52 protein-coding genes (2 of these 52 cut by a window edge) are annotated in these 55,769 nt (G+C 72.6%); 26 read left to right on the forward strand and 26 right to left on the reverse strand.

The genetic code is table 11. The features are described 5' to 3' along the window. The 4 genes from ACZ5VC_RS19160 to ACZ5VC_RS19175 all read right to left on the reverse strand — a co-directional run. A protein-coding gene (locus tag ACZ5VC_RS19160) for a protein meaA (RefSeq protein WP_469121189.1) crosses the window boundary here: on the reverse strand, window positions 1-496 show its start. 1,517 nt of this gene lie to the left of the window's left edge; 496 of the gene's 2,013 nt are visible here — the first part of the coding sequence; the start codon lies at window positions 494-496; its stop codon lies off the left edge, out of view. Window positions 497-505: 9 nt separating this feature from the next. Then, window positions 506-1,843, reverse strand: a complete 1,338-nt coding sequence (gene ccrA / locus ACZ5VC_RS19165) for a crotonyl-CoA carboxylase/reductase (protein WP_469121190.1) — start codon at window positions 1,841-1,843, stop codon at window positions 506-508. A 385-nt stretch (window positions 1,844-2,228) separates the two neighbouring features. After that, window positions 2,229-3,053, reverse strand: coding sequence for a TetR family transcriptional regulator (locus ACZ5VC_RS19170; protein WP_469121191.1), 825 nt, complete (start codon window positions 3,051-3,053; stop codon window positions 2,229-2,231). A gap of 91 nt (window positions 3,054-3,144) precedes the next feature. Next, entirely contained in the window at window positions 3,145-4,926 is a 1,782-nt protein-coding gene (locus ACZ5VC_RS19175; RefSeq protein WP_469121192.1) for a 3-hydroxyacyl-CoA dehydrogenase family protein, read from the reverse strand. 338 nt (window positions 4,927-5,264) lie between these two features. Between ACZ5VC_RS19175 and ACZ5VC_RS19180 the strand changes: the two genes are divergently transcribed. Continuing rightward, window positions 5,265-5,882: a HEAT repeat domain-containing protein gene (locus tag ACZ5VC_RS19180; RefSeq protein ID WP_469121193.1), complete on the forward strand. Its 618-nt coding sequence runs from the start codon at window positions 5,265-5,267 to the stop codon at window positions 5,880-5,882. Window positions 5,883-6,159: 277 nt separating this feature from the next. On the opposite strand, the gene ACZ5VC_RS19185 is transcribed toward ACZ5VC_RS19180, so the two are convergent. Both ACZ5VC_RS19185 and ACZ5VC_RS19190 read right to left on the reverse strand, forming a co-directional pair. Then, on the reverse strand, window positions 6,160-6,558 hold the full coding sequence (locus ACZ5VC_RS19185; protein WP_469121194.1) for a RidA family protein: 399 nt from the start codon (window positions 6,556-6,558) through the stop codon (window positions 6,160-6,162). Between the two features lie 78 nt (window positions 6,559-6,636). Then, window positions 6,637-7,680, reverse strand: coding sequence for an Rv2578c family radical SAM protein (locus ACZ5VC_RS19190; RefSeq protein WP_469121195.1), 1,044 nt, complete (start codon window positions 7,678-7,680; stop codon window positions 6,637-6,639). A 146-nt stretch (window positions 7,681-7,826) separates the two neighbouring features. Between ACZ5VC_RS19190 and ACZ5VC_RS19195 the strand changes: the two genes are divergently transcribed. From ACZ5VC_RS19195 to ACZ5VC_RS19240, 10 genes are all read left to right on the forward strand, one after another. Beyond that, window positions 7,827-8,270, forward strand: coding sequence for an SRPBCC family protein (locus tag ACZ5VC_RS19195; protein WP_469121196.1), 444 nt, complete (start codon window positions 7,827-7,829; stop codon window positions 8,268-8,270). Window positions 8,271-8,458: 188 nt separating this feature from the next. Next, window positions 8,459-10,885 (forward strand): MFS transporter, encoded by a 2,427-nt coding sequence (locus ACZ5VC_RS19200; protein ID WP_469121197.1) that lies wholly within the window; start codon window positions 8,459-8,461, stop codon window positions 10,883-10,885. Window positions 10,886-11,007: 122 nt separating this feature from the next. Continuing rightward, a complete protein-coding gene (locus ACZ5VC_RS19205) occupies window positions 11,008-13,458 on the forward strand; it encodes a SpoIIE family protein phosphatase (RefSeq protein ID WP_469121198.1) in 2,451 nt (816 codons plus the stop codon). A gap of 78 nt (window positions 13,459-13,536) precedes the next feature. Then, entirely contained in the window at window positions 13,537-14,265 is a 729-nt protein-coding gene (locus tag ACZ5VC_RS19210; protein ID WP_469121199.1) for a class I SAM-dependent methyltransferase, read from the forward strand. A gap of 146 nt (window positions 14,266-14,411) precedes the next feature. Next, window positions 14,412-14,708 carry a hypothetical protein gene (locus ACZ5VC_RS19215; RefSeq protein ID WP_469121200.1) on the forward strand — a complete coding sequence of 99 codons (297 nt, stop codon included), beginning with the start codon at window positions 14,412-14,414 and terminating at the stop codon, window positions 14,706-14,708. 217 nt (window positions 14,709-14,925) lie between these two features. Further along, window positions 14,926-15,759, forward strand: a complete 834-nt coding sequence (locus tag ACZ5VC_RS19220) for a M55 family metallopeptidase (protein ID WP_469121201.1) — start codon at window positions 14,926-14,928, stop codon at window positions 15,757-15,759. Next, the gene (locus ACZ5VC_RS19225) at window positions 15,752-17,083 is read left to right on the forward strand and encodes a M20/M25/M40 family metallo-hydrolase (protein ID WP_469121202.1); all 1,332 of its coding nucleotides are present in this window, start codon (window positions 15,752-15,754) and stop codon (window positions 17,081-17,083) included. Before ACZ5VC_RS19220 ends, ACZ5VC_RS19225 begins: the two co-directional genes overlap by 8 nt. Before the next feature lie 66 nt (window positions 17,084-17,149). Then, window positions 17,150-19,138, forward strand: coding sequence for a prolyl oligopeptidase family serine peptidase (locus tag ACZ5VC_RS19230; RefSeq protein WP_469121203.1), 1,989 nt, complete (start codon window positions 17,150-17,152; stop codon window positions 19,136-19,138). Next, window positions 19,135-20,067, forward strand: coding sequence for a S66 peptidase family protein (locus tag ACZ5VC_RS19235; RefSeq protein WP_469121204.1), 933 nt, complete (start codon window positions 19,135-19,137; stop codon window positions 20,065-20,067). The genes ACZ5VC_RS19230 and ACZ5VC_RS19235 overlap by 4 nt, the downstream gene beginning before the upstream one ends. Window positions 20,068-20,199: 132 nt before the next feature. Next, window positions 20,200-22,002, forward strand: coding sequence for a CocE/NonD family hydrolase (locus ACZ5VC_RS19240; RefSeq protein WP_469121205.1), 1,803 nt, complete (start codon window positions 20,200-20,202; stop codon window positions 22,000-22,002). Here ACZ5VC_RS19240 and ACZ5VC_RS19245 read toward each other — a convergent pair. Then, window positions 21,983-23,098: an adenosine deaminase gene (locus ACZ5VC_RS19245; protein WP_469121206.1), complete on the reverse strand. Its 1,116-nt coding sequence runs from the start codon at window positions 23,096-23,098 to the stop codon at window positions 21,983-21,985. The genes ACZ5VC_RS19240 and ACZ5VC_RS19245 overlap by 20 nt on opposite strands. A gap of 76 nt (window positions 23,099-23,174) precedes the next feature. Continuing rightward, window positions 23,175-23,924: a GntR family transcriptional regulator gene (locus tag ACZ5VC_RS19250; RefSeq protein WP_469121207.1), complete on the reverse strand. Its 750-nt coding sequence runs from the start codon at window positions 23,922-23,924 to the stop codon at window positions 23,175-23,177. 191 nt (window positions 23,925-24,115) lie between these two features. Here ACZ5VC_RS19250 and ACZ5VC_RS19255 point away from each other — a divergent pair, with 191 nt between their 5' ends. Together ACZ5VC_RS19255 and ACZ5VC_RS19260 are read left to right on the forward strand one after the other, a co-directional pair. Beyond that, a complete protein-coding gene (locus ACZ5VC_RS19255) occupies window positions 24,116-25,573 on the forward strand; it encodes an MFS transporter (protein ID WP_469121208.1) in 1,458 nt (485 codons plus the stop codon). Between the two features lie 229 nt (window positions 25,574-25,802). Continuing rightward, a complete protein-coding gene (locus ACZ5VC_RS19260) occupies window positions 25,803-26,375 on the forward strand; it encodes a GNAT family N-acetyltransferase (RefSeq protein WP_469121209.1) in 573 nt (190 codons plus the stop codon). Here the strand turns inward: ACZ5VC_RS19260 and ACZ5VC_RS19265 are convergent. Beyond that, window positions 26,353-26,697 (reverse strand): DUF6204 family protein, encoded by a 345-nt coding sequence (locus ACZ5VC_RS19265; protein ID WP_469121210.1) that lies wholly within the window; start codon window positions 26,695-26,697, stop codon window positions 26,353-26,355. The two genes, ACZ5VC_RS19260 and ACZ5VC_RS19265, sit on opposite strands and share 23 nt — an antisense overlap. A gap of 62 nt (window positions 26,698-26,759) precedes the next feature. Here ACZ5VC_RS19265 and ACZ5VC_RS19270 point away from each other — a divergent pair, with 62 nt between their 5' ends. Next, window positions 26,760-27,662, forward strand: coding sequence for an arginase family protein (locus tag ACZ5VC_RS19270; RefSeq protein ID WP_469121211.1), 903 nt, complete (start codon window positions 26,760-26,762; stop codon window positions 27,660-27,662). A 129-nt stretch (window positions 27,663-27,791) separates the two neighbouring features. Then, the gene (locus ACZ5VC_RS19275; protein ID WP_469121212.1) at window positions 27,792-29,813 is read left to right on the forward strand and encodes a DUF5107 domain-containing protein; all 2,022 of its coding nucleotides are present in this window, start codon (window positions 27,792-27,794) and stop codon (window positions 29,811-29,813) included. A gap of 208 nt (window positions 29,814-30,021) precedes the next feature. Here the strand turns inward: ACZ5VC_RS19275 and ACZ5VC_RS19280 are convergent, their stop codons facing one another. The 4 genes from ACZ5VC_RS19280 to ACZ5VC_RS19295 form a co-directional block, all read right to left on the reverse strand. Continuing rightward, window positions 30,022-30,369: a VOC family protein gene (locus ACZ5VC_RS19280; RefSeq protein WP_468703777.1), complete on the reverse strand. Its 348-nt coding sequence runs from the start codon at window positions 30,367-30,369 to the stop codon at window positions 30,022-30,024. 10 nt (window positions 30,370-30,379) lie between these two features. Next, a complete protein-coding gene (locus tag ACZ5VC_RS19285) occupies window positions 30,380-31,201 on the reverse strand; it encodes a class I SAM-dependent methyltransferase (RefSeq protein WP_469121213.1) in 822 nt (273 codons plus the stop codon). A gap of 192 nt (window positions 31,202-31,393) precedes the next feature. Next, on the reverse strand, window positions 31,394-31,966 hold the full coding sequence (locus ACZ5VC_RS19290; protein ID WP_469121330.1) for a GNAT family N-acetyltransferase: 573 nt from the start codon (window positions 31,964-31,966) through the stop codon (window positions 31,394-31,396). 107 nt (window positions 31,967-32,073) lie between these two features. Continuing rightward, entirely contained in the window at window positions 32,074-33,600 is a 1,527-nt protein-coding gene (locus tag ACZ5VC_RS19295; RefSeq protein ID WP_469121214.1) for a phosphatase PAP2 family protein, read from the reverse strand. A 432-nt stretch (window positions 33,601-34,032) separates the two neighbouring features. Here ACZ5VC_RS19295 and ACZ5VC_RS19300 point away from each other — a divergent pair, with 432 nt between their 5' ends. Then, window positions 34,033-35,280 carry an aminotransferase class I/II-fold pyridoxal phosphate-dependent enzyme gene (locus ACZ5VC_RS19300; RefSeq protein ID WP_469121215.1) on the forward strand — a complete coding sequence of 416 codons (1,248 nt, stop codon included), beginning with the start codon at window positions 34,033-34,035 and terminating at the stop codon, window positions 35,278-35,280. Window positions 35,281-35,303: 23 nt separating this feature from the next. Continuing rightward, window positions 35,304-36,488, forward strand: a complete 1,185-nt coding sequence (locus ACZ5VC_RS19305) for an MBL fold metallo-hydrolase (RefSeq protein ID WP_469121216.1) — start codon at window positions 35,304-35,306, stop codon at window positions 36,486-36,488. Window positions 36,489-36,794: 306 nt separating this feature from the next. Here the strand turns inward: ACZ5VC_RS19305 and ACZ5VC_RS19310 are convergent, their stop codons facing one another. Beyond that, window positions 36,795-37,430, reverse strand: a complete 636-nt coding sequence (locus ACZ5VC_RS19310; RefSeq protein ID WP_469121217.1) for a DedA family protein — start codon at window positions 37,428-37,430, stop codon at window positions 36,795-36,797. Further along, a complete protein-coding gene (locus ACZ5VC_RS19315) occupies window positions 37,427-38,194 on the reverse strand; it encodes an MBL fold metallo-hydrolase (protein WP_469121218.1) in 768 nt (255 codons plus the stop codon). The genes ACZ5VC_RS19310 and ACZ5VC_RS19315 overlap by 4 nt, the downstream gene beginning before the upstream one ends. 175 nt (window positions 38,195-38,369) lie before the next feature. Between ACZ5VC_RS19315 and ACZ5VC_RS19320 the strand changes: the two genes are divergently transcribed. The 4 genes from ACZ5VC_RS19320 (at window position 38,370) to ACZ5VC_RS19335 (ending at window position 41,810) form a co-directional block, all read left to right on the forward strand. Then, the gene (locus tag ACZ5VC_RS19320; protein WP_469121219.1) at window positions 38,370-38,774 is read left to right on the forward strand and encodes a hypothetical protein; all 405 of its coding nucleotides are present in this window, start codon (window positions 38,370-38,372) and stop codon (window positions 38,772-38,774) included. Window positions 38,775-38,982: 208 nt separating this feature from the next. Next, complete coding sequence (locus ACZ5VC_RS19325; protein ID WP_469121220.1) at window positions 38,983-41,154, forward strand: phage holin family protein; 2,172 nt, start codon at window positions 38,983-38,985, stop codon at window positions 41,152-41,154. Window positions 41,155-41,265: 111 nt separating this feature from the next. Beyond that, window positions 41,266-41,607, forward strand: a complete 342-nt coding sequence (locus tag ACZ5VC_RS19330) for a hypothetical protein (RefSeq protein ID WP_469121221.1) — start codon at window positions 41,266-41,268, stop codon at window positions 41,605-41,607. 50 nt (window positions 41,608-41,657) lie between these two features. Continuing rightward, window positions 41,658-41,810: a hypothetical protein gene (locus tag ACZ5VC_RS19335; RefSeq protein WP_469121222.1), complete on the forward strand. Its 153-nt coding sequence runs from the start codon at window positions 41,658-41,660 to the stop codon at window positions 41,808-41,810. 78 nt (window positions 41,811-41,888) lie between these two features. Here the strand turns inward: ACZ5VC_RS19335 and ACZ5VC_RS19340 are convergent, their stop codons facing one another. After that, window positions 41,889-43,103, reverse strand: a complete 1,215-nt coding sequence (locus ACZ5VC_RS19340) for a low temperature requirement protein A (protein ID WP_469121223.1) — start codon at window positions 43,101-43,103, stop codon at window positions 41,889-41,891. A 242-nt stretch (window positions 43,104-43,345) separates the two neighbouring features. Between ACZ5VC_RS19340 and ACZ5VC_RS19345 the strand changes: the two genes are divergently transcribed. Beyond that, on the forward strand, window positions 43,346-43,771 hold the full coding sequence (locus ACZ5VC_RS19345; protein ID WP_469121224.1) for a hypothetical protein: 426 nt from the start codon (window positions 43,346-43,348) through the stop codon (window positions 43,769-43,771). Here ACZ5VC_RS19345 and ACZ5VC_RS19350 read toward each other — a convergent pair. Next, window positions 43,761-44,570: a helix-turn-helix domain-containing protein gene (locus ACZ5VC_RS19350; protein ID WP_469121225.1), complete on the reverse strand. Its 810-nt coding sequence runs from the start codon at window positions 44,568-44,570 to the stop codon at window positions 43,761-43,763. The two genes, ACZ5VC_RS19345 and ACZ5VC_RS19350, sit on opposite strands and share 11 nt — an antisense overlap. 140 nt (window positions 44,571-44,710) lie before the next feature. On the opposite strand from ACZ5VC_RS19350, the gene ACZ5VC_RS19355 reads away from it, so the two are divergent. Beyond that, window positions 44,711-45,013: a 4a-hydroxytetrahydrobiopterin dehydratase gene (locus ACZ5VC_RS19355; RefSeq protein WP_469121226.1), complete on the forward strand. Its 303-nt coding sequence runs from the start codon at window positions 44,711-44,713 to the stop codon at window positions 45,011-45,013. A gap of 48 nt (window positions 45,014-45,061) precedes the next feature. Here ACZ5VC_RS19355 and ACZ5VC_RS19360 read toward each other — a convergent pair whose 3' ends face one another. Next, window positions 45,062-45,916 carry a Rossmann-fold NAD(P)-binding domain-containing protein gene (locus ACZ5VC_RS19360; protein WP_469121227.1) on the reverse strand — a complete coding sequence of 285 codons (855 nt, stop codon included), beginning with the start codon at window positions 45,914-45,916 and terminating at the stop codon, window positions 45,062-45,064. 96 nt (window positions 45,917-46,012) lie between these two features. On the opposite strand from ACZ5VC_RS19360, the gene ACZ5VC_RS19365 reads away from it, so the two are divergent. Together ACZ5VC_RS19365 and ACZ5VC_RS19370 are read left to right on the forward strand one after the other, a co-directional pair. Then, window positions 46,013-46,954, forward strand: coding sequence for an AraC family transcriptional regulator (locus ACZ5VC_RS19365; RefSeq protein ID WP_469121228.1), 942 nt, complete (start codon window positions 46,013-46,015; stop codon window positions 46,952-46,954). A gap of 70 nt (window positions 46,955-47,024) precedes the next feature. Continuing rightward, window positions 47,025-47,969, forward strand: coding sequence for a methyltransferase (locus tag ACZ5VC_RS19370; protein ID WP_469121229.1), 945 nt, complete (start codon window positions 47,025-47,027; stop codon window positions 47,967-47,969). 42 nt (window positions 47,970-48,011) lie between these two features. On the opposite strand, the gene ACZ5VC_RS19375 is transcribed toward ACZ5VC_RS19370, so the two are convergent. Then, window positions 48,012-49,031, reverse strand: a complete 1,020-nt coding sequence (locus ACZ5VC_RS19375) for a GlxA family transcriptional regulator (protein ID WP_469121230.1) — start codon at window positions 49,029-49,031, stop codon at window positions 48,012-48,014. A gap of 136 nt (window positions 49,032-49,167) precedes the next feature. Here ACZ5VC_RS19375 and ACZ5VC_RS19380 point away from each other — a divergent pair, with 136 nt between their 5' ends. Then, window positions 49,168-50,136 carry an NADP-dependent oxidoreductase gene (locus tag ACZ5VC_RS19380; protein ID WP_469121231.1) on the forward strand — a complete coding sequence of 323 codons (969 nt, stop codon included), beginning with the start codon at window positions 49,168-49,170 and terminating at the stop codon, window positions 50,134-50,136. A gap of 147 nt (window positions 50,137-50,283) precedes the next feature. Here the strand turns inward: ACZ5VC_RS19380 and ACZ5VC_RS19385 are convergent, their stop codons facing one another. From ACZ5VC_RS19385 to ACZ5VC_RS19415, 7 genes are all read right to left on the reverse strand, one after another. Further along, window positions 50,284-50,658, reverse strand: a complete 375-nt coding sequence (locus tag ACZ5VC_RS19385) for a hypothetical protein (RefSeq protein WP_469121232.1) — start codon at window positions 50,656-50,658, stop codon at window positions 50,284-50,286. 74 nt (window positions 50,659-50,732) lie between these two features. Beyond that, on the reverse strand, window positions 50,733-51,125 hold the full coding sequence (locus tag ACZ5VC_RS19390) for a roadblock/LC7 domain-containing protein (protein WP_469121233.1): 393 nt from the start codon (window positions 51,123-51,125) through the stop codon (window positions 50,733-50,735). Between the two features lie 38 nt (window positions 51,126-51,163). Further along, entirely contained in the window at window positions 51,164-51,910 is a 747-nt protein-coding gene (locus ACZ5VC_RS19395; RefSeq protein ID WP_469121331.1) for a transcriptional regulator, read from the reverse strand. A gap of 17 nt (window positions 51,911-51,927) precedes the next feature. Further along, entirely contained in the window at window positions 51,928-52,311 is a 384-nt protein-coding gene (locus ACZ5VC_RS19400) for a hypothetical protein (protein ID WP_469121234.1), read from the reverse strand. A 190-nt stretch (window positions 52,312-52,501) separates the two neighbouring features. Continuing rightward, entirely contained in the window at window positions 52,502-53,329 is an 828-nt protein-coding gene (locus ACZ5VC_RS19405) for an aldo/keto reductase (RefSeq protein WP_469121235.1), read from the reverse strand. Window positions 53,330-53,490: 161 nt separating this feature from the next. Beyond that, window positions 53,491-54,258, reverse strand: coding sequence for an ABC transporter ATP-binding protein (locus ACZ5VC_RS19410; protein WP_469121236.1), 768 nt, complete (start codon window positions 54,256-54,258; stop codon window positions 53,491-53,493). Then, on the reverse strand, window positions 54,255-55,769 hold the 3' portion of the coding sequence (locus ACZ5VC_RS19415; protein WP_469121237.1) for an ABC transporter permease subunit. The gene runs 1,479 nt beyond the window's last position; only the last 1,515 of its 2,994 coding nucleotides appear in the window; its start codon lies off the right edge, out of view; it ends in the stop codon at window positions 54,255-54,257. Before ACZ5VC_RS19415 ends, ACZ5VC_RS19410 begins: the two co-directional genes overlap by 4 nt.

Here is a 55,769-nt window from a genome sequence, read left to right on the forward strand (position 1 = left end):
TGTTGATCGGGTTCCACTTCGGGATGTGGTTCACCGTGTAGGTGATCATGTCCGTCGTGAGGCGCAGCGACGGGCCGGGCGGGAAGACGTGCGTCCCGCGCGACAGGTACTCCTTCACGATGTCGTTCTGCGTGGTGCCCTGGAGCTTGGTGATGTCCGCACCCTGCTCCTCGGCCACCACCTGATAGAGCGCCAGCAGCCACATGGCGGTGGCGTTGATGGTCATCGAGGTGTTCATCTGCTCCAGGGGGATGTCCTGGAACAGCCGCCGCATGTCACCGAGATGCGAGACCGGGACACCGACCCGGCCCACCTCGCCGCGGGCGAGGATGTGGTCGGGGTCGTATCCGGTCTGCGTCGGCAGGTCGAACGCGACCGACAGGCCGGTCTGACCCTTGGCGAGGTTACGCCGGTAGAGCTCGTTCGACGCCTCGGCGGTCGAGTGACCGGCGTACGTCCGCATGAGCCACGGCCGGTCCTTCTGACGCTCTGTCATGTGGGGGCCTCAGATGTTACGGAAGCGGTTGATGGCGTCGATGTGCTTGTCGCGCAGCTCCTGGTCGCGCACGCCCAGGCCCTCGCGGGGTGCCAGCGCCAGGACGCCGACCTTGCCCTGGTGCAGATTGCGGTGGACGTCGTACGCGGCCTGGCCGGTGTCCTCCAGGGAGTAGACCTTGGAGAGCGTCGGGTGGATCTTGCCCTTGGCGATCAGACGGTTGGCCTCCCACGCCTCGCGGTAATTGGCGAAGTGCGAGCCGATGATGCGCTTCAGCGACATCCACAGGTAGCGGTTGTCGTACTCGTGCATGTAGCCCGAGGTCGAGGCGCAGGTGGTGATGGTGCCGCCCTTGCGGGTGACGTACACGGAGGCGCCGAAGGTCTCGCGGCCCGGGTGCTCGAAGACAATGTCGATGTCCTCGCCGCCGGTGAGCTCGCGGATGCGCTTGCCGAAGCGCTTCCACTCCTTCGGGTCCTGGGTGTGCTCGTCCTTCCAGAACTTGTAGTCCTCGGCGTTGCGGTCGATGATCGCCTCGGCGCCCATCGCGCGGCAGATGTCCGCCTTCTGGGGGCTGGAGACGACACAGATCGGGTTGGCGCCGCCGGCCAGGGCGAACTGGGTGGCGTACGAGCCGAGGCCGCCGCTGGCGCCCCAGATCAGGACGTTGTCGCCCTGCTTCATGCCGGCGCCGTTGCGCGAGACCAGCTGGCGGTACGCGGTGGAGTTGACCAGGCCCGGCGACGCCGCCTCCTCCCAGGAAAGGTGGTCCGGCTTCGGCATCAGCTGGTTCGACTTCACGAGCGCGATCTCGGCGAGGCCGCCGAAGTTGGTCTCGAAGCCCCAGATCCGCTGCTCGGGGTCGAGCATGGTGTCGTTGTGGCCGTCGCTCGACTCGAGCTCGACGGACAGGCAGTGCGCGACGACCTCGTCGCCGGGCTTCCAGGCGTTGACGCCCGGGCCGGTGCGCAGGACGACGCCCGCGAGGTCGGAGCCGATGATGTGGTACGGCAGGTCATGGCGCTTGGTGAGCTCGGAGAGCTTTCCGTAGCGCTCCAGGAAGCTGAACGTCGACACCGGCTCGAAGATCGAGGTCCAGACCGAGTTGTAGTTCACGGAGCTGGCCATGACGGCCACCAGGGCCTCGCCCGGGCCGAGCTCCGGCAGCGGCACGTCGTCGAGGTGCAGGGACTTGCGCGGGTCCTTCTCGCGGGTGGTGAGACCGGCGAACATCTCGGTCTCGTCCTTGTGCACGGTCACCGCGCGGTACGAGTCGGGAAGCGGCAGAGCGGCGAAGTCGGCGGACGTGGAGTCCGGCGACTGGATCGCGTCCAGGATTTCCTTCACGGTATTGCCTCCGGCGATGCGCGTTCTTTGAGGGTGAACCTCTCCGAGGAGAGGGCGGTGCTGTGTGTGGAGGTGTGCCGTCGGTTCGGCGGGTGGTGCGTGGCAGCGCGGGTGGCGCGGGAGGTTGCCTGTGACGCAGGCGTCCGGGCGCACAATCACGATCGCTTGTGGGGACAGCCGGCGCACGAGATGGACTCGGCGCGCCGGCCGCCCGGACAACATCAACGTATGGCACGCCGTGTCACCTGGCAAGGCACTGGGTGCCAACAATTTCACTCAGATGCCATCCGCTGGACACACATGAGCGATGATCGATCGAATGGGGTCTCCGGGCATACGGAAACGGCCGGCCCCATAGGGGGCCGGCCGCTGTTGTGAGGGTGTGTCAGTTGTCCTTGAGGGCCTGCTGGATGGTGCGCATGACCTCGTCGAGCGGGGCGTCGGTACGGGCCACGGCGACCAGGACCTCGCCCTCCACGGACGCGGTGGCGGTGCCCGCGGGGCCGGCCGGCGAGGTCTGGCTCGTGGCCGGGCGGCCGGCGCCTATGCCGGATCCGAAGGTCTCCCGCACGATGGCGAAGGCGTGGTCCAATTGGCTCTCCACGTCCCCCTGGCCGCCCGCCCTCAGCCAGCGGCGCAGTACATGGTTGTGGGCGGTGACCACCGCGGAGGCGGCCACCTCGGCCAGCAGCGGGTCGTCATTGCCGTCGTGGTGGTCGCGCTCGTCGAAGTGGCCCAGCAGATAGCGGGTGAACAATCGCTCGTAGCGGGCCACCGACGCGATCTCACGCTCCCGGAGCGTGGGCACCTCACGGGTGAGGCGGTAGCGCTCCACCGAGACCGCGGGCGACGCCGCGTACATCTTCATGACTTCCTTGATGCCCCGGCAGACCGTGTCCAGCGGGTGCTCGTGCGCCGGCGCGGCGTTCAGGACCGCCTCGGCGCGCACCAGGGTGTCGTCGTGGTCCGGGAAGATCGCCTCTTCCTTCGACCGGAAGTGCCGGAAGAAGGTCCGGCGGGCCACCCCGGCGGTCGCGGCGATCTCGTCGACCGTCGTCGCCTCGTAACCCTTGGTCGCGAAGAGCTCCATGGCCGCCGTCGCCAGCTCGCGGCGCATTTTGAGCCGCTGGGCGGCGGCGCGCGTGCTCGCGGCACTTTCCGGCGCGTCGGGCGTGGGCGTGGCACGGGGTGTCTTGGCGGGCTGGGACATGACCTGAACGTACTGCATCCGTGCGGGAGGCCGCGCCTGCGGGGGAGGGCCGCCCGGAGGTCCGAGCAGCCCTCCCCACCCCGCGCCGGGATCAGCGGCGGGCATATTCGCGGAAGCCGCGACCCGTCTTGCGGCCCAGGCAGCCCGCGGCGACCAGGTGCTCCAGGAGCGGCGCCGGGGCCAGACCCGGGTCACGGAACTCGCGGTGCAGCACCTTCTCGATGGCGAGCGAGACATCGAGACCGACCACGTCGAGGAGCTCGAAGGGCCCCATCGGGTAGCCGCCGCCCAGCTTCATCGCGGTGTCGATGTCGTCCAGCGAGGCGTAGTGCTCCTGGACCATCTTGATCGCGTTGTTCAGGTACGGGAAGAGCAGTGCGTTCACGATGAAGCCGGCCCGGTCGCCGCAGTCCACCGGGTGCTTCCTGATCTTCGTGGTGATCCCCCGGACGGTGGCGTGGACGTCGTCGGCGGTCAGCACCGTGCGGACCACCTCGACCAGCTTCATCGCCGGCGCCGGGTTGAAGAAGTGCATCCCGATGACGTCCTGCGGGCGGCCGGTGGCACGCGCGATGGCGACGACCGGCAGCGACGAGGTGGTGGTGGCGAGCACCGCGCCCGGCTTGCAGACCTTGTCGAGGGTCGCGAAGAGCTGCTGCTTGATCTCCAGGTCCTCGGCGACGGCCTCCAGGGCGAGGTCGACGTCGGCGAACGCGTCGAGGGAGCCGGCGGCCGAGATGCGGGCCAGCGTCTCGTCGCGGACCTCGGAGGTCATCCGGCCCTTGTCGACCGAGCGGGCCAGCGACTTGGCGATCCGGGCCTTGGCGGTGTCGGCCTTCTCCTGCGAGCGGGCGGCGAGCACCACGTCGTACCCGGCCTTGGCGAAGACCTCGGCGATGCCGCTCGCCATGGTCCCGGAGCCCGCGACGCCGACGGAACGGACCTCACGGCCCTCACCGGCCTCCGCCGACTCCAGCGGGGTCAGCGCGTCGCGCACCAGGACCGCCGAGCCGGGAGCCTCGTAGGAGTAGAAGCCGCGGCCCGCCTTGCGGCCGGTCAGGCCCGCCTCGCTGAGCTGCTTCAGGATCGGCGCGGGGGCGTGCAGACGGTCGCGCGACTCCGCGTACATGGCGTCGAGGACGGTACGGGCCGTGTCGATGCCGATCAGGTCGAGCAGTGCCAGGGGGCCCATCGGCAGCCCGCAGCCCAGCTTCATCGCGGCGTCGATGTCCTCGCGGGAGGCGTACTTCGCCTCGTACATCGCGGCGGCCTGGTTGAGGTAGCCGAAGAGCAGCCCGTCGGCGACGAAGCCGGGACGGTCGCCGACCGCGACCGGCTCCTTGCCGAGCTCCTGGGCGAGCGTGGTGACGGCCGCGACCGCCTGCGGCGAGGTGAGGACCGAGGAGACCACCTCGACCAGCTTCATCGCGGGCGCCGGGTTGAAGAAGTGCAGACCGAGGACACGCTCCGGGTGGGCCGAGTCGGCGGCCAGCCGGGTCACCGAGAGGGCGTTGGTGCCGGTCGCCAGGATGGCGCCGGGGCGGACGATGGAGTCCAGCGCGCGGAAGACCTGCTGCTTGGCCTCGTACGTCTCGGGCACGACCTCGATCACGAGGTCGGCGTCGGCGGCGGCCTGCAGGTCGGAGAAGGTGCGGAAGCGGGCGAGGACGTTGCTGCGCTCCTCCTCGGTGATCCGCCCGCGCTGCACGGCGCGCTCGGTGGCGGCCTCCAGGGTGGTCACGGCCTGGCGCGCGGCGGCGTCGCTGATGTCGATGCCGATGACCTCACGGCCGGCCCGGGCGAGGACCTCGGCGATGCCGGTGCCCATGGTGCCGAGGCCGACGACGGCGATGGTGGAGAGAGGGGTGTCCATCAGGGGACTCCAGGGTGAGTGACGACTGAGGCGAGAGCGGGCGCGCGTGGCCGCGGCGGGCGTACGGCGCGAAGAAGACGCGGCACGAAGTGCGGTGCGTGAGAGGCCGGTCGCACGCGGGGCGTGCGGACCGCACTGAAGAAGCCGACGGACTCTGTCCCGGAGTCGTGTCGTAAGAGAACTGCCGAACCGACAAGCACTCGCATGGGCTGCGTCACCAGGCCCGGCGAGTCAGCGGTGTGTGTTCCGCTCACCTGAGATTAACCGGCGGGTAACGAGCGCGCCAGTCCACGGGAAGCCCCGGAATTGTGATCTGGGTCGCCGATACGCTGACCGCCATGGACACCGCCACGGCCGAGGAACTCCGCTCGATGATCGATCGGTTGGGGAGCGAGGCGCGGCAGGAGACCGGCGGTCCGGCGGCGTGCCGCCGGCTGGCGGCCACCGAGGACCGCGAGGAGCTCGCACGCGTCCTCACCGAGCCGCGGCAGCCTCTGTGGGCGAGGGAGATGGCCGCGTTCCGCCTCGGGGTGGCGGGCGACCGACGGGCCTTCGAGGCCCTGGTCCTCCTCCTCAACCACCGCGATCCCGAGCGCTGCGTCTCCGCCGCGTACGCCCTGGCCCGGCTCGGCGACCCGCGCACGGCGCGGGCCGCCGCGGCGCTCGCCACCAATGAACTGCGGGTGGCGTACGCGCTGTTGCCCGTACGGCTGCTCGCACAGCTGCGCGCGCCCGAGTCCGTACCGGCGCTGGTGACCGTACTGGAGCGGCGGCTGGCCGACGGTGATCCGCACTGGAGGGTGGGCGTCGCCTGCGTGGAGGGACTGGGCGCGTTGGGCGACGAGCGGGCCCGCCCGGCACTGGAGGCGGCCCGTCTCCACCCCCGGCTCGGCGCGGCGGCTTCCGAGGTGCTGCGGAAGCTGGGCGAGGGCCCGTCTTCGGTAGGTCGTGCGTAAAGTCTCGCCTGGCCCGCGACGCCCGCACGCACTCCCCCGTAGCCCTTCGGGCACGGGAGGTGCCCCCATGCTGCGTTGCCCAAATGCCCAGTAGCTCCGCTACGAGGGCGTCCCCGCGCCTTGCGATCGCACGCACCGGACGCCGCAGGCCCCGCCTTCCGGGCGGACGACGACACGTTGCGGACACTCCTGGCCGCTCCGTGGCGCGCGAGCGATCCGGAAGGCAGGCCCTGCGCCCGCCCGGCACGGTCCGGAAGGCCAAGGCCACGCCCTGCCGTCAGTCGGGGAGGACCGCGAAGGCCTCTATCTCCAGCAGCAGCCGGGGGTCGACCAGCGAGGAGACCTGCACCGCCGAGCTCGCCGGCAACTGCCCCGTGATGAACGCGTCGCGGGCCTCCCTGACGGCCGGCAGATGGGCGATGTCGGTGAGGAAGTACGTCAGCTTCACCACGTCGTCGAAGTCCGCGCCGGCGGAGGCGAGGCAGCGCCGCACATTCTCGAAGACCTGCCGGGCCTGGGCGGCCGGATCGCCCACACCTACCACCTGACCGTCCTCATCGAGGGCGATCTGCCCCGATATGGCGATGAATCGCCCTTGGCCCACGACGACATGGGTGTAGCCGGTTGCGGGCGCGACGCCCTCGGGGGCGGCGATGTGGGTGAGGTGTGCAGTCATGGCCGCCATCCTGGCGCACGCCACTGACAATCGGGCCGCCGCCGGCGCCGGGCCGGACGCGCGGGCCGCCGCGCGCCGTCACAGCAGCGTGAGCTGGGTGGCCTCCGTACCCGTGTCGGCGTGCTCCGCGGTGGCGGGGCCGGGGCTGATGCGCCGCGCCGCGCCCCGGCGCGCCGGACCGATCCCGAACTCCGCCGCCAGCTCGTGCACCTGCCGGGTGATCCGGCGCTGGTACCAGGTGGGGGCGTACGCCCCTTCCGCGTACATCCGCTCGTACCGCCCGACGAGGTGCGGGTGGTGCCGCCCCAGCCAGGCCATGAACCACTCGCGCGCCCCCGGCCGCAGATGCAGGACGAGCGGGGTGACCGACGTCGCCCCGGCCGCCGCGATCGCCCGGACCGTCTCCCGCAGCTGGTCCGGGCGGTCGCCCAGGAAGGGGATGACCGGGGCCATCAGCACACCGCATCCGATGCCGTTGTCGGTGAGGGTCCGTACGACGTCCAGGCGGCGCTCGGGTGACGGTGTCCCCGGCTCGACGGTGCGCCACAGCTCCTGGTCGACGAAGCCGACCGAGACGGAGGTTCCCACGTCGGTCACCGCCGCCGACTGCTTCAGCAGCTCCAGGTCGCGCAGGATCAGCGTCCCCTTGGTGAGGATCGAGAAGGGATTGGCGCGGTCGCGCAGGGCGGCGATGATCCCGGGCATCAGCCGGTAGCGGCCCTCGGCCCGCTGGTAGCAGTCGACATTGGTGCCCATGGCGATGTGCGCCCCGTGCCAGCGGGGCGAGGCGAGCTGGCGGCGCAGCAGCTCCGGCGCGTTGATCTTCACGACGATCTGGGAGTCGAAGCCGAGGCCCGTGTCGAGGTCCAGATAGCTGTGGGTCTTGCGGGCGAAGCAGTACACGCACGCGTGTGTGCAGCCGCGATACGGGTTGACCGTCCACTCGAACGGCATCCGCGAGGCGCCAGGAACCCGGTTCAGGATCGAACGGGCCCTCACCTCGTGGAAGGTGATCCCGCGGAACTCCGGTGTGTCGAAGGTGCGCGTGGTGACCGCGTCCGCGCCGAACAGGGCGGCGTCCCCGCCCGGGGCCGCGTTCTCGGCCAGATTGTCCCAGCGCATGGACGCCTCCTCGCTCGCTGCTCCGGTCGTACGCCCTCCACAATAGAACACACGTTCCCATGATCGTGCGGACCCGGATTTGGGCGGGCCCGGCCCGGGTGGTTGGCTGGTGCCTCCCCTGAGGAACGAGTGCTGGAGGACGAGGGATGGCGCAGGTCGAGGCCACTACGGAGCGGATCATCGCGGCGGACGCGGAGACGGTGTTCGACGCTCTGGCCGACTATCAGGACACCCGCGCGAAGCTGCTGCCCGAGCACTTCAGCGAGTACGAGGTGCGCGAGGGCGGCGACGGCGAGGGGACGCTGGTGCACTGGAAGCTCCAGGCCACCAGCAAGCGCGTCCGCGACTGCCTTCTCGAGGTCACCGAGCCCGGTGACGGCCAACTGGTCGAGAAGGACCGCAACTCCTCGATGGTCACGACATGGACGGTCACCCCGGCCGGCGAGGGCAGCTCGAAGGCGGTCGTCACCAGCGTCTGGAACGGCGCGGGCGGCATCGGAGGCTTCTTCGAGCGGACCTTCGCGCCCAAGGGGCTCGGGCGCATCTACGACGCGGTGCTCGCCAACCTCGCCGCAGAGGTGGAGAAGTAGCCCTCCGGGCGCGTCGCGGCGGTCACCGGTTCGGGTGGTTCTCCGTACGCGCCCGTTGCGCGCCGTAGGTGCTCCCACCGGCGCATAAGCCGTTCCCGCACGCCTCCGGCGCAACTCGTCGCGCTTGCCCTCAGTTGTCGCGTAATGCGAGAAATGGGCCCGCGCAGGCGCGACGAGGGGAGCAGACGGTGGGCGGGATCACGCTGGTGAAGGGCGAGCAGGCCGCACCAACCAGTCAGGAGACGGCCGCCGCGCTCCCCTCCGCATCCCCGCCCCCGGAAGGGCCACCCGCCGGGGCCGCCCCCGCCGCCGGGCTCAGCCCCCGCCGCGTGCGCCTCGTCTTCGTCGGGCTGATGCTCGCGCTGCTGCTGGCCGCGCTCGAGCAGATGATCGTCGCCACCGCGCTGCCGAAGATCGTCGGTGAACTCCAGGGTCTGGACCGGATGTCCTGGGCGATCACCGCCTATCTCCTCACCGCCACGGTCGGTCTGCCGATCTACGGCAAGCTCGGCGACCTCTTCGGCCGCAAGGGCGTCTTCCAGTTCGCCATCGTCGTCTTCGTCATCGGCTCCGCGCTGGCCGGCTGGTCCCGCACCATGGACCAGCTCATCTTCTTCCGCGCCGTCCAGGGCGTCGGCGCGGGCGGCCTGATGATCGGCGTCCAGGCGATCATCGCCGACATCGTCCCGGCCCGGGAGCGCGGCCGCTTCATGGGTCTCATCGGAGCCGCCTTCGGTCTCGCGTCGGTCGCCGGGCCGCTGCTCGGCGGCTTCTTCACCGACCATGTCTCCTGGCGCTGGTGCTTCTACTTCAACGTCCCCTTCGGGCTGGTCACGCTCGTCGTCGTGACCGTCGTACTGAAGCTCCCGAGGCCCCGCACCAGGGCGCGGCTCGACATCCTCGGCGCGCTGTTCCTCGCCGCGGCCTCCACCTGCCTCGTGCTGCTGACCAGTTGGGGCGGCACCGAGTACCCGTGGGACTCCCGCGTCATCCTCGGGCTGGCCGCCGGAGCCGTCGGAACGACCCTGCTCCTTCTGGTCGTCGAGCACCTCGCACCCGAACCGGTCATCCCCCTGCGGCTGTTCCGCGACGCCGTCTTCAATGTCACCAGCCTCGTCGGCGCCGTCATCGGCGTCGCGCTCTTCGGCGCCGCCGGCTATCTGCCGACGTACCTCCAGATGGTCGACGGCGCGACCGCCACCGAATCCGGGCTGCTCATGCTGCCGATGATGGGCGGCATCGTCGTCGCCTCGGTCGTCTCCGGGCAGCTCATCAGCCGCACCGGCCACTACAAGATCTATCCGGTCCTCGGCAGCGCGATCTCCGTGACCGGCATGTGGCTGCTGTCCCGGCTCGACACCGACACCCCGCGCCTCGACCTCAGCGTCTGGCAGGCCGTCCTCGGCATCGGCATCGGACTGGTGATGCCGGTCCTCGTCCTCGCCGTGCAGAACGCCGTCCCGCCCGCCGACCTCGGCACCGCCACCAGCGCCAACAACTACTTCCGGCAGATCGGCGGGAGTGTCGGCGCCGCCGTCTTCGGCACCCTCTTCGCCGACCGGCTCGCCCACGCCCTCGCCCAGCGCCTCCCCGCCGGCGCGCACCTGCCCGACGCCGAGTCCATCACCCCGCAAATGGTGCACTCCCTGCCGCCCGCCCTGCGCGACGGCTACATCCAGGCGTACGCGGACGCGATGCCCCGCATCTTCCTGTACCTCGTGCCGGTGCTCCTGCTCGGACTCTTCCTCGCCTTCTTCCTCAAGGAGAAACCGCTGGTGTCCCACGCCGCTCCCACCCCCGCCACCACCGTGCCGCAGGCCCGCGCCGCCGGTGCGGCGCAGCAGCCCCCGTCCGGCTCCGGAGTCCCGCTCTGCGGCACCGTCCAGCACCACGACGGCTCCTGCGTCCCCCGCGCCGCCCTCACCCTCATCGACGTCCGCGGCCGGCAGGTGGGACGCGGTGCCAGCGGCGAGGACGGCCGGTACGCGCTGAGCGCGCCGGGAGCCGGCTCGTACGTGATGATCGCGGCCGCCGGCGGTCACCAGCCGCAGGCCGTGACCGTCACCGTCGGCGAGCGGCCGGTGGAGCTCGATCTGGTCCTGGGTGGCGCGGGGCGGCTCGCGGGGACCGTCGTCACCGCCGACGGCACCCCGGTCCGCGACGCGACGGTGACCCTGACCGATGTACGGGGCGAGGTCGTCGCCACCACCCGCAGCGGCCGCGAAGGCGGCTATGTGCTCACCGAGCTGGTGGCGGGGGAGTACACCCTGGCCGCCGGCGCCCCGGCCTTCCGGCCCACCGCCCTCGCGGTCACCGTGCAGGCCGCCCGTGAGACCCGCCAGGACATCGAGCTGGCCGGCGGGGCGGTCCTGCGCGGAACGGTACGGGCGGGAGACGGCCGGACCGTCGAGGACGCACGGGTGACGCTGCTCGACGCGGCGGGCAATGTGGTGGACACCCTCACCACCGGTCCCGACGGCGCGTTCCGCTTCGTCGATCTGTCCTCCGGGGAGTACACGGTGATCGCCGCCGGATATCCACCGGTCGCGACCGTGCTGCAGGTCGCGGGCGGCGGACGTACCGAACGCGATCTCCAGCTGGGGCACGAGGACTGACCTTTTGTCAGAGATCCGCCGGGCGTGCGGGTGATTCCTCCGATGCCCGGCGCACGACGGGCGCGTAGCCGTACCGTGGAGTAGGCCGCAGAGCCCCGGCTCGCAAGGAAGGACTTCCATCCATGGCCAGTGGTGTTCCGCCGGAGTCGTCGCCGCCCCTCGTCACGTCCGGGAGGGTGCCGCTCGCCGTGGTCGTCGTCGACGGCGAAGGCATGGTCTCCCACTGGTCCACCGGGGCGCGGCGGCTGTTCGGCCACGCCAAGGAGGACGCGGTGGGGCAGCCCGCCGCCGAACTGCTCCCCGTCACCGGCGCACTGGCCGGTGACACGGCGGAGCCGGACCCCGGCGAACGCGACATGTACTACGGGCTCGGAGGCGGGCTCGACGCCTCGCTGAACGGCCTTACCGCCTACCCGACCGCGGGACGCGCCCGGCTCACCGAGCCCCTCACCGACCGCCTCGATGTGCTCTGGTGGGCGTATCCGCTGGTCGGACCGGGCCGCGAGCGGCTGCTCGTCCTGGCCGCCGACGCCGATCAGTTCCGCGTCGAGGAATCCGACCAGGAGGACTTCGAGCGCATCGCGCCCGGCTTCGCCCTGCACACCGAATTCGACGGCTCCGAGGAGCTGGCCTGGCGGCTGCCCGAGATCCTGCCCAACATGAGCGTCCGCGAGTCCACCCGGATCGTCTCCCAGATACTCGAACTCGGCTACCCGGTCGTGGAGTTCAGCCACCACGCCCGCGTGCCCGTCACCCCCGACTGGGGTGTGCCCCTGCGAGCCGCGCGCGGCCGGCGCGGGCAGGCCGCCACGGAGGCCGCCACGCGCGGCCGGGCCGCGGCCGGCGCCGACCCGGTCGAGGACCTGGAGTACGCCGCGGTGCGCGAGCGGCTCGAGTTCCTCAACGAGGTGAGCGGCCGCATCGGTTCCTCACTCGACCTCACCCGCACGATCCAGGAGGTCACCGCGGCCGTCGTGCCCCGCTTCGGCGACTTCGCCGGCACCTACCTGCGCGAGCAGATCATGGCCGGTGAGGGCTTCCCCGATGGAGTGCCCGACACCACCACGCTGTGGCACCGCGTCGCCGTCGAGCACGTCGACGAGCCGGGCCGCTGGGACGACGTGGTGCCGGTCGGCGAAACCATGCAGTTCCCCGTACAGACGCCGTTCTTCCAGTGCATGACCACCGGCGAGCCGGTCCTCCTGCCCCGCATCAGCGAGGAGATGAGCAACGCCGTCGCCTCCCAGTTCGAGAAGCGCGACATCCGCCCCCTGCTCCACGGGCGCTCGATGCTGGTCGTCCCGCTGAAGGCCCGCGATGTGGTGCTCGGCTTCATGATCCTGCTGCGCCACCCCGGGCGGCCCTCCTTCAACGACATGGACAGGGTGACCGGCGCCGAACTCGCCGCCCGTGCCGGGCTCGTCCTCGACAACGCCCGTATGTACACGTACCAGGAGAGCGTCGCCGAGACCCTTCAGGACTCGATGCTGCCGCAGAACACTCCGCGGATGACCGGGTGCGACACGGCGACCCGCTATCTGCCCGGCACCCTGCTCGGGCGTGTCGGCGGGGACTGGTTCGACTGCATCAAGTTGCCCGGCTCCCGGACCGCGCTGGTGGTCGGTGACGTCATGGGGCACGGGCTCAACTCCGCCGCGATGATGGGCCAGTTGCGAACGGCCGTACAGACCATGGCGGGCCTCGACCTGCCCCCGGGGCGACTGCTGCGCAACCTCGACGACCTGGCGCAGCGGCTCGGCGAGCACTACCTCGCGACCTGCCTGTACGCCGTGTACGACCCGATCGGCGGCGAACTGCTCCTCGCCAACGCCGGCCATGTGCCCCCGGTCCTCGTACGGGCCGCCGACGGGCGCAGCGAACTGCTCGATCTGCCGTCGGGGGCGCCGATCGGTGTCGGAGGGGTGCCCTTCGAGACCGTACGGGTGCCGGTGGAACCGGGTGACCGGCTCGTCATGTGCACCGACGGACTGGTCGAGGTCCGAGGGGAGGACATCGGAGTCGGGCTCGCCACCCTCTGCGAATCGGCCGCCCACCCCGCGGCCTCCATGGACGACGCCTGCGACACGATCATCAGGGCCCTCAACACCGGCGGCGGGCGCAAGGACGACGTCGCCCTGCTGATGGCGCGGCTGCGCGGGATCGCCGCCGACGACGTGGCCCGATGGGAGCTCGCGCCCGAGCCGTCCCAGGTGCGAAGGGCCCGCCGGCTGGTGCGCGCTCGGCTCGCCGACTGGGGCCTCGGCGAGCTCGCGGAGACGGTGGAGCTGCTGGTCAGCGAAGTCGTCACCAACGCCTTGCGGCACACGGAGAGCCACCGCGTGGAACTACGTCTGGTGCGTGCCGAGGCGCTGTTCTGCGAGGTCGTCGACGACGGCCACAGCCTGCCGACGTTGCTCGGAGCGGGTCCCGAGGCCGAAGCCGGCCGGGGGCTCAAAGTGGTGAGCCGGCTGGCGAGGGAGTGGGGCGCGAGCCCCGCGGGCGAGGGGAAGTCGGTCTGGTTCGAGCTGGCGCTGCCGCGAGCCGGGCGGGGGCCCGTTCCGAACGACGGATGAACTTCGGGCCCAGCGCTTGTCCGCACCACCAGCGCGCGATAGACCGGCCTTGGAGTCCGTCGTCCTGGGGGAGTGGCCATGAGCGTGACGAGTCCGTACAAGGATGCCTGGGAAGGCTTCTGGCGAGAGGCGCCCGAGGAGACGGGCGGGGTCATCTGGGACGCCGAGCCGGCGCTCACCGCCGGACTGCACCTGAGCGTCTTCGAACCGCACCTCACCGACCCCGGACTTCCGCTGGTCGACCTCGGCTGCGGGAACGGCACCCAGACCCGCTACCTGGCCGGCCGGTTTTCCCGCGTCCTCGGCGTGGACCTGGCGCCTGCCGCGATCACCCACGCCCGTCGCGCCGTCCCGAAGGGCGCCGAGGGCCTCTTCCGGGAGCTCGACGCCGTCGACGGGAAGGCCGTCACCCATCTGCACACCGAACTGGGGGACGCCAACGTCTACATGCGCGGTGTGCTGCACCAGTGTGAGCCGCAGGACAGGCAGGCGCTCGCCGACTCGATCGCGATCCTCGTGGGGCAGCGCGGGCGGGCCTTCGTGGTGGAGCTCGGCGAGGCGGCCGGACGGATGCTGAGGGGTATGGCCGAGAGCCCCGCCGGTCCGCCGCCCAAGCTCCGGCCGGTGTTCCGGCACGGCATCGAGCCGGGCACGGTGGCCGACGCGGCGATGCCGGAGATCTTCGGCGAGGCCGGGCTCGACGTGGTCGCCTCGGGCGATCTCCCGCTGATGACGACCGAGCACACGCCGGCCGGTGACCGCCTGGAGCTGCCGTCGAAGTGGCTGGTGGTGGGCCGGGCCATGTGACTCCGTCGGCCCAGCGCGCCCACGGACGGAGGAGGAGATGTTGGCGCCCCCGCTCGCCCGGCCCGAGGCTGAGCGGGACGTCACCGGGTCTCAGCGAGCGCGGGCGGAACCGCGCCGGCCGTGGTGGACGCCGAGGAGCGAATGCGATGAGGGTGATGTTGCGGGCGCGTCTGGACACCCAGATGTCGAACGAGGCGTTCAAGAGCGGCGAGCTGCAGGAGGTCATGCAGTCCCTGATGGAACAGCTCAAGCCGGAGGCCGCCTACTTCGGCCCCACTGAGGGGGGACGGTCCTGCACCTTCGTCTTCGACATGCAGGACAGCTGGCGGATGCCCTCCATCGCCGAGCCGCTCTTCAACCAACTCGGCGCCCGGATCGAGATCCAGCCGGTGATGAACGCCGAGGACCTGAAGAAGGGCCTCGCCGCGGCGAGGCAGGGCTGACAGGCCGAGCCGCCACGCTCATGCCGCCTCCGCGCCTCGGCCGGGGGCGGCAGCGGTTCCTCCTGTGGCGGCAGCGGCGGCTGAGTCGTCGGTCCCTGGATCGCCGGCCCGGAGGCCCTTCTCCCGGGTGAACCTGCATCGGTTCTGGCCTGGTCGTTCTCCGGCGCGTAACGTGACGCGGCATGGGCACGGACGACCCGCGACGGGACGGTGAGTCGTGAAGATCCTCATCAGCGCCGACATGGAAGGCGCCACCGGTGTGACCTGGCCGGCCGATGTGCTGCCCGGCACGCCGCAGTGGGAGCGGTGCCGCTCGATGTTCACCTCCGACGTGAACGCGGCCGTGCTCGGCTTCTTCGACGGCGGCGCGGACGAGGTGCTCATCAACGAAGCGCACTGGTCCATGCGCAATCTGCTCCTCGAACGGCTCGACGAGCGCGCCGAGATGCTGACCGGCAAGCACAAGTCGCTCTCCATGGTGGAGGGCGTGCAGCACGGTGACGTGGACGGCATCGCCTTCGTCGGCTACCACACGGGCGCCGGCGCCGAGGGGGTCCTCGCCCACACCTACCTCGCCAACTCCATCACCGGTGTCTGGCTCAACGGTGAGCGGGCGAGCGAGGGACTGCTCAACGCACATGTCGTCGCGGAGTACGGCGTGCCCGTCGTCCTCGTCACCGGCGACGACCTCACCTGCGAGGACGCCCTGGGCTACGCGCCCCAGGCGCTCAAGGTCGCGGTGAAGGACCATGTGTCACGGTACGCGGCGGTGTGCCGCACCCCGGCCCGCACGTCGGGCGCGATCCGCGCGGCCGCCAAGGAGGCCGCGGCCCTGGCCGTACGCCACGAGCCGGTGCGGGGCGGCCCGTTCACGGTGGAGCTGGAGTTCGACGCGGAGCACCTCGCCGCCGCGGCGACCGTCGTCCCGGGCTCGGCCCCGAGCGGGGAGCGCCGCGTCGCCTACACCAGCGAGACGATGTACGAGGCGATCCGCACGTTCAAGGCGGTCACGACGATCGTCTCGGCGGCGGTGGAGGAGCAGTATGGCTGAGGGCACGTCTGTGGGCGCCCTGGCACTGGACGAGGTCGTGACCTTCACCTCCGACCTCATCCGCCTCGACACCACCAACCGCGGGGGCGGCGACTGCCGTGAGCGGCCGGCGGCCGAGTACGCCGCCGAGCGGCTGGCCGGCGCGGGCCTCGATCCGCTCCTCCTCGAACGCACTCCCGGGCGGACCAATGTGGTGGCCAGGATCGAGGGCACCGACCCGTCCGCCGACGCGCTGCTCGTCCACGGCCATCTGGACGTCGTGCCCGCCGAGCCCGCCGACTGGTCCGTGCACCCCTTCTCCGGCGAGATCCGCGACGGGGTCGTGTGGGGCCGTGGCGCCGTCGACATGAAGAACATGGACGCGATGATCCTCGCCGTCGTACGTGACTGGGCGCGTCGGGGGATCCGCCCCCGCAGGGACATCGTCGTGGCCTTCACCGCGGACGAGGAGGCCAGCGCGGTCGACGGCTCCGGCTTCCTCGCCGACCGCCACCCCGAACTCTTCGAGGGCTGCACGGAAGGCATCAGCGAGTCCGGCGCCTTCAGCTTCCACGCCGGCCCGCGCACGACGCTCTACCCGATCGCGGCGGGCGAGCGGGGGACCGCCTGGCTGAAACTCACGGCCCACGGCACGGCCGGCCACGGTTCCAAGGTCAACCGGGCCAACGCGGTCAGCCGCCTCGCCGCTGCCGTCGCCCGCATCGGCGAGCACCAGTGGCCGGTGCGGCTCACCCCGACCGTGCGTGCCGCGCTGGCCGAACTCGCCGCGGTGCACGGCGTCGAGACCGACGTGACGGCCGACGGCATCGACGTGGACGCGCTGCTGGCCAAGCTCGGCCCGGCGGCCGCCCTCGTCGAGCCGACCGTGCGCAGCAGCGCCAACCCGACCATGCTGGAAGCCGGTTACAAGGTCAACGTCATCCCCGGGCAGGCCACGGCCTACATCGACGGCCGGGTGGTGCCGGGCGGCGAGGACGAGTTCGCCGCGACCATGGACCGGCTCACCGGGCCGGACGTCCAGTGGGAGTACCACCACCGCGAAGTGCCGCTCCAGGCGCCGGTCGACTCACCGGCGTTCCGGAGGATGCGGGAGGCCGTGGAGCGGTTCGACCCGGACGCCCGTGTCGTGCCGTACTGCATGTCGGGCGGCACCGACGCCAAGCAGTTCTCCCGGCTCGGCGTCACAGGCTACGGCTTCTCGCCGCTCAAGCTGCCCGTGGGCCTGGACTACCAGGCGCTCTTCCACGGCGTCGACGAGCGGGTCCCGGTCGACGCGCTGCACTTCGGTGTCCGCGTCCTCGACCACTACCTGCAACGCGCGTAGCCGCACCCATCGACGGGCACGGATCGTCACGACCGGGTACACCGCACAGAAAAATGGGGGAAGGACATGGTTCCCACGGGGGCATACGGCAGCTGGCCGTCGCCGATCGACGCCACGCTCGCCGCGGCACACGACGGCAGGCCCGAATTCGTCGGTGTGCTCGGCGAGGAAGTGTGGTGGACGGAGCCGCGTCCCCTCGAGGGCGGCCGGCGGGCGCTCGTACGACGCAGGACCGACGGCGTCGAGGAATCGGTGCTGCCCGCTCCCTGGAACGTACGCAGCAGAGTCATCGAGTACGGCGGGCAGCCGTGGGCGGGGACGGCCCGCGGCACCGGAGGCCCCCTCGTCGTCTTCTGCCACTTCCCGGACCAGCGGCTGTACGCGTACGAGCCCGACAGCGGGCGGGAGCCACGGCCGCTGACCCCGGTCTCCGGGACCGGCGGCGGACTGCGCTGGGTGGATCCCCGGATATGCCCCGACCGCGGCCCCCACGGTGAAGTCTGGTGCGTCCTCGAGGAGTTCACCGGCGAGGCGCCCACCGATGTGCGCCGGGTGATCGCGGCCGTCCCGCTGGACGGCTCGGCCGCCGAGGACCGCTCGGCCGTGCGCGAGCTCTCCGACGGGCGGCACCGGTTCGTCACCGGTCCCCGGCCCTCTCCGGACGGCCGGCGCGTCGCGTGGATCGGCTGGGACCACCCGCGGATGCCGTGGGACGGCACGGAGGTGATGCTCGCCGATGTCACCGACGACGGAACCTTCACGAACGCGTCGCGCGTCCTCGGCGGCCCCGAGGAGTCGGTCCCGCAGGTCGACTGGACGGCCGACGGGCAGCTGCTGCACGTCAGCGACCGCGGCGGCTGGTGGAACCTCTACCGCGAGGACCCGCACCGGGGGACCGTGGCGCTCTGTCCGCGCGAGGAGGAGTTCGGCGGGCCGCTGTGGAAGATCGGGCTCAGGTGGTTCCATCCGCTGGAGAACGGCCTGATCGCGGTCATCCACGGCAAGGGCTCCACCTCGCTCGGGATCCTGGACCCGGAGAGCGGCGAACTCGTCGACGCGGCCGGGCCCTGGACCGAGTGGGCCCCCACCCTCGCCGTCCACGGCAGCCGTGTCGTCGGCGTCGCGGCCAGCCCGCGCAGCGCGTACGAGGTCGTGGAACTGGACACGGCCACCGGCCGGACCCGGGTCATCGGCTCGGCCCACGACGACCCGGTCGACCCCGCCTACTACCCCGAGCCGCAGATCCGCACCTTCACCGGCCCCGACAACCGTGAGATCCACGCCCACATCTATCCGCCGCACAACCCCGACCGGATCGCCCCCGGCGACGAACTGCCGCCCTATGTCGTGTGGGCGCACGGTGGCCCCAACGGGCACGCCCCGCTGGTCCTCGACCTGGAGATCGCCTACTTCACCTCGCGCGGCATCGGGGTCGCCGAGGTCAACTACGGCGGCTCCACGGGCTACGGCCGGGAGTACCGCGAGAGACTGCGCGAGCAGTGGGGCGTCGTCGACGTGGAGGACTGCGCCGCCGTGGCGGTCGCCCTCGCGGCGGAGGGCACGGCGGACCCGGCGCGGCTCGCCGTCCGCGGCGGCAGCGCGGGCGGCTGGACCACCGCGGCCTCCCTCACCACCACCCGCCTCTACGCCTGCGGCACCATCCTGTACCCCATCCTCGATCTGCTCGGCTGGGCCACGGATGAGACCCACGACTTCGAGTCGCGGTACCTGGAATCGCTGATCGGCCCGCTCGACGACGTGCCGGCGCGATATCGCGAGCGCTCGCCGCTGCACCACAGCGACCGGATCACTGCCCCGTTCCTGCTGCTCCAGGGGCTCGACGACGTGATCTGTCCACCTGCGCAGTCCGAGCGGTTCCTCGCCCGCATGGCGGGACGGGGCATCCCCCACGCGTACATCGCCTTCGAGGGCGAGAGCCACGGTTTCCGCAGGGCCGACACCATGGTCCGCGCGCTGGAGGCAGAACTCTCTCTGTACGCGCAGACGTTCGGCATCTCCAGGTCCGACGTCCCGCTCCTGGAGCTCAAGAAGTGACCGCCATACCGCTGACGCGGCCCGCCCGTCTGCGGCCCGGCGACAGGGTCGCCGTCGTCGCGCCGAGCGGCCCTCTGCCGGAGGAGCGACTCCTTGTCGGGCTCGACATCCTGCGCGACTGGGGGCTCGAACCGGTGGTGGCGCCCCATGTCCTCGACACCCACCCCGACTTCGGCTATCTCGCCGGCACGGACCTGGCGCGCGCCAGGGACCTCCAGGAGGCGTGGTGCGATCCGACGGTGTCCGCCGTGATCTGCGCGCGCGGCGGCTACGGCGTCCAGCGAATGGTGGACCTGCTCGACTGGACGGCGATGCGGGCGGCGGGCCCCAAGGTCTTCGTCGGCTACAGCGACGTCACCGTGCTCCACGAGGCCTTCGCCCTGCGGATGGGCCTTGCCACCCTGCACGGGCCGATGGTCGCGGCGGTGACCTTCCTCAAGGACGTCCGGACCCAGGAGTCGCTGCGGGCCACGCTGTTCGAGCCCGAGTCGGTGCGGACCCTCGGCCTGGAGACGGCCCGGACCCTGGTCCCCGGCCGGGCACGGGGAATCACGCTGGGCGGCTGCGCCAGCCTTCTCGCCTCCGACCTGGGCACCCCGGGCTCCCGGGCTTCCGCCCGGGGCGGGCTGCTGCTCCTGGAGGACGTGGGCGAGGAGCCGTACCGCCTGGACCGGATCCTCACCCAACTGCTGAGGGCCCGCTGGCTGGAGGGGGTGGCCGGGATCGGCCTGGGGTCGTGGGTCGAGTGCGGCCCCTATGAGGAGGTACGGCCGCTGCTCGCCGAACGGCTGGGTGGTCTCGGTGTACCGGTCGTGGAGGAGATGGGCTTCGGGCACAGCGAGACGGCACTGACGATGCCGCTCGGGCTGCCCGCCGTGCTGGACGCGGGGGCGGGCACGCTCACCCTGGATGTGCCCGCTCTGCTCTGACCTCCCGCCGTCCGCCCCGGCCTTCACTGAATCTTCGTCAAGAAACCTCCGTCACGGGCGTTGACGGGGTTATGACACGTGTCACAGCATGAGCACGGCCCGATACTTACCGGTCGGTAAGGCGCTCACCGTGTGGAGGTCCGCGTGTCCCGTGCCGTGCCCAGGTTCCGTACGCCACTCGCTCTCGTCGCCGCCACCGCGCTGGCCGCGCCGCTCGCCCTCGCCGCACCCGCCGGGGCCACGGCCTCCGCCCCGACCGGTGAACACACCGTGAGGGCACTGAAGTTCACGGTCGGGGCGGGCGACCGCACCTGCACGGTGGACGCGGATCTCTACCGGCCCGCCGGCGTCGACGCCGGCCACCGCGCCCCCGCCGTCCTCGCCACCAACGGCTTCGGGGGAAGCAAGTCCGACGGCTCGACGGACGCCATCGGCAAGGCGTTCGCCGCACGTGGCTACGTCGCCCTCGTCTACTCCGGTCTCGGCTTCGGCAAGTCCGGCTGCCTCGTCTCCCTCGACGACCCGGCCATCGACGGCCGCGCCGCCTCGCGCCTCATCGACTTCCTCGGTGGCACCCGCGCGGCCGACGACGGCACCACGGCGGACTTCGTCACCCGGGACGGGCGCGGCGACCCGCGCGTGGGGATGATCGGCGGATCGTACGGCGGCGCCGTCCAGCTCGCCACGGCCGCCGTCGACCACCGCGTCGACGCACTCGTCCCGATGATCACCTGGAACGACCTGGCGTACTCGCTCGACCCCAACGGCGCCGCGCGTGAGGCCCGTTCGGACACCCCCGGAGCCTTCAAGTGGCAGTGGTCCAACGGCTTCTACCTGATGGGTGAGGGCCAGCCGCTGCTCGCGCCCGCCCTCGACCCCAGCCGGATCAACTCACTGGGCTGTCTGCACTTCGTCACCCGGGCCTGCGACACCGTCCGGCTCCTGAACTCCGGCCGTTACCCCGCCGACCGGACCCGGGAGATGCTGGACTTCGCCCGCAGCGTGTCCCCGGTCTCCTACCTCCACCGGGTCGAGGCGCCCACCCTGCTCGTCCAGGGCCAGGCCGACAGCCTCTTCAACCTCAACGAGGCCCGGGCCAGCTACGAACAGCTCAAGGCGCAGGGCACCGAGACCAAGATGATCTGGCAGTCGTGGGGACACAGCGGAGGCCAGGTACCCGGCGAGCTGAACCTCGTCGAAGGCAATCTGGAGACGTCGTACGTCGGCCGGCGCATCCTGGCCTGGTTCGACCGCTACCTCCAGGGGCGCCCGGCCACGGACACCGGCCCGGCCTTCGCGTACTACCGCGACTGGCGCGGCGGCTACGGCACCGCGTCTGCCGTACCGCCCCTGTCGCGGAAGATGTACCTCTCCGGCGACGGCAAGCTCGTCGACCATCGCTCCGAGGTCGCCCGGGGAGCACGCGAGTACCGCAACCGGCTGGTGCCGACGAGCCATTCGGAGTCATCGCTCGCCGGGCTGATCGGACTGCCCGACCCCAGGCCGTACGACGCCCCGGGCACCTATCTCGGCTGGACCAGCGCCCCCCTGAAGGAGCCGGTCGAGGTCGTCGGTTCCCCGAGGGCGACCCTCAAGGTCGTCTCCCCCAGGACCGAGCGCGTCCAGAACTCCGCGGACGCCGCCGACAAGCTCGTCCTCTTCGCCAAGGTGTACGACGTGGCTCCCGACGGCTCCAAAACCCTCGTCCACCGGCTGGTCGCACCCGTGCGGGTCCCGGACGCGACCAGGCCGTTCACCGTGGAGCTCCCCGGCATCGTGCACCGCTACGAGAGCGGCCACCGGCTGGAGTTCGTGATCGCCGCGAGCGACGACGCCTACTTCGGCAACCGGGGCGTCAAGCCGGTGACGGTCACCAGTGCCCCGCAGGACACCGGCGTCCTCGAACTTCCCGTGGTCAGCGGGTCGTCGCGGTGAGGGCCGCGTAACCCGGCAGGACGATCTCGTCGATGATCCGGCGGCGCTCGGGCAGCGGCAGGAACGCGGAGTCGACCGCGGCGACCGTGAACTGCTCGAAGACCTCGGGGCCGTAGCCGAAGGCGTCCACCATGTGCTGGAACTCCTCGCTCATGGTGGTGCCGGAGACCAGACGGTTGTCGGTGTTCAGGGTGATCCGGAAGCCGAGGCGGCGCAGCAGGTCGATCGGGTGCGAGGCGTAGTCCTTCGCGGCACCGGTCTGCAGGTTGGAGGTCGGGCAGACCTCCAGGGCGATCCCGTTGTCCCGGACGTACGCGGCGAGGTGGCCGAGGTGGGCGGTGCCGTCGTCGTCCACACGGATGTCGTCGGTGATGCGCACCCCGTGGCCGATCCGCTCGGCGCCGCAGATCTGCACGGCCTCGTGGATCGACTCGGCGCCCACGGCCTCGCCGGCGTGGATCGTGAAGTGGCAGTTGTGCCGCTTCAGGTGCTGGAAGGCGGGCAGGTGGTTGGCCGGCGGGTTGCCGATCTCGCCACCCGCGATGTCGAAACCGGCGACGCCGCGCTCACGGTGGGCGACGGTCAGCTCCGCTATCTCGAGCGACCGGGCGGTGTGCCGCATGCCGGTCAGCAGCGTGCCGACGGTGATCCGGCCGCCGGTGCGGCGCTCGCCCTCCCGGAAGCCCTCGTTGACGGCCTCGACGACCTCGTCGAGGGTCAGCCCCCGCTCCAGGTGCTGCTCGGGGGCGTAGCGGACCTCGGCGTAGACGACGCCGTCCGCCGCCAGATCCTCGGCACACTCGGCCGCGACCCGGAACAGCGCCTCGCGGGTCTGCATCACGGCGCAGGTGTGGGCGAAGGTCTCCAGATACCGCTCGAGCGATCCGGAGTCCGCGGCGTCACGGAACCACACCGCGAGCGCCGCCGGGTCCTCGGTCGGCAGCGAGGTGTAGCCGCACTCCCGGGCCAGCTCGACGATGGTGGCGGGACGCAGACCACCGTCGAGGTGATCGTGCAGGACGGCCTTGGGGGCGCTGCGGATCCAGTCGGCAACAGGGGTGGCGGTGTCGGCGGCAGAGTTGTCAGACAAGTGCATGGCGCGGAAGTGTACGGCACACCGGCAGCCTCGTGCCGTGACCCGCGTCTCGCCCGGCCGTGCGGAGCGGGGAACGTCAGCTGGACTGAAGTACCGGAAGCGCGGGCGCGCCGGTGGGCAGCATGTGCTTGGCCGCCAGGATCGGCGTCTCCCCGGCTCGCACCACCTGAGTGATCAGTACGGCCGGGGTGTCGGCCGGGCGCAACAGCTGCTCGCCGCGCCGCTGCCCGAGCAAGGTCGCCGTCACGCTGCTGTGCGCGCTCAGCTGCACCCCGCGCGACGCGCCGGCCAGCACCGCGAGCATCGAGGTCCGGTCCGGCGCCGGCGCGTTCCGCAACGCCGCCGAGAAGGCCGGGTGCGCCCGGTCCAGTACGTCGTCGGCGGCCGCCCACTCCTGGCTCAGCGCCGCCGCCGTACCCTCCCCGGCGAGCAGGGACTCCCAGAAGCGCAGCTCGGCGCGGGCGGGCGCGAGCAGGTGCTGGGTGGTGAAATCGGTGGGTTCCTCGACGGCCCGCAGGAGGGCGCGCACCCGCAGCGGGGAGCCGGCGCCGATCAGCTCCTCCAGGGGCTGGATGTGCTCGAAGCCGCGGCGCGGGGGATGGTCGTTGACGGTCCGGCCGACCCCCCGGCGCACCGAGAGCAGGCCGTCCTCCTGGAGCAGCAGGAGGGCCTCGCGCAGGGCCGGTCTGCTCACGCCCAGTTCGGCGGCGAGCCGGGGCTCCGAGGGAAGGGTGGAGCCGGGCGGATAGACGCCCTCGTGGATGGCGTCCGCGATCCGCTCGTAGAGCACCACGACCGGTCGCCGCTGCGGTCCGCTGACTGCCACTGCCCCTCCTTGACTGACTTGTCGGCAAGCTAAGCCGACACCGAGCCCGTGAGCAACGGTATCCAGATTCACAGGACCAGGGGTCTTGACGTTTTACGCGCGTAGACCTCACCCTGTTTCGGCGGTACTTGTCTGACAAGACTGCTGAACCGATTCGTTCATGACATGACATCCAGGGCAAAGGGGCCGACATGTCACCCACACTCGGCCGGACGCGTTCCGGAGCCGATTCCGATCTCGCGGGCCGCGGGCCCATGCTGCTGGCGATGGTCCTGGCCGTACTCGGCTACCAGATCAACGCCACCATGCTCAGCCCCGCGCTGCCGGATGTCATCGAGCGCCTCGGCACGACCACGGCGGCGGCCGGGCTCTCCCAGACCCTGTTCTTCCTCATGGCGGCCATCGGTCAGGTCACGCTCGCCCGCCTCAGCGACCAGCGCGGCCGCAAGCCGATGATGATCGTCTGCGCGATTGTCCTTATCTTCGGCAATCTGCTCTGCGTCTTCGCGCCGAACATCGAGCTCTTCATCGCCGGCCGCATCCTCCAGGGCATCTCGGCCGCGATGTTCACCCTCGCCTTCCTCACCCTGAACCAGCTGCTCACCCCGGCCGGCTTCGGCAAGGCCGCCGGCATCATCACCGCCGTCAACGGCGGCCTCGCCGGTGTCGACGCCATCGCCGGCGGCCAGATCGCCGACACCATCGGCTTCCGCGGCATCTTCGTCTGCTCCACCCTGATCGCCGTCGCCGGCCTTTTCGGCGTGCGCAGGTACGTCCCCGACGTCCCCGCGACCAACGCCGACAGCCGCTTCCACTCGCGTGGGATCGCCGCCCTCGCCCTCGGCCTCACCGGCGTCCTCGTCGGCCTCGCCCAGGGCGCGGCCTGGGGATGGACCTCCCCGCTCACGCTGGGCTTCCTGCTCGGCGGAGTCGCCGCCCTCGTCTTCTTCGTCGTCTCGCAGAAGAGCGCCGCGAACCCGGTCATCGACATCGAGGTGCTCGCCTCCCGCCGCGCCTGGCCGCTGCTGATCACCACCATCTGCACCCTGGGCGGCGCATTCGGCGCTATCGCCCTGACCATCCCGCTGTTCTCCCAGGACGCCCGGGTCGGCCTCGGGCTCTCGGCCGTCACCGCCGCCGTCCTCTTCCTCACCCCGATCCAGCTCATCGGCGTGATCTCGGCCCCGCTGACCGGCCGGCTCGGACCGAAGCTCGGCTGGCGCCGGATCGTGGTCACCGGCGCCGTCGCCAACTTCGCGATCTTCGTCTTCGCCACGTTCTTCCTGCACAACGAGTGGATCCTGGTCGGCTCGCTGGCCGCCCTCGGTGTCACCTACGGCGGATTCATGCTCACCGGCCTCAACGGCCTCGCCGTCACCACCGCGCCCAAGGACAAGCCGGGCTCGCTCTCCGGTCTCAACGGCGCCTGCTTCGGCATCGGGGCCTCGCTCGGCATCGCCCTCGCCTCAGCCATGATCACGGCGGGCAGCGACGCCGGAGGCGTGACCGAGGCCGGCTATCAGCACGCGATGTACGCGGCGCTCGCGCTGCTCGGCATCGGTGTCCTCACCGCGTTCCTCATCCAGCGTCCGGACCCGGCCGAGGCCGCGGACGCCGACGAGCCGCAGCTGGTCCTCAGTCACCACTGACGACGGCCACGGGCCGCTCGACGGGTGCCCCTCACCCGTACGGCCCCTTCCACCGCCCCCGTGCGCCCCGGATCCGTCCATCCGGGGGGTACGGGGGCGGCCGTCGTGGCACAGGAAGGTGGGTGAGGTGGGTGAGGCGGGAGTGGCGAGGGCGAGGGGGGTGCGGGGAAGGCGCGTGGGACGAGGTGGCCGGGAAGCCCGCCCCGACCCGGTTGGTTAACCTGGCGTGATGTCCGGCACCCGTGGATACCTCGCCCAGAACGCGCAGGTCGGCATCCGTCCCTACACCCCCGACGACGCCCGGGAGTTCACGGCCCGCGCCCGCGAGAGCGTGGAAGCGCACCGGCCCTGGCTCTTTCCGCCCCTGACCGCCGAGGCGTACGCGGCGTACGCCGGGTCCTTTCCGGACGACCCCACGAAAGCCGGCTTCCTCGTCTGCGAACCGGCGCGGGACGACGGCATCGCGGGCTTCATCAACATCAACAACATCGTTCGCGGCAGTTTTCGGAGCGGAGCCCTCGGATACGGCGCCTTCGCGCACGCCACCGGCCGCGGGGTGATGAGCGCGGCCCTCGCTCTCGTACGGGAGTACGCCTTCGGCCCGATGGGGCTTCACCGGCTGGAGGCCAACATCCAGCCGCTCAACGAACGGTCCCTGGCGCTGGTGCGCCGGGCCGGTTTCCGACTCGAGGGATTCTCGCCCGCGATGCTCTTCGTCGACGGAGCGTGGCGCGACCACGAACGCTGGGCGCTCACCTCGGAGATGGTCGACGCGAGGCTCAGCGGCGGCCCTTGTAGTTGATTTTCATGGTGTCCATGTCCGTCACCGTGGACTTGAGGCCACGAAAGCCGTGACCCAGGGCCTTCAGCGCCTGCTCGGCGCGGTCCTCGGCGATCACCCCTGCCATCTCCTCGCCGTCCGCCGCGTCCGACACCACCACATGGCGGAAGCTGAAGTGCTTGAGCGCGGTGTCATAGGTGAGGGACCCCTCTTCGGTGAACTGCATCTGCGCAAGCCCATGGTTGTCCACGTCCGCGAGCAGCCTTTCCCGCGAGGCGTCCGTCAACCCGTCCCACGTTCCGCGAACGATCACGCGGTACGTGTGCTGTGTGCCGTCGCTCATCTCCACCGTCACCCTTCACGCATCCGTTGAAGATCCAGAGTACGGCGGAGAGGATGGAACGCATGCGGAATATCGTGGTCGTCGACGCACCATCCAATCTGGGGCTCAGGCCTCCCGTCCCCGGCACCGTGCCCGGCTGTTACAAACTCGCCGGCGCCCTCCGGGAGAACCGGATCGTCCAGCGTCTGCGGGCGCGTGAGGGCGGAGTCGTCGTCCCGCCACGCTACGACCGCGGTGACTGGCGCGAGGGTGACGGAGTGTTCAACGCCGCCGCGCTGGCCATGTACACCCGGGCCCTCGCCGACCGGATCCAACACCACGTCCGCGCCGGTGACTTCACGCTCGTTCTTGGCGGGGACTGCTCCATCCAGCTCGGCGCCTCTCTGGCGCTGAAGCGTCTGGGCCGGTACGGACTCGCCGCCCTCGACGGCTCCGCGGACTTCCGCCACCCGGGCAACTCCGCGCCCGACCGGATCGGGGCCGCCGCGGGCGAGGAGCTCGCCCTCGCCACCGGCCGGGGCCAGGACGACCTCACCGACATCGAGGGCCTGCGCCCCTATCTGCGGGACGAGGACATACGCCTCTTCGGGCTGCGCGACGGCGACGAGGACCTGACCGAGCTCGCCGAGCTGAAGATCCCGGCCGTCACGGTCGGCCGGCTCCGCGAGTGGGGCGCCGCCGACCTCGCGGCCGCGACCGTCCTGTCCTTGGAGACGCCGGCCCTCGACGGCTTCTGGGTGCACCTGGACGCGGACGTCCTCGACCCGAGCGTGATGCCGGCCGTCGACAGCCAGGAACCCGACGGGCTCCTCCCGGACGAACTGCTCCCGCTCCTGCGCACCTTGGTCCGCTCCGAACGGTGTGTGGGGCTCAATGTCACCGTGTACGACCCCGACCGCGACCCGGACGGCACCGCGGGCGCGCTCCTGACCGATCTCGTCGTCGCCGCCCTCGCCGACGGCTGAGCCCGCGCCCCGGAGCCCGGCACCCGGATAAGTCCGGCCGCAACCAGAGGGGTTCGGCCCCGGGCTTTGCCGAAGCCTGACCTCCGGAGCCCCTGGTCAGGGCGCGGACCGCCGTGTTCCATGGTCGGCATGACCACCGTGCGACGCGCCGTACTCACCCTCCCCGGGGCTCCGCTGGGCCAGGAGAACCCGCTGCCGCCCCTGCGCCCACGAGACGCGATCCCCACGCTCCCGGCACGCCTCCGGCAACAGGGGGCGGATGACGTCCGGCGCGCCCTGCCGCGCGATGTGCCGCGTGACATGGCGCGCCAGACCGGGTACGAGCCGCTGCGCACCCTGCTCCCCACCCGCGTCCAGGACGGCTACGGACGCGAGCGCGAGGCCATGGACCTCGACACGATCGTGATCGAGAACGACCGGCTCCGGGTGACGGTACTGCCCGGTCTCGGCGGCCGGATCCACTCCCTGCACCACAAGCCGACCGGGCGGGAACTCGTCCACCGCAACCCGGTGTTCCAGCCCGCCGACTTCGCCCTCAACGGCGCCTGGTTCTCCGGCGGCATCGAGTGGAACATCGGCGCCACAGGACACTCCGCCCTTTCCTGCGCGCCCCTCCACGCGGCGATCGTCCCCGCACCGGACGGCGGCGAGATGGTCCGCCTCTGGGAATGGGAGCGGCTGCGCGACCTGCCGTTCCAGGTGGATCTGTGGCTGCCCGAGGGCTCCGACTTCCTCTACGCCGGCATCCGGGTACGCAATCCGCACGAGCGCCCCGCGCCCGTCTACTGGTGGACCAACATCGCCGTACCGGAGGACGGCCGCGTCCTCGCCCCCGCCGGCCACGCCTGGCACCACGGCTACGAACGCACACTGCGCCGGGTGCCCGTACCGGAGTCCGAGGGCGTCGACCGCAGCTATCCGCTGCGCAGCGAGTGTCCCGCCGACTACTTCTACGACGTCCCCGACACCGCCCGCCGCTGGATCGCCTCCCTCGACACGACGGGCGCGGGGTTCGTACAGACCTCCACCGACCTGCTGCGCGGACGCAAGCTGTTCCTCTGGGGCAGGGGCCGCGGTGGACGGCGCTGGCAGGAGTGGCTCACCGAGCCCGGCACGCCCGGGTACGCGGAGATACAGGCCGGCCTGGCCAGGACCCAGCTGGAGCATCTGAAGCTGGAGGGCGGCGAGGAGCTCAGCTGGCTGGAGGCGTACGGCCCGCTGGCGGCCGACGCCCGGGCCGTGCACGGCGACGACTGGGGAGCGGCGCGCGCGGAGGCCGAGCGGCGCCTCGAAGAGGCCCTGCCGCGCGCCGACGTGGACAGCGCCTACCGGGCGTGGCGGACCCGCGCCGACACCGCGCCGGTGACGCCCCTCGCCACCGGGTCGGGCTGGGGAGCGCTGGAAGTCCTGCGCGCGGGGCACAAACTGCCCGGCACCCCCTTCGACGAGTCGACGCTCGGGGACGAGCAGGCGCCGTGGCTCGCGCTGTTGCACACCGGCGTCCTGCCCGCCCCGCGCCGTGTCGTCCCGCCGGGCCCGTCGCTCGTCGCGCCCCACTGGCGGGACATGCTGGAGACCGCCCCGGCCGAGCCGCACACCGAGTACCACCTCGGCGTCGCCCAGTGGCACGCCGGAGACCTCGCCCAGGCCGTCCGCAGCTGGGAGCGGGGTCTCCGGCTCGCCCCCTCACGCTGGCCGCTGCTGCGCTGTCTCGCGGTCGCCGACCGCGAGGGCGGCCATCTCTCCAGGGCCGCGGAACGCTATGCGGAAGCCTTCGACGACCTCTGCGAGGAGCGTCGCGACCACGGCGCCGCGTGGACGGCGGCGACGGTCGCGTTGGCCCGCGAGGCCCTCACCACCCTGCTGGCCGCCCAGCGCCCGGACAAGGCGCGAACCATCTGGCAGCACCTTCCCGAGGCGGTGCGGGAGCGGGGCGCGTTCCGGCTGATCGACGCCCAACTGCTCCTCGCGGAGGGCGACCCGGCGGCGGCGCGCGCGGTCTTCGACGACGGCTTCGAGGTGGCGGACCTCCGGGAGGGCGCGGAAACCCTGGCGGAGGTGTGGACGTCCCTGACGGACGAACCGCTCCCGGAGCGCTACGAGTTCCGGATGCGGCCGGACGGCGGGGATGGGGGACCGGCCGGCTCGTAGGGCGCCGGCGCCGGCGCCGTATGCCGACAGCCGGTGCCGGGCGGAGGAGCGCCACCCGGATCGGGCGAAGGCTGGGCGCGGCGCCGCCGTGCCGGCCCGCCGCAGCCCACTGCCTTCCGGCCGGGGCCGCCCCTCGGGCGGCGGGCGGCGCCGGCCGAGGGGCCGCCGCCGTCCTACGGCCGCACGGGGCGCGCCGAACCGTCGGGGCTCAGCTCCGGCGGTCGACGTACTCGAAGACCGAGCCGTCCGGGTGGACCGCGAGCAGATTGCGGCCCACCGGGGTGGGGACCGGGCCGGCGACGATCTTCGCGCCGATCTCGCTGAGCGTGGCGTACGCGGTGTCCACGTCGTCGACGGCGATCGTCGCCGAGACCTTGCGGAGTATCTCCAGCTCCTCCTCGGGACCGCTCATCAGCAGGAAGCATCCGACGGCCGCGACCGACACGCCTCCGCGCTCGAAGCGCAGGGCCTGCCCGCCGGTGAGGCGCTCGTAGAAGAGCACCGAGGCTTCCAGGTCATCGACGCAGACGCGCAGCGTGGTACCGAGAATCTCCATACGGAGAAGCCTAGTTGACCCGGCAGAGGATCTCCCCGTGCGGGACCATGAACCAGGCGTCGTCCTGGCGGCCCCACTCCCGCCAGCCCTCCGCGATCTCCGTCAGCCGCTCGGGAGTGGTGTGCCCGCCGTCCACCGCCAGTCGCGCGTACACCGACGCGGTCGTACGGTCCGCCCACAGCCCACTCCACCAGGCACGTTCCTCGGGTGTGGCGAAGCACCAGGTCGCGGCGGTGGCCCTGATGTCGGTGAAGCCGGCCTGCCGGGCCCAGGAGAACACCCGTCGGCCGGCGTCCGGCTCGCCGCCGTTGGCGCGGGCCACCACCCGGTACAGCTCCTGCCACTTGTCCAGAGCGGGCAGTTGGGGGAACCAGGTGAAGGCCGCGTAGTCGCTGTCGCGCGCCGCGACGACGCCGCCGGGGCGGCACACCCGCCGCATCTCGCTCAGCGCCCGCACGGGGTCTCCGACGTGTTGCAGCACCTGGTGGGCGTGCACGACATCGAAGGAGTCGTCGGGGAAGTCCAGCGCGTGGACATCGGCGACCGCGAACCGCACGTTGTTCATGCCCCGTTCGGCGGCGACCTCGCGCGCCCGGTCGAGTACGTCCTCGGCGTGGTCCACGGCCGTCACCCGGCCGGGGGCGACCCGCTCGGCCAGGTCGGCGGTGATCGTGCCCGGCCCGCAGCCCACGTCCAGCACGTCCAGTCCCGGGCGCAGTTCGGGGATGAGATAGGCGGCCGAGTTGGCGGCGGTGCGCCAGCGGTGCGAGCGCAGCACCGACTCGTGGTGACCGTGGGTGTAGACGGCGGTTTCCCGGCGCGCGTACGTCATGACCGGACTCCCTCTCGTGAAGTGGTGTCACCACGGTACGGCGCCGTGTCGCATCATGAGATATGCGTCTTGAAATGTGGACGGCGGCGAGCTGCGGCATGGGGGTCCGTCCGCGAAGCCGACTCCCAGGGGAGGCAGTTGCCTCGAAGTGAGCGCCCTCAGTCGCCGGACCCGCCGCCGTGGCCGAGTGGCTCAGCGGTCCGCCTGGTGGCGCACCTCGCCGTCCTGGCGTACGTCCGTCGGGGCGAGCCCGGCCCACGCGGCGACGGCGGCCGACGCGTGGTGATCCGGGTGCACATGGGCGATCACCCGCTTCACGGGCCGGGCCCAGAGCCAGTCGACGAGCGCCCGGGCCGCCTCCCGGGCGATTCCCCGCCCCTGCCAGGGTGTGCCGATCACCCAGGCCACTTCCGCCGTCCGCGGATCGCCTCCGGTGACCGTCGCCTGGACGGTGCCGACCGGGGCTCCGTCACCCGGGCTCCCGTCCTCGCGCAGCAGAACGACCCAGTTGCACCAGGAGACGGCGGGATCGGCCGGACCGGCGAGCATCCGCTCGTACCGGGTGCGCAGCTCGGTGACGGTGGCGGGAGCGCCGCCGATGAAGGTGTGCAGAGCGGGGTCCCCGAGCACCCGGGCCATCACCTCGGCGTGTTCGGCACGCAGCGGCGCCAGGAGCAGTCGCGCGGTGCGGACGGGCTCGGCGACGACCGCGGGCGCGGGGCCGGGACTGGGCGCGGGACTGGGCGCGGGCACGGGATTGGGCATGGGTGTTGGCGGCATGTGCGTGGGCATGGGCCGAGTGTCACCCCGTCCAGCGCGCGCGGCCACTGCTTTTGCCCCGGCGCCGGGGCGGGGCGGAGCCTTCCGCGAGGCTACGAGAACGCCCTCGGGCAGTACACGACCAGCGCCTCGGCCGCCTTGTCGACCGTCAACTCACCTGACGTCTCCATCACTTCGCCGTCGAAGGCAACCGGTGTCCGGGGAGCGAGCGAGGCGATCCGCATCCGGCGCACCGTACGGGCTGCGTGGACCGGGGAGCGGCTCAGCGGACCGGCGAACGCGGCCGCGAGGAGCCGCAGGCCGGGCAGCCGGCCGCCGTGCACCACCCGTACATCGAGCAGGCCGTCCGCCAGATCGGCGCGCCGGGCGGGCGCGGGCCCCACGCTTCCGTACACGCCGTTGCCGGCGAACAGGAGCCACAGAGGCCGCCGTTCCCCGCGCAGTTCCGCCTCCAGCGGGTGCTCGCCGCGCAGCACCCGCACGGCGGCCAGCACACCGGCCGGCCATCCGCCGATGCGGGGCGACCAGCGCTCCCGCAGCCGCACCAGTTCCGGATACACGCCGAGACTGAAGGTGTTGAGGAAGTAGCCGTACGGCTCACCGTCCGGGCCGGGGGAGAAGCGTCCGAGATCGACCCGCACCGCATCGCCCGAGGCCAGCGCCGCGCAGGTGTCGGCGACCGACTCGATCCCCAGGTCCTGGGCGAAGTGGTTCAGCGTGCCGCCGGGGAAGACCGCGAGCGGCACCCCGCGCCGCGCGGCGACCGGTGCCGCCCGGTTCACCGTCCCGTCGCCACCGAGGACGCCCAGCGCGCGGCACACGTCGGCCGCCTTCGCCAGCTCCCGTGACACGTCCTCGGGGTCGCACTCCACCACCTCGGCGAGCGGCAGGGCCTTGCGCACCAGGTCGGCCCCCTCCGATGAACCCGACGCCCGGTTCACCACGACGACCAGGCCCTCGCCGGCCGGCAGGGCGGGAGCGTCGGTGTGCGGGCGCCCCGGCTCCGGCGTCTGGGGCCGGGTGGGTGCGAACCCGCGCAGCGCGAACGCCGCGCCCACCCCGAGCGCCGCGCCCACCAGGACATCGCTCGGATAGTGCACTCCGGTGTAGACGCGGGACAGTGCCACCGCGCCGGCCACCGGCGCGACGGCCGCTCCCCAGCCCTTCGACTCCAGGGCGACACCCGTGGCGAAGGCGGCGGCGGACGCCGCGTGCCCTGACGGGAACGACGTGGTGAACGGCTGCTTCTTCAGCTGCCGCATCAGCGGTACGCCGTCCAGGAGGGGGCGCGCCCGGCGCACCGAGCGCTTGCCCACCGTGTTGATCGCGGCCGAGGCGAGCGCCAGCGACGCCACCCCCCGCACGGCGGCCCGCCGGGACCGCGCGCTGCCGCCCAAGGCCGCGATCGCCGCGGCTGTGCCGAACCACAGCACACCGTGGTTGGCGGCGCGGCTCAGCCGGGGGAGCACCGGGTCCGCGCCCGGCCAGTGGCGTCGCGCCACCCGGTCGAAGACCTCACGGTCCCAGTCCCCGAGCAGGGCGGTGATCCGGGCCCGCGCCGACTGGGGGACGGCGCGCGGAAGCGGGCTCGTGGCGGGCTGAGCGTGCGTTTCGGACATGGCACGCGGGTACCCCCGAGTCCCACGGTCCAAGCGGACGCGGCGGAGAGTCACCAGGAGGGCCGTCGGCAGCGCTGCCGGAGGGCCCCGCCCCGCGCCGACCGGCATGAACCGCGAGGGGAGAGCGTACGAGCGCTTCCCTTCGGCGCCACCTGCCCGCGTAATCGGCGATCTGCCCGTGGACGGGCGGCATCACCTCACCGGCCGCGCCCGATCCGCCGTGGCACCCGTCCGCGCGGAGCCGGCGGCTGCCGTCCCGCATCACCGACGCGGCGGGCACCACGCGGCCGGCCCGGAGGGTCCACAACACCGGGGCCATCTCTTCCACGCGCGTGTCCGGCACCCGGTCGCCTCCATCTGAGGCGGCGAACCCTCACGAACCTCCGTATAAAGGGCACAGGAAGCAGGGCTCGAAGCGTCGGAGGTACAGCCATGCGGCAGGCGGCTCCGGAAGGGCACGGCCCCGTGCGGTACGGACCCCCCGCCCCCGAGCCGGGACTCCCGGTTCTGCCCGAGCTGGCCGCCGTCCTCGCAGCCGCCGCCGGCGGCCCCGGGGCGGAACCCCCCGGCGGCGGCCCGCTCCTGCGGGAGGCGGCCGCCGGCTACTGGTGGCGGCGGGGTCTGCGCGGCCACCCCGAGGACGTGGCCGCCGCACCCGGCCCGCAGCCCCTGCTGCTGGCCCTGATCGCGGCGCACGGCGGCGACGTCCTGCTGCCCCGGCCCTGCCCCGCCTGGTGGACGCCGCAGGCCCGGCTGCTGGGGCAGCCCGCCTACCACGTGCCGACCGCCGCCGAGTGCGGAGGCGTGCCCGATCCGTTCGCGCTCCTGGAGACCGTCCGCAGGGTGCGCGCCGAGGGCGGCCGGCCGACGCTGCTCCTGCTCTCCGTCGCCGACGACCCCACCGCCACCGTCGCGCCGCCGGAGCTCGTGCGCGAGGCCTGCGAGGCGGCCGTCGCCGAGGGGCTGCACATCATCAGCGACGAGACCTGGCGCGACACCCTGCACCGGCCGCACGACACGGTCGTCGTCAGCCCCGCCGAGATGTGCCCGGACGATGTCACCGTGTTGTGCGACCTTGCGGGGGCGCTCGCCCCGGCGGCCTGGCCCCTCGCCGTCGCCCGATTCCCGCCCGCGGCCCCGTCCGCGGGACGCCGCGCCCGTACGCTCGACATCCTCACCGCCCTCGGCGCCGTCATCGCCGCCCCGCTCGCCGCGGCGGCCGCGCACGCCCTCGGCGAACCGGGCGCGGTCACCGACCGGAACGACGCAGCGAACGCCCTCCACGCACGCGTCGCGGCCGCCGTCCACGGGGTGGTCCTCGCGGCGGGGGCGCTGGCCCGGCCTCCGCAGGCGGGCCGCCATCTCTACGCCGACCTCGGCCCGCTCCGGGCGGGCCTCGCCGCGCGCGGTGTCACCGACTCCATGGAGCTGGAGGAACACCTCACCGGCCGTCTCGGCGTCCCCGTGCCCGGCGGCCACCGCTTCGGTGACGAGCTGGGCGCGCTGCGGGTGCGCCTGTCCACCGGGCCGCTGCTCGGGGCCACCCCCGGGGAACAGCTGGAGTCCCTCTCCGCGCCGGAGCCTCTCGAACTGCCTCACGTAGTGAGGGCGTTGAGAACCTTCGCGTCGGCCTTCGAAGAACTGAGCACCGAGGAACCACGCATCGAGGAACCGGGTTGAATCGCCGAGAACGGAGTCCGCGGATGACGGAAGAGACGGCGGGGACGACTGGTACGACCCGTACGACCCCCGATACGGACGAGCTGGACGTGACGGGCCCGAACGCGGGTACGGGAACCGTGCCCGACACGGCTACGGGCCCGGCCACGGACGGGGAGGCGAGCCGTGCCAAGGGCGCGGGCGGCCCGGCGGGCGTGGAGGTGGCGATGCCGGCCCCGGAGCAGCAGCGGCCGGGGCGTGCCACGGGTCATCTGCAGGTCCTCGGCCTGGTCCGCGACTGGCCGCCCACCTTCGCCGACCGGCTGACCGCCCCGCTCCCCGGCGTGCGCGCCGTGGCCCGGCTCGCCCGTGAGGGCGCCGTGCGCCCGGGGCCGGAGGGGCTGCGTTCCATCCCGCTGCTGCCGTTCGCGCCCGGCCCGCTGCCGGTCGTGGACGCCGGCACCGTCGCGGTGACCTGGGCCGGCCACGCCAGCTGGGTGGTCCGGACCGGCGGGCTGACCGTCCTGACCGACCCCGTCTGGTCCCGCCGGATCCTCGGCACCCCCGCCCGGATCACCCCGGTCGGAGTGCGCTGGCAGGACCTGCCCCCGGTCGACGCGGTCGTCATCAGCCACAACCACTACGACCATCTCGACGCCCCGACCCTGAAGCGGCTGCCACGTGAGACACCGGTCTTCTGTCCGGCCGGCCTCGGCCGCTGGTTCCGTCGGCGGCGCTTCACCCGGGTCACCGAGCTCGACTGGTGGGAGGCGGCCGAACTGGACGGTGTCCGTTTCGACTTCGTCCCCGCCCACCATTGGTCCAAGCGCACCCTCACCGACACCTGCCGTTCGCTGTGGGGCGGCTGGGTGCTCACGGACCGGCTCGACCGGCGCGTCTACTTCGCCGGAGACACCGGCTACGGCCACTGGTTCAAGGAGATCGGCCGCCGACATCCGGACATCGACCTGGCGCTGCTCCCGATCGGCGCGTACGAGCCCCGCTGGTGGCTGCGGGACGTGCACACGGACCCGGAGGAGGCGGTCCGGGCGTTCGAGGACCTCGGGGCGCGGCGGATGGCGCCGATGCACTGGGCGACGTTCGTGCTCTCCTCGGAGCCGGTCATGGAACCGCTCACTCGGGTCCGCGCCGCGTGGGAGCGGGCCGGCCTGCCCCGCGAGGACCTCTGGGACCTGCCGATCGGCGGCTCCCGGGTGCTGCCGGACTGACCTCGGGGCGCCGCTTCCGGTGCCGGGCCCCGGCCCGATCCGGCCCCGGCCCCTTGCGGGAGCGGCACCCGGCGAGCGGCGGCTGCGAGCGGCGCCCGGCGCGTGACGCCTGACGGCTGACGGCTGGAGTCCCCGCACCCGGGCCTCACGCCGATGACCGGAGTCCCCGCGGCCCCGGCCTCACGCCTGACGCCTGGGGCCCCGCACCCCGCGCCCCGCCCCCCGGGCCTCACGCCGATGACCGGAGTCCCCGCGCCCCCGGCCTCCGTCTGACGGCTGAAGCCCCCGCGCCCCGCCCCCCGGGCCTCACGCCTCACGGCCGGAGTCCTCCGCCCCCGCCCCCCGGAGCCTTCGCCACAGCGCCGGCACCACGCTGATCAGCAGCGCCAGGCCCACCGCCGCCACCACGCCCTCCCACGGCTCGGGGAAGAGCGAACCGCCCAGAATGCCGATCAGCTGGTACGTCGCCGCCCACGCCAGGCACGCCGGCACGTCCCCCTTGGCGAACCGCCGCAGCGGCATCCGCGTCAGCAGGCACGCGAGCATCACCGGTATGCGTCCCGCCGGCACCAGCCGTGACAGCACCAGCACCGACACCTGATGGGTCCGCAGCTTGACCCGCGCCTGCTCCAGACGGTCGGGCGCGGCCCGGCCGAGCAAAACCGCCGGCCGGCGTGAGCCGTCACGCGGCAGACCGCGCTGCCCGAGCCAGTACAACGTCACATCTCCCAGGAACGCCGCGAACGCCGCCACCAGGAAGACGAACAGCAGCGTCAGCGGCGCGGTCTGGTGGAACGCCACCACCGCCGCCGAACTGACGACCGCGCCGGTGGGGATCACCGGCACCAGCGATCCGAGCGCCACCAGCAGGAACAGCGTCGGATAACCGACGGCCTGCTGTGTCGACTCGGGCGGCAACTGCCGCACGATCTCCCCGATCACCGGCCGACCTCCGGACGCGCCGTCTCGCCGTGCGCCAGCAGATGCACCCTCACGTCCGGTGCGAGCCGCGCCGCATGTCGTACGAACTCGTCCCCCGGCGCGTGGAATTCATGCGGCCGGACACCGTCCATCCCGATCGGCCAGTACGTCCCGTAGTGCACCGGCACCGCCGCGCCGGGGGCCAGGGACGCCAGGGCCTGCGCCGCCCGGCCCGCGTCCAGGTGGCCGTGCCCGAGGTAGGGGCCCCAGCCGCCGACCGGCAGCAGTGCCACGTCGACCGGCCCGACCGCGTCCGCCATCCCGTCGAAGAGCCCGGTGTCCCCCGCGAAGTAGGTGCGCGCCGCGCCCTCGATGACATATCCGAGCGCGGGGGAGCGGTGCGGTCCCACCGGCAGCCGCCGCCCGTCGTGCAGCGCGGGGACGGCCCGTACCGTCAGCGTCCGCACCTTCACCTCGTCGCCGGGCCCCACCTCGGCCACCCGCAGGCCGGTGAGGCGCCGCAGCCCGGGCACCGCCCGCGTCGCACCGCGCGGAACGACCAGGAGCGTGCCGGGCTCGATCCGGGACAGCGACGGCAGATGCAGATGGTCGGAGTGCAGATGCGAGATGAGCACGACGTCGGCCGACGCGGCGCGCGCGGGCGGCAGTTCACCGCGCCGCCGCCGCAGATGGGCCAGCCGGCGCACGAAGAGCGGGTCGGTGAGCACCCGGATCCCGGAGTCCTCGACCGTACAGGTGGCATGACCCCACCAGGTGACTTCCACCGGCCCGCACCTCCTCCTCGCTCCGGCGCCCCACCGCTCCGACCGGCCCGGCCCTCGGTACGAGCGTAAGTGTCCGGGGTCGCGAACGGGCGCCCGAGCCGGCGTCGCACGCCCTCCCCCGGCAGGGCGGGAGCGGAGTAGGGTCGGCGGTGAACAGCGTTACAGGGGGTTGGCCATGGACGGCGTACGGGCGGCGGCGATCGCCAGTCTGACCCCGCTGGAAGAACTCGACAGCGACCCCTTCCTGGTGGACACCCGCAGCCAGCACGCCATGTGCGCGCGATGGGCCGAGGACAAGGGCTGTGTCGTGGTGCGGCAGTTGCTCTTCTACGGTCTGCGCCCGGACCACGGCGGCCTGTGGGCGGATGTCGACGCCGGGACGGTGGACCTGTTCGTCGCCCCCAACGAGCGGGTCCTCGAACGGGCGTTCACCTCGGTACGGGATTTCGCGGCGGAGTGTGAGCGCCGGGGTGTACGCCTGGAGACGGCCGGCCTCGACGAGCCGAGGTACGACGCGGCGATGAAGGCGGACGTACACCGCAGACTCTCGATGCCGACGGCCGGTTACAACGGCTGCTGAGCCACGGGCGGCCCACAGCAGGCCATGAGCGGTCGATGACCCTGGCCGTGGGCGGGTGACGGTCCGGCCGTGAGCGGTTGCGACCGGGCCCGGCGCTTGCGACCGGGGTCCATGGGCCGAGGCCGCGGCCCGAGACCGTTGTGCCACGCTTGAGGAAGGAAAGGGTGAAACGCGAACGGTCGAAACGCGAAGGGGCGGCGAGCGCGGCGTGGACGACGGGCGATGGCGGAGGGCGGGCAGCGCCCTGGGGCGAGTGCTGGTGGTCTGGGCGGTGTCCAGCCTGACCCTGCTGGCCCTCGCCGGGATCCTGCCGGACTTCCGGCTCCAGTCGGACGACGGCGACAGCGTCACGAGGACCGCCGTCACGGCCGCCTGGGGCGCCGGCGCGTTCGGTCTGCTCGGCGCGCTGGTGTGGCCGGTGATCGTCCGCGCGCTGCTGCTCGTACCGGCCCTGGTCCTCGGTCTGCTGGTCTTCTTCCTCAACGGTTCGCTGCTCCTGATCGCGCTCTGGCTCATCCCCGACGGTCGCGGCGCCGCCGAGCCGGAGACGGCCGTCGTGGTCGCCGCGGTGATGTCCGCGGTGGCGTCGGCGACCTCCACCGCCCTCGCCGTGCGCGACGACACCGCCTACCGGCGCAGGCTCTACCGGCTCGCCGACCGCAAGCGCCGCCGCACGGGCGCGGACGCCGGGCCCGAGGCCCCTCCGGGCACCCTGTTCCTCCAGCTCGACGGTGTCGGCCACCATGTGCTCGAGGAGGCCGTCGCGGACGGTCTGATGCCGACGGTCGCGGGCTGGCTCGGTACGACCCACCGCCTCACGCCCTGGCGCACCGACTGGTCCAGCCAGACCGGCGCCAGCCAGCTCGGCATCCTCCACGGCTCCAACCACGACGTGCCCGCCTTCCGTTGGTACGAGAAGGACACCGGCCGGCTGATGGTCAGCAACCGGCCGGCGAGCGCCGTCGAGCTCCAGCGCCGCGCCGTCGCGCGCACCGGCGACGGCGGACTGCTCACCCTGGACGGCGCCGGCCGGGGCAACCTCTTCAGCGGCGGCGCCGAGCAGCTGGCCCTGGTCCTCTCGGTCGCTGCCCGCCGTGGCCGCCGCAACCGCTCCCGGGCGGGTTACTTCGCCTACTTCTCCGACCCCGCCAACGCCGTCCGGACGGCCGGCTCCTTCGTCGCCGAGGCCGTCCGGGAGATGGCACAGTCCGTCCGGGCGCGGCTTCGCAAGGAGACCCCGCGCGTCTCGCGCGGCGGCCTCTATCCGCTGATCCGAGCCTTCGCGACCGTCGTCGAACGGGACGTGGTGGTCGCCGCGGTGATCGGCGACATGCTGGTGGGACGTACCGCGATCTACGCCGACCTGGTCGCCTACGACGAGGTCGCCCACCATTCGGGGCCGCACGGCAGGGACGCCGAGAAGGTGCTCCAGCGGCTCGACCGGTCGGTCGCGCTGATCGCCAAGGTCGCCGAGCACGCGCCGCGCCCGTACCGGATCGTGCTCCTCTCCGACCACGGCCAGAGCCCCGGCGAGTCCTTCGAGGGACGGTACGGACTGAGCCTGAGGGATCTCGTCCGGGCCGGCTGCGGTCTGCCCGTGCCGCGCCGCGCGGGGCGCACCCGCAGCGGCTCGGAGGCCCGTGACGCTGCCCGCGACGCGCTGCGCAGCGCGCTGCACCGGCCCGTGGCGGAGGGCGACGAGGAGCGGCCGGCCAAGGGGTCCGACCCGGTCGTGTTGTCGTCCGGCAATCTCGGTCTGGTGTCCTTCCCCGACGTGCCGCACCGCATGACGCGCGAGGAGATCGACCGGCGTCACCCGGCGCTGCTGCGGACCCTCGCCAACCATCCCGGCATCGGGTTCCTGCTCGTGGCCGACGGAAAACACGGTTCCGTGGTGCTCGGCCGGGGGGACGTGGAGGTGCCGGTCGACGAGCTCGACGACGGGGGGCCGCTCGCCGCCTTCGGGACGGGCGCGGCGGAGGCGGTGCGGCGCACCGACGGCTTCCCGCACGTCGCGGACATCATGGTCAACTCGAGATACGACCCGGCGACCGGCGAGGTGCATGCCTTCGAGGAGCAGATCGGATCGCACGGAGGCATGGGCGGCGAGCAGACGCGGCCGTTCCTGCTGTCGCCGGTCGAACTGTCGGCGCCCGTGACCGACGGGTCCGAACTGGTGGGCGCCGAGCGGGTCCACGAGGTGCTCCGGCGGTGGCTGCGGGAGGGCAGCGGGCCGCAGGTGCCGGTCGGGACGGTGAAGGACTCACCGCCTCGGAGGGGAGCGGAAGAAGTTCTGATGGCGGCCCGGCGGGCACGCTCGGCGGATCCGACGCGGCAGGAACGAGGCGAGCGGTCGACACGGCCGGCCCGGTCGGAGTAACGCGCCGCGCCGGCGGGGCACGGGACATAGCCCGGACGAGCGGACCTCGGGACCGTCCCGGGCGAGCCCGGCGCGGGACGGGTAGGACGCAGGTCCAGGAGGACCGCGCCCATGCCCATGCCCCGCCAGGCCACCGCTGTGCGCCGCGCCGCAGTGGTGGCGCTGCTGGCGCTCGCCGCGTTCCTGGGCATCTCGGCGGGGACGCTCACCCCGGCCACCGCCGAACCCCGCCCCGCGGCCTCGGCCGCGCCCGACCCCTCCGGAGAGGCCCAGCAGGACACGGCCGAGACGGAGACCACGGCGCCGGGCCGGTGCCGCCGGGCCCGGCCCCCTGCCGCCGCGCGCCCGGTGGTCCTCCGCGGCCCCCGGACGGCTCCGCGCCCCGACGCCGGCGCCCCCACGGCAGGGACCCCGGCTCCGGTGGCCGTGCGGTGTGTGGTGCTGCGCTGCTGAGAGGTCCGTACCTCCCGCAGCCCGCATCCCCCACCGCAAGGAGCACAGTTATGCCCATCGATCCCTTCGCCGTCATGAACGCCCTGCTGCGCGCCGAGGCCGTCCGGGACCGCGCCCCGGAGGAACGCCGGAACGCGCGCGAGGAACGCGAGTCGACGGAGCCGCGGGAAGCCCGCTCGGAGAAGGGCACGCCGAGCCGCTGAGCCCGCCCCGACCGGCCGGCCCCGGCAGCTCGCACCTGCCGGGACCGGCTGCCCGCCACCGTCTCCCGGGGAGGAGGGTCAGGACGAGGGAGCGGTCTTCTCCGGCGCCGAAGCTCTCGCCGTCCGCCCGTGCAGCACCACGAGTCCCGTCACCCCCGCGCTCAGCAGTCCCAGCGCCAGCAGCGCCGGAACCAGGACGATCACCGCCCCGCCGAGCACACAGACCACCCCGCCGACGAGCAGCGCGGGCGACCAACGCCCGCCCGCCCGTGCGAGGATCGCCGCCGTCGCGAGCAGGAACAGTCCCGCCCCGCCCGTGAACGCCCAGGCGACCAGGCCGTGCAGCGGCTCCGACAGGCTGTAGTGGCCGGTGTCGGCGACCTGATGCAGGATCTTCTTCATCCCCAGCGCCAGTAGCACGACGCCGGCGACCAGCGGCAGATGCAGGAAGGTGTAGGCGTCCCGGGCGAACCGCGTGCGGTCGTCCCCCTCCAGCGCGGCGAGCCGGTGCTCCGCCACCTCGCCGACCTGACGGAAGTACAGCCGCCACAGCCCCGCCGACACCAGCAGGCCCGCCGCCACCGCCGCCAGGACCGGTGCGGTGAACGGGAAGTCGGCCATTCCGACGCCCATCGCGACGATCGACTCGCCGAGCGCGATGATGACGATCAGCCCGTACCGCTCGGCGAAGTGCCCCGGTGAGTTGACCCGCCAGCCCGACGAGCCGGTGACATAGACCCCGCAGTAGTCGACGACCACCGCGCCCAGCCACAGCCCGACCTGTCCGGCACCCGTGAACGCGGTCCCGGCCAACAGCAGCACCAGCGGCGGCGCCACCGACACGAGCGCCGTCCGGCGCAGGGTCCGGCGCAGCGCCGCGTCGCCCGGGGCGGACACCCAGTACGACGCCAGATGCAGCAGCCGCACCGCGCCGTAGCAGAGCACGAACACCAGCGGCGACGGCAGTCCGCCGGGCTTGTCCGCGTACGCCTCCGGAACCGTCAGCGACACGATCAGGACCACCGTCATCACCGCGACGAGCACGGCGAACATCGCTCCCGAGTCGGCCCGCACCACATTGCCGAGCCACGCGAAACAGCACCAGCACCACCACAGCAGCGCCAGCACCACCATCGCCCCGACCATCCGCAGCGGCGACGGCCCGGCGGCCATCAGGGCCGTGACCTGGGTGAGCGCGTACACGAAGACCAGGTCGAAGAACAACTCGGCGGGTGTGACGCGATGGTCGTCCCCGGTGGCTATCATCCGCGGCCGTTCACTGACCCTTGCCATGGCATCTCCCCCTCCACACGCCCGGACGGGCTGCCCGGCCGACCGGGCGCAGGATACCGACGCCTGCCAAACGCCCAGCGGGCCGAGCCCCGGCCGGGCATTACCTCCGGCGTAATCGACGCCTGCCTCCTGGCCCGGCATCGTGGGGTTCACCGGAACTCGGGCGGCGCACTCCGCTCGAGCTCCGGGCTCATGACCAGCCACTTCGCCCGCTCCCGCCCTCTGATGGAGGCTGATCCGCCATGTCCCAGGCCCTGCTCGCCGGCATCTCCCGTACCACCGAGCCGCAGTCGATGCTGCGGCGCTTCCTCGCCCTCGACGCCGCCGTCACCGGTGCCAACGGGCTGGCGTACGTGGCCTGGTCCGGGGCGCTCGGGGAGCTCCTCGGAGTCGACGCGGCGCTGCTGCTCGAACTTGGGGTGCTCCTCGTGGCGTTCGCCGTCGGGGTCGGGTGGCTCGCCGGCCGCGCGCGGCCCTCCGCGGTCGCCGTGAGGCTGGTGGTGGACGCGAACCTGATATGGGTCGCGCTCAGCGTCGTCGCCCTCGTCGCCTGGTTCACCCCGACCACCGCCGGTCTGCTGTGGATCCCGGTTCAGGCCGGCGCCGTCGCCGCTTTCGCCGCGCTCCAGTGGTCCGCGCTGCGCGCGGGCGCCGCCGCTACTGAGTGAGGGAACGCAGATAAGCGACCGTCGCCGGGTCGGCCGGGAGGAACGTCTCGATGGCCAGCTCGGCGACCGTCACGTCCGTCGGTGTGTTGAACGTCGAGATGGACGAGACGAAGGAGAGCACCCGCCCGTCGTGCTCGATCCGCAGCGGCAGCGCGAAACAGGGGTACGGGACCGGGTCCTCCCGGTCGCCCGGCTCGCCGGAAGGATCCGGCAGGGGATAGGCGACGACCTCCTCGTACAGCGTCCGCAGCGGCGCGGAGCGGGCGAGGCCGATCTGGCGTTCCATCTGGGCCAGCAGATGCCCGCGCCACTCGCGCAGATTCCGGATGCGGGGCGCGAGCCCCTCCGGGTGGAGCGTGATCCGCATGGCGTTCATCGGAGGAGTGAGCAGATGCTCCGGCAGCCCCGCCATGAGCATCCCGATCCCCCGGTTCGCCGCGACGACGGTGTACGAACCGTCCACGACGAGCGCCGGATACGGCTCGTACCCCTGGAGCAGGGTCTCGATCCCCTCCCGCAGGGTCTCCAGCGCCGGGTCGTCCAGCGACGACTCGGTGAACCGGGGCGCGTAACCGGCCGCGAGGAGCAGGTCGTTCCGGTCCCGGACCGGCACCTCCAGGTGGTCGGCCAGCCGCAGGATCATCTCCTCGCTCGGCCGGGACCGCCCCGTCTCCACGAACGAGATGTGGCGGGCGGAGGAGTCGGCGCGCAGGGCCAGCTCCAACTGGCTCAGCCGCCGGCGCTCGCGCCAGCCGCGCAACAGTGGCCCTACTCCCGTACCGCTCAGCACCGTTGTCATGGCGAGACCGTAACCCAGGGACGTGAACCGGCCGGGTGACACCCATGTGTTGACCCGGGGGCTCCGGGCCGGAGACCGTATCGTCACGGTCACTGACATCGCTGCCGTCACCGCCCGCACCGACCGGAGGGAGCCCGGCCATGCCCACAGAGCCGCTGTCGCAGAAGGAGATCGAGGACCGGCTGCGCGAACTGCCCGGCTGGAGCCTGGACGGCGACCGCATCGGGCGTACGTACCGCCTCGGTACCCACTTCGCGGCCACCGCCCTGGTCGTCCACGTGGCGCAGATCCAGGAGGAGCTGAACCACCACTCCGATCTGACCCTCGGCTACAACACCGTCGCGCTCGCCGTGAACAGCCACGACGTGGGCGGCATCACCGAGCGGGACTTCGCCCTGGCCCAGCGGGTGGACGCGATCGCCTCGGGGCACGGAGCGGAGTAATCCCCGGGAGAGCGGAGTAACCCCGGGGGAGAAACGCCCACTGGCCCCCTACCGCCAGGCCGCGGCGGCGAAGGACGCGAAGTCCTTCGGCGCCCGGCCCAGCACCCGCTCCACGCCGTTCGTCACCGAGGCGTTGTGACCGTCGAGCAACACGCCGAACAGCCCCGCCAGCCACTGTGCCTGCGGCAGCGGCAGCCCGTACTGCTCCAGCATGGCCGCGTACTCCTCCACGCTCACCGGCACGTACCGCACCTCGTGGCCCGTCGCCCGGGTAATCTCGTCCGCCACCTCGGTGAACGTCAGCAGCCGCGGCCCGGTCACCTCGTGCGTGCGGCCGGCGTGGCCGTCCTCCAGCAGGGTCGCGGCGATGACATCGGCGAGGTCGTCGGCGTCGATGAACGGTTCGGCGGTGGTGCCCGCCGGGAAGGCGATCTCGCCGGCGTGTACCGCCTCCGCGATCGCGCCCTCGTTGAAGTTCTGTGCGAAGAACGCCGCCCGCACGACCGTGAGTTCGACGCCGGTCGCGGCGGCCCGCAGAGCCTCCTCCGCGTGCGCCGCCTCCGGCTCACCGCGCCCGGACAGCAGCACCATGCGCCGTATGCCGTTCTCGGCCGCCAGCCGGCCGAAGCCATGCATGGCCTCGACCGCGCCCGGCGCCGCCAGATCCGGGTAGTACGCGACATAGGCACTGTCCGCGCCACGCAGCGCGGGGGCCCACGTCTCGGGCGCCTCCCAGTCGAAGCGGATCGCGCCCTTGCGGGAGCCGGATCGCACGTTCAGACCGTACGCCCGGAGCCTCTCCGCCACGCGCCGGCCGGTCTTGCCCGAGCCGCTGGTCACCAGCACGGTCCGGGTGGTGCGGGCGGTCATGGGCTGGGCCGTCATGTTCTGGTTCGTCGTCATGTCCCAAGACTGGCGGGGCCCGCTCGCTCTTCCCATGCTGCACAGGCTCAGTCCCATGCGTGTGCGTCTACGGCCGCGGCCTTAGGCTTCGGTCCCATGGACGCACTCGCCGGACTGCTCGACGGACCGCGGGCCAGGGGGGCCTTTCTGCTGCGGATGGTGATGGAACCCCCGTGGTCGGTACGGATCGAGGACCGCGCGCCGCTCTGCCTGATGTGTGTGACCGAGGGCGAGGCATGGATCGTGCCCGACTCGGGTGTCCCGGTGCTCGTGCGCCCCGGTGACGTCGCGATCGCCCGCGGCCCGGAGCCGTACACCGTCGCAGACACCCCGGACGGCCCGCCGCACGCCGTCATTGGCCCCGGCGGCACCTGTACGACGCTGAGGGGCGAGCCGCTGTCGCAGGCCATGCGGCTTGGCGTACGGACCTGGGGCAACGCCGCCGACGGTTCGACGACCATGCTCATCGGCACGTACCAGATGGACGGTGAGGTGAGCCGCCGGCTGCTCGACGCGCTGCCGCCACTGCTGCACATCCCGGCCGACGTCTGGAACTGCCCGCTCATGCCGGTTCTCGACGAGGAGATCTCCCGGGACGAGCCGGGGCAGAGCGTGGTCCTCGACCGGGTCCTGGACCTGCTGCTGATCGCCGTGCTGCGGGCCTGGTTCTCGCGGCCGGGCGCCGAGGCGCCCGCCTGGTACCGGGCCATGGGAGACCCGGTCGTCGGCCAGGCGCTGCGGCTGCTCCAGAACGACCCCGCCCACCCCTGGACGGTCGCCTCGCTTGCCGCCAAGTGCGGGGTGTCCCGGGCGGGCCTCGCGCGGCGCTTCTCCGGCCTCGTGGGGGAGACGCCGATGGCGTATCTCACCGGCTGGCGTCTCGCGCTCGCCGCCGACCTGCTGCGCGAGACGGACGCGACGGTCGAGTCGGTGGCGCGGAAGGTGGGTTACAGCGGTTCGTTCGCGCTGAGCGCGGCGTTCAAGCGGGTACGGGGCGTCAGCCCGCAGGAGCACCGCACGGGCCGGCGGCGCGACTGAGACGGACCCTCCGTTTGCCGAAGCGGCAACAATTCTCGCGTCCTGAGCCGATCCGGCGGACGCTGACGCCATGAGTCGTCACCACACCCATGACACCGCCGCTCAGAGCGGTCAGCCCAGCGGCCACCACGGCGGCCATCACGGCGGCCACCCAGGTGGGCACGCCGACAGCGCCGACGTCGACTGGAACGAGATGGCCACGCTCCTGGAGTGCCAGGCCGAGATCCAGAGCCCGCTCTACGCGCAGGCCGCGGCCTGGCTCGGCGAGCTGGCACCCGCCCACGGCGTACGCCGGATCCTCGACATCGGCAGCGGGCCGGGCGTCCTGACCTCCCTGCTCGCCGAGGCGTTCCCGGCTGCCGAGGTGGTCGCCGTGGACCCGAGCCCGAAGCTCCTGGAGCGCGCCCGGGCCCGCGCCGAGGCACGTGGGAACGGCTCCCGTGTCGCCACCCTCACCGCGCAACTCCCCGAGGACGTCGCTGACTTGGGGGAGGCGGATCTGATCTGGGCGGGAAACTCCCTGCACCACGTCGGCGACCAGCGTGCGGCGCTCGCCTCCCTGGCGCGGCTGCTGCGGCCGGGAGGCGTGATGGCCCTGGTCGAGGGCGGGCTGCCGGCCCGTCACCTGCCCTGGAACATCGGCATCGGCCGCCCCGGCCTGGAGGCCCGCATCGACGCCGCGAACAGCGACTGGTTCGGCCGGATGCGGGCCGCGCTGCCCGGCACGAAGGACGAGGTCGACGACTGGCGCGGGCTGCTGACCGCCGCCGGTCTCACGCCGAGCGGCACCCGGTCGTTCCTGCTCGACCTTCCGGCGCCGGTGCCCGACGCCGTACGGGAGCAGGTGGTCGCCGCGTTCGCCCATCAGCGGGGCGCTCTGGAGGGGCAGCTCGCGGCCGACGACCAAGAGGTCCTCGACCGGCTGCTCGACCCCGCGGACCCGCGGGGTCTGCACCGCCGTACGGACGTCTTCCAGCTGTCCGTCCGAACGGTCCACACGGCCCGCCGGGGCTGACCGGGGCCCACCCGGCCGATCCCTCGCACCCGGTGCGAGGGATCACCTCGGGCCGCCGCGGGCGGGAACCGGCGGCGCTTCCGTGTGGAACGTGCGCCGGTAGGCCGCGGGGGAGACCCCGACCAGGCTGCGCATGTGCTGGCGCAGCGAGTTGCCGCTGCCGAAGCCCGCACGGTCCGCGATGTGGTCCACCGGCAGATCGCTCGTCTCCAGCAACTGCTTGGCCAGCTCCAGGCGTTGGGCCGTGAGCCACTGACCGGGAGTGAGGCCGGACTCGTCGCGGAAGCGGCGGGTGAAGGTGCGGACGCTCATGCGCGCGTGACCGGCGAGCTCCGCCAGGGTGAGCGGCTGCTCCAGGCGCTCCAGTGCCCAGGCACGGGTCGGCGCGGTGGTCGAGGCCGACGGCTCGGGGACCGGCCGCTCGATGAACTGCGACTGCCCGCCGTCCCGCCAGGGCGCCACGACACAGAGGCGGGCCACCTGGTTGGCGGTGGCGCTGCCGTGGTCGCGCCGCACCAGATGCAGGCACAGGTCCACCCCGGCGGCGGCGCCCGCCGAGGTCAGGACGTCGCCGTCGTCGACGAAGAGCACATCCGCGTCGACCCGCACGCGGGGGAACAGCTTCTGGAAGTGGTCCGCCTCGACCCAGTGGGTGGTCGCGGCGCGGCCGTCGAGGAGACCGGCCGAGGCGAGCGCGTACGCACCCGTGCAGATCGAGACGATGCGCGCCCCGGGCCGGATGCGCGCCAGGGCACCCTTCAGCTCCGGCGCCATCACGCCTTCCTCGGCGTGCTGCCGCAGATGGTACGCGGGCGGTACGACGACGGTGTCGGCCTCCTCCAGCGCCTCGGGACCGTGCTCGACGCCGATCGAGAAACCGGCGTCGGTGCGGACGGGGGCGCCGTCCGGGGAGCAGACCCGTACGTCGTAGAGGGGCGTGCCGTCGGCCGAGTGCGCGCAGCCGAGGATTCGCGCGGGGATGCCCAGCTCGAAGGAGAGAACTCCGTCGAGCGCCAGCACGACCACGCGGTGGGGGCCGTCCGGCCCGGTCGAATCCTGCATGGCCAGATTCTGTCACATCATGGCCATCTGGCCAATACCACGTTACGGCTCCGGAGCGGAAGGTGGAGCGGTACCCGTCCCGTGGCCCAGCCGCGGCGGCGCACGTCACACTCCACACGAAGGGATCCACCTCCTCATGAACCACACCACCGCCGTCGGCTCCGACGCCACGATGCGCGCCATCAGCGCGGCCGCCTGGGGCGGACCGGAGGTCCTCACCGAGGTCCGTCTGGACCGCCCCGCGCCCGGCCCGACCGAGATCCTCGTCCGGGTCCACGCGGCCGGCGTCAACCCCATCGACTGGAAGTCACGCGCCAGCGGGGGCTTCGGCCTCTGGGGCGAGACGCCCGTGCTCGGCTACGACGTCTCCGGAGTGGTGGAGGCCGTCGGCCTCGGCGTCACGCTGTACCAGCCGGGCGACGAGGTGCTCGGTATGCCCGACTTCCCGCGTCAGGCGGGCGGCTACAGCGAGTACGTCACCGGCCCCGCCAGGCACTTCGTACGCAAGCCGGCCGGGCTGGACCACGTCCACGCGGCGGCGCTGCCGCTCGCCGGGCTCACCGCCTGGCAGTCGCTCGTCGGGACGGCCCGGCTGCGGGCGGGGCACCGCGTCCTGATCCACGCCGCGGCGGGCGGCGTCGGCCACCTCGCGGTCCAGATCGCCAAGGCGCACGGCGCCCATGTCATCGGCACCGCGAGCGCGGCCAAGCACGACTTCCTGCGGGACCTGGGCGCCGACGAGCTGATCGACTACACGACGACCGATTTCACCGAGGTGGTGCGGGACGTCGACACCGTCATCGACACGGTCGGCGGCGACTACGGCATCCGCTCGCTGGGCGTCCTGCGGGAGGGCGGGACGCTGGTCTCGCTCTCCGACCCGACGGCCGTTCCGCCCGTGGAGGAGGCAGAGCGGCGCGGGGTGCGCTCCGGGTTCACCCTGGTCGAGCCCGACTACGCGGCGCTCCAGGCGCTGACGGCCCTGGTGGACGAGGGTCGTCTCCGGGTCGCGGTCGACACGGTCTTCCCGCTCGAGGACGCGGCGAAGGCCCATGAGTGGAGCGAGTCGGGCCGCACGCGCGGCAAGATCGTCCTCACGGTCTGAGCCGCGGCGGACGCCCGGGCGGGGAGGGGCGCGGACGGGGGGAGACGAAGGGGGAGACGGAGCCCCGGCACCTGCGTGGGACGGCGTCCGCGCCGCGCCCGCGGCCCGGTGGGGCCGAGGGGTGAGGACGCCGCCCACCGCCGGGGATCAGACCTCCAGCTGCGCTTCGATCTGCTTCAGCTGGTGGCGGGCCATCGCGAGGTTGGCCCGTGCGCTGTCCAGCGCCAGGTAGAGGAAGAGACCGTTGTTGTTGCGGGCCTTCAGCAGCCGGATCAGGTGGTACTGGCTGCCGAGGGTGATGAGGATGTCCTCGATCTCGTCCTTGAGTCCGAGGTGTTCCATGGTGCGCAGCTTGGCCCGCACCACATCGGTGTTGCCCGCGGCGGCGACGTTCAGGTCGAGTTCCTTGCCGCCGCCGACCGTGCCCAGCGCCATGCCGCTGGTGTAGTCGACGAGTGCGGCACCGAGCGCTCCCTCGATCGACGTGATTGCTTCCTTGAGTGCGACTTCGGTCTTGGCCATGGCAGTTCCGTTCCTCTTCTGGGTTCTTCTGGGCGTCTTCGCGTTGTGTGCGGTATGCGCTGTGCGGGCGGTGGTCAGGGGGTGTCGAGACGTTCGAGTGCGCCGTCGACCATGTCGCCGATGCGCGCACTGGACCTGCGGGCCTCCAGGTGCAGCCGGCCCACGTTGATCCGTGGTTCCGCGAGGAGGGTCAGGACGGCTGCGGAGCCGGCCGCGTAGGTGGCGATGTAGCCGTTCTCGCCACGGATCAGCAGCTCACGGAAGTCCCCCTGTCCCGTGGCGTCCGTCAGCCGCAGGGACACCCCGAGGGCGGCCGCGGTGAGCGCGGCGATGCCCTCGGCCTCGGCGGAGGCGCTCTCCTGGGCCAGAACGAGACCGTCGGCGCTGGCCGCGAGGGCGCCCGTGAGCTGCGGCACCCGGGCTCTCAACCGGCGCAGTTCCTCGATGACTTCGGCTTCCGCGGACATCAGTTGTCTCCTCTCGGCGCGCTGCCGCCGGACGCGGATCACAGGGCCTCCAATGCGTCGCGCAGTCGGCGCAGCAGGGCCGTGTCCGCGTCGGTGGCGGCGCACTCGGCCGAGATCCGGGCGGGGACGGGTGCGAGGGCGGGCGAGGCGGGGATACGGGAGGTCTCGATGAGTCCGGCCGCGGCCAGTCTGCGAATGTCGATCAGGGTGTGGAAGGTCGGGCGGCCCAGCAGCCGGGCGATGTCCGGCGGGGTGCGGACGCCGTCCGCCATCCCCAGGACGGCACGCTGGCGCGTGGTCACCTGGGTGCCGGAGGGCCATGCGGTCCGTACGACGGGCGCGGTGTCGTTCGCGGGGTGTGGCCAGATGCGGTCGAGCAGCTCTCTTCTGCGCCGCGTCTCGCGCTCCACCACGTCCGCGGGGACCGGACGGACGGTGCCGATCCAGTGGGCCACGCCGTAGCGGAAGCGGGTGGGTCCGCTGCTGGGCGCGAGCGCGAAGTAGGCGGCGTCGTGCAGGGCGCCGAGGTGGCAGATCTCCAGCTCGCCGTCCGCGACCTGGCCGCTGTCGACGAGGAACCGGCCCACCCGGCCGTGCGCGCCCGCCTGGTCGACGGCCTGTTGCCAGCCCTCGGGGCGCAGCCGCCCCGTGGTGGTGAGCAGGACGTCGATGCCGGGGGCGGCGGGGCTTTCCGCGTGCACCACCGCGCCGTCGGCGAGATAGAGGGTGCCCCGGTCGCGCAGCAGAGCGCCTGTGGCCCGCTCGGCGGCGAGCCGGGTGAGCATGGGGGAGACGGTGGCGGTCACCCGAGGATCAGCCTTTCCGCGAGGTCGCGCAGGCGTATTCGGGCGAGGGCGAGATTGCCCTGCTCACGGTCGAGCCAGAGGTGCAGGAAGACGCTGCTGTCGAAGGTCGTCTCGACGAAGCGCAGGATGTGGTAGCCCGTGCGGCTGGTGACGATGACGTCCTCGACGGGTGGTCCGTCGCCGGCGTCGGGTGCGAACGAGGGATGTTCGGTCGCCATCCGTGCCAGCTCGGCGGTCTCGGCGGCCGTGGCCTCGGGGTCGTTGTGGGGAGAGTCCCCGACCGTGCCGAGGGCGAGCCCGCTGGTCCAGTCGACCACCGCGGCGCCCAGAGCGCCGGGTAACCGCATTGCCTCCAGCAGGCATTCATCGATTCCGGGCACGCGGAAGTTCCCTCCCCGGCTTTCCGTGTGGGTGTGACGGGGATGTTACTCAACGTGTGGGAGGGAGGTGAGGGTTATGGAATTTTCCCGTGGAACATGCCAACAGGGTGTCCGGAACAGGCCGACGCGGCATCCCACGGTCGGCGGTGGTCGGCCCACCGCCGCCCGTGGACCGGTTCGGTGACCCGCTCTACGAGAAGTACGCCGGGTCCGGGCCCAGCCGCTTGCCCTCGTCCAGGGCCGCGAAGGCCTTCAGGTCGTCCTCGTCCAGCTGGAAGTCGAAGATGTCGATGTTCTCCTGGATCCGGGAGGGCGTCACCGACTTGGGAATCACGACATTGCCGAGCTGCAGATGCCACCGGAGCACCACCTGCGCGGGGGTCCGGCCGTGCTTCCGGGCGACCGCGACGACCGTCGGCACCTCCAGCAGGCCGCGGCCCTGGCCGAGCGGCGACCAGGCCTCGGTGGCGATGCCGTACCGCGAGTGGGCGGCGCGGGACTCCGCCTGCTGAAGCTGCGGGTGCAGCTCGATCTGGTTGACCGCCGGCTCCACGGAGGTCTCGGCGACGAGCCGGTCCAGGTGCTGCGGAAGGAAGTTGGAGACGCCGATCGCCTTGGCGCGTCCCTCCGCGTAGATCTTCTCGAAGGCCTTGTACGTGTCGACGTAGGCGTCCTTGGACGGGACCGGCCAGTGGATCAGATACAGGTCCACATAGTCGAGGCCGAGCTTGTCCAGTGACGTGTCGAAGGCGCGCAGGGTCGAGTCGAAGCCCTGCTGGCTGTTCCAGAGCTTGGTGGTGACGAACAGCTCGTCACGTGCGATGCCCGAGTCGGCGATGGCCCGGCCGGTGCCCGTCTCGTTCTCGTAGATCGCGGCGGTGTCGATGGAGCGGTAGCCGGCCTCCAGGGCCGCGCCCACCGCCTTCGCCGCTTCGTCGTCCGGGATCTGCCAGACGCCGAAGCCGAGCTGCGGCATCGAGACGCCGTTGTTGAGGGTGATGGAGGGGACCTTGCTCACGAGCGGTCGATCCTTTGGTTGGTCGGGTGGTACTCCCATGGTCAACGATCACGGGCACGCACGCATTCCCGCTCGTGCCCGGAACATCCCGTATCGCGGGGATGCACATGTGAACAAATGATGACGAGTCCGGGGCGCCGGCACTGGGCGCCCCGGACTCGTCATCCCCGGGTGCCGAGGTACGCCTCGCGTACCCCCGGGTCCGCGCGTACTTCGGCGGCCGTGCCGGACGCCAGTACGGTGCCCAGGTCCAGGACGACGACCCGCGCGCACAGCTCCATCACGAACGCGACATTGTGCTCGACGAGCAGGACCGCGCAGTTCTCCTCGTCCGCCATGTGCCGCACCACGGCGGCCAGTTGGGCCCGCTCCCCGGCGGACATGCCCGAGGCGGGCTCGTCGAGCAGCAGCACTCCGGGTGGATCGGCGAGCGCGCGCGCCAGTTCGACCATCCGGGCCTGACCGACCGGGAGCGCTCCGGCGTACGAGTCCGCCAGCGCCTCCAGGCCGCACTCCCTCAGGACCGCCGCAGCCCGCGCCCTTCGGCGGGAAGTACTGCCCCGGCGCCACTCCTGGGCGACCACCAGGTTGTCCGCGACCGTCAACTGGCCGAAGAGCTGTTGGCGCTGGAACGTGCGGCGCATCCCGTGCCGCGCCCGCCACACGGGGGAGCGGCGCGTGACGTCCGTGCCGTGGAGGACGACGCGGCCCTCGTCCGGCCTCCGGATGCCGGACAGGACGTCGAACAGGGTCGTCTTTCCGGCTCCGTTGGGGCCGATGAGCCCGCACACCTCGCCCGGCCGCACCCCGATCCGTACGCCGTCCAGTGCGCGCACCCCGCCGAAGCGGACGCCGACACCGACCGCCTCCAGCGCGTACCCGGTACCTGTCCCGGCCCCGGCCGTCCCCGTGGTGTCCGCAGACGTCATGTCCGCACCCTCTCCGACAACCCGAGGTACGCCTCGGTGAGCCGGTCCGCCTCCACCTCGGCGCGAGGGCCGCACCACGCGACCCGGCCCTCGGCGAGATACGCCACCGTGTCGGCGATGCCGAGGACCTCGGCCGCCTTCTCCTCGACCAGGAGCAGCGCGGAGCCCCGCGTACGGAGCTCCGTGAGCAGCCGGAACACCTCGTCGACGACGCGCGGGGCGAGACCGAGCGACGGCTCGTCCGCCACGAGCACGGCGGGTGGGTGCTGGAGCAACGGGGCGAGCGCGAGGAGCTGCTGCTCGCCGCCGGAGAGGGAACCGGCCTGTACGTTACGGCGGTTGGCGAGAGCGGCGAACCGTTCGTACACGGCGTCCCGGTCGCCCCGGTCGGGCAGGTGCAGCGTCAGGTTCTCCTCGATCGTGAGCCCGGGGAAGATCCCTCGGCCCTCCGGGGCGAGCAGCACTCCGCCACGGGCCCGCCGCACGGGGCCCTGCGCCGTGGCGTCCCGTCCCCCGACGGCCACCCGCCCGCGCACCGCACCGAGCAGCCCGGCGGCCACCCGGCAGGTGGTGGACTTCCCGGCTCCGTTGGGGCCGAGCAGCGCGAGAATCTCCCCGGCCCGGACGGTGAGGTCCACCCCGTGGAGGACCGGGGCGCCGCCGTACCCGGCGTGGACGCCGTCGAGCCGCAGGGCGGGGATGTCCAGAGGGGTGGCCGGGCGCGGTGGGGTGCCGTGCGAGCCGGTCGCGCCGACGGGTGCCGGGACGCGTGGCCGGAGGCTGCCCCCATCGGCCGGCCCCAGCGGCGTGTCGGCGGCCTTCCCGGCGGGCGCGGGCCCTGGTTGCGGCAGGTCACCCGCCGTACCGTCCACCTCGGCATGCGTGAGGGGGGCCGTCCGGGCGGGCGGGGCCGCCTCCCGCGAGGGGCCGCCGGCTCCCGCGTCCGTCTCAGGGGCCGCGGCCGCCAGACCCGAGGCCCTCCGCCGCGGACGACTGCCGCCCGCCGGCGGGCCCGCCTCACCGCCCGCAGGTGCCGGCCCGCCCATGGCCCCCGCTCCCGTCCCCGTCCGTACTCCCGCCCTGGCCACCCGGCGCGCGTGCCATCGCGTCGGGATCGCCGCGCAGTACCCGTCCGGGTCGTTCGCCAGGGCCAGCCCTGCCAGGCCGAAGAGGATCACGGGCAGGTGCGCCGACTCCGTCACGTAACCCGCGATCAGGTGCGGGACGAGCGCGAAGACCAGGCCCGCCACCACCGCGAACTGCGGCCTGCGGACACCCGCCGCGACCGCCACCGCCAGCCACACCAGCCCGGTCATCGCGGTGAAGTCGGTCGCCGTGACACGGGTGTTGTACGACGCGTACATCACGCCACCGAAGCCGGCCAGCCCCGCCGAGACGGTGAACAGCAACAGCTTCGTGCGGACGACCGATACGCCGGAGGCGAGCGCCGCGGCCGGGGCGGACCGTACGGCCAGCATCGCGCGGCCCGAGGACGACTCGCGCAGCCGGTG

Source organism: Streptomyces sp. NPDC033174, assembly GCF_055577795.1.

Excerpts from the sequence above, each read along its gene's own strand:
- ACZ5VC_RS19170 (WP_469121191.1), bottom strand. The coding sequence starts at position 3,053 with ATGTCCCAGCCCGCCAAGACACCCCGTGCCACGCCCACGCCCGACGCG.
- ACZ5VC_RS19175 (WP_469121192.1), bottom strand. The coding sequence starts at position 4,926 with ATGGACACCCCTCTCTCCACCATCGCCGTCGTCGGCCTCGGCACCATG.
- ACZ5VC_RS19180 (WP_469121193.1), top strand. The coding sequence starts at position 5,265 with ATGGACACCGCCACGGCCGAGGAACTCCGCTCGATGATCGATCGGTTG.
- ACZ5VC_RS19185 (WP_469121194.1), bottom strand. The coding sequence starts at position 6,558 with ATGACTGCACACCTCACCCACATCGCCGCCCCCGAGGGCGTCGCGCCC.
- ACZ5VC_RS19190 (WP_469121195.1), bottom strand. The coding sequence starts at position 7,680 with ATGCGCTGGGACAATCTGGCCGAGAACGCGGCCCCGGGCGGGGACGCC.
- ACZ5VC_RS19195 (WP_469121196.1), top strand. The coding sequence starts at position 7,827 with ATGGCGCAGGTCGAGGCCACTACGGAGCGGATCATCGCGGCGGACGCG.
- ACZ5VC_RS19205 (WP_469121198.1), top strand. The coding sequence starts at position 11,008 with ATGGCCAGTGGTGTTCCGCCGGAGTCGTCGCCGCCCCTCGTCACGTCC.
- ACZ5VC_RS19210 (WP_469121199.1), top strand. The coding sequence starts at position 13,537 with ATGAGCGTGACGAGTCCGTACAAGGATGCCTGGGAAGGCTTCTGGCGA.
- ACZ5VC_RS19215 (WP_469121200.1), top strand. The coding sequence starts at position 14,412 with ATGAGGGTGATGTTGCGGGCGCGTCTGGACACCCAGATGTCGAACGAG.
- ACZ5VC_RS19225 (WP_469121202.1), top strand. The coding sequence starts at position 15,752 with ATGGCTGAGGGCACGTCTGTGGGCGCCCTGGCACTGGACGAGGTCGTG.
- ACZ5VC_RS19230 (WP_469121203.1), top strand. The coding sequence starts at position 17,150 with ATGGTTCCCACGGGGGCATACGGCAGCTGGCCGTCGCCGATCGACGCC.
- ACZ5VC_RS19245 (WP_469121206.1), bottom strand. The coding sequence starts at position 23,098 with ATGCACTTGTCTGACAACTCTGCCGCCGACACCGCCACCCCTGTTGCC.
- ACZ5VC_RS19255 (WP_469121208.1), top strand. The coding sequence starts at position 24,116 with ATGTCACCCACACTCGGCCGGACGCGTTCCGGAGCCGATTCCGATCTC.
- ACZ5VC_RS19260 (WP_469121209.1), top strand. The coding sequence starts at position 25,803 with ATGTCCGGCACCCGTGGATACCTCGCCCAGAACGCGCAGGTCGGCATC.
- ACZ5VC_RS19265 (WP_469121210.1), bottom strand. The coding sequence starts at position 26,697 with ATGAGCGACGGCACACAGCACACGTACCGCGTGATCGTTCGCGGAACG.
- ACZ5VC_RS19270 (WP_469121211.1), top strand. The coding sequence starts at position 26,760 with ATGCGGAATATCGTGGTCGTCGACGCACCATCCAATCTGGGGCTCAGG.
- ACZ5VC_RS19275 (WP_469121212.1), top strand. The coding sequence starts at position 27,792 with ATGACCACCGTGCGACGCGCCGTACTCACCCTCCCCGGGGCTCCGCTG.
- ACZ5VC_RS19280 (WP_468703777.1), bottom strand. The coding sequence starts at position 30,369 with ATGGAGATTCTCGGTACCACGCTGCGCGTCTGCGTCGATGACCTGGAA.
- ACZ5VC_RS19285 (WP_469121213.1), bottom strand. The coding sequence starts at position 31,201 with ATGACGTACGCGCGCCGGGAAACCGCCGTCTACACCCACGGTCACCAC.
- ACZ5VC_RS19290 (WP_469121330.1), bottom strand. The coding sequence starts at position 31,966 with ATGCCCAATCCCGTGCCCGCGCCCAGTCCCGCGCCCAGTCCCGGCCCC.
- ACZ5VC_RS19295 (WP_469121214.1), bottom strand. The coding sequence starts at position 33,600 with ATGTCCGAAACGCACGCTCAGCCCGCCACGAGCCCGCTTCCGCGCGCC.
- ACZ5VC_RS19300 (WP_469121215.1), top strand. The coding sequence starts at position 34,033 with ATGCGGCAGGCGGCTCCGGAAGGGCACGGCCCCGTGCGGTACGGACCC.
- ACZ5VC_RS19305 (WP_469121216.1), top strand. The coding sequence starts at position 35,304 with ATGACGGAAGAGACGGCGGGGACGACTGGTACGACCCGTACGACCCCC.
- ACZ5VC_RS19320 (WP_469121219.1), top strand. The coding sequence starts at position 38,370 with ATGGACGGCGTACGGGCGGCGGCGATCGCCAGTCTGACCCCGCTGGAA.
- ACZ5VC_RS19330 (WP_469121221.1), top strand. The coding sequence starts at position 41,266 with ATGCCCATGCCCCGCCAGGCCACCGCTGTGCGCCGCGCCGCAGTGGTG.
- ACZ5VC_RS19335 (WP_469121222.1), top strand. The coding sequence starts at position 41,658 with ATGCCCATCGATCCCTTCGCCGTCATGAACGCCCTGCTGCGCGCCGAG.
- ACZ5VC_RS19340 (WP_469121223.1), bottom strand. The coding sequence starts at position 43,103 with ATGGCAAGGGTCAGTGAACGGCCGCGGATGATAGCCACCGGGGACGAC.
- ACZ5VC_RS19345 (WP_469121224.1), top strand. The coding sequence starts at position 43,346 with ATGTCCCAGGCCCTGCTCGCCGGCATCTCCCGTACCACCGAGCCGCAG.
- ACZ5VC_RS19350 (WP_469121225.1), bottom strand. The coding sequence starts at position 44,570 with ATGACAACGGTGCTGAGCGGTACGGGAGTAGGGCCACTGTTGCGCGGC.
- ACZ5VC_RS19355 (WP_469121226.1), top strand. The coding sequence starts at position 44,711 with ATGCCCACAGAGCCGCTGTCGCAGAAGGAGATCGAGGACCGGCTGCGC.
- ACZ5VC_RS19360 (WP_469121227.1), bottom strand. The coding sequence starts at position 45,916 with ATGACGACGAACCAGAACATGACGGCCCAGCCCATGACCGCCCGCACC.
- ACZ5VC_RS19365 (WP_469121228.1), top strand. The coding sequence starts at position 46,013 with ATGGACGCACTCGCCGGACTGCTCGACGGACCGCGGGCCAGGGGGGCC.
- ACZ5VC_RS19370 (WP_469121229.1), top strand. The coding sequence starts at position 47,025 with ATGAGTCGTCACCACACCCATGACACCGCCGCTCAGAGCGGTCAGCCC.
- ACZ5VC_RS19375 (WP_469121230.1), bottom strand. The coding sequence starts at position 49,031 with ATGCAGGATTCGACCGGGCCGGACGGCCCCCACCGCGTGGTCGTGCTG.
- ACZ5VC_RS19380 (WP_469121231.1), top strand. The coding sequence starts at position 49,168 with ATGAACCACACCACCGCCGTCGGCTCCGACGCCACGATGCGCGCCATC.
- ACZ5VC_RS19385 (WP_469121232.1), bottom strand. The coding sequence starts at position 50,658 with ATGGCCAAGACCGAAGTCGCACTCAAGGAAGCAATCACGTCGATCGAG.
- ACZ5VC_RS19390 (WP_469121233.1), bottom strand. The coding sequence starts at position 51,125 with ATGTCCGCGGAAGCCGAAGTCATCGAGGAACTGCGCCGGTTGAGAGCC.
- ACZ5VC_RS19395 (WP_469121331.1), bottom strand. The coding sequence starts at position 51,910 with ATGCTCACCCGGCTCGCCGCCGAGCGGGCCACAGGCGCTCTGCTGCGC.
- ACZ5VC_RS19410 (WP_469121236.1), bottom strand. The coding sequence starts at position 54,258 with ATGACGTCTGCGGACACCACGGGGACGGCCGGGGCCGGGACAGGTACC.